The sequence below is a fragment of the Clostridium sp. 7_2_43FAA genome (genome assembly GCF_000158375.2).
Taxonomy (GTDB): domain Bacteria; phylum Bacillota; class Clostridia; order Clostridiales; family Clostridiaceae; genus Clostridium; species Clostridium tertium.
In genome coordinates this window covers 1,036,169-1,090,116 of sequence record NZ_JH815222.1, presented here as the reverse complement: position 1 = coordinate 1,090,116, position 53,948 = coordinate 1,036,169, and the positions used below count along the sequence as shown (strand labels likewise).

54 protein-coding genes (1 of these 54 cut by a window edge) are annotated in these 53,948 nt (G+C 26.5%); 9 read left to right on the top strand and 45 right to left on the bottom strand.

Annotated features, from left to right (window positions below):
* Window positions 1-260: 260 nt before the first annotated feature.
* Window positions 261-1,697, bottom strand: a complete 1,437-nt coding sequence (locus tag CSBG_RS06740; RefSeq protein WP_008678187.1) for a hypothetical protein — start codon at window positions 1,695-1,697, stop codon at window positions 261-263.
* 200 nt (window positions 1,698-1,897) lie between these two features.
* Here CSBG_RS06740 and CSBG_RS06735 point away from each other — a divergent pair, with 200 nt between their 5' ends.
* Window positions 1,898-3,100, top strand: a complete 1,203-nt coding sequence (locus CSBG_RS06735; RefSeq protein ID WP_008678186.1) for a dicarboxylate/amino acid:cation symporter — start codon at window positions 1,898-1,900, stop codon at window positions 3,098-3,100.
* Window positions 3,101-3,140: 40 nt separating this feature from the next.
* On the opposite strand, the gene CSBG_RS06730 is transcribed toward CSBG_RS06735, so the two are convergent.
* The 10 genes from CSBG_RS06730 to CSBG_RS06685 all read right to left on the bottom strand — a co-directional run bounded on the left by CSBG_RS06730 (window position 3,141) and on the right by CSBG_RS06685 (window position 11,729).
* Window positions 3,141-4,025 (bottom strand): ComEC/Rec2 family competence protein, encoded by an 885-nt coding sequence (locus CSBG_RS06730; RefSeq protein WP_051005309.1) that lies wholly within the window; start codon window positions 4,023-4,025, stop codon window positions 3,141-3,143.
* 216 nt (window positions 4,026-4,241) lie between these two features.
* Window positions 4,242-4,712 (bottom strand): threonine/serine exporter family protein, encoded by a 471-nt coding sequence (locus tag CSBG_RS06725; RefSeq protein ID WP_008678184.1) that lies wholly within the window; start codon window positions 4,710-4,712, stop codon window positions 4,242-4,244.
* Between the two features lie 2 nt (window positions 4,713-4,714).
* On the bottom strand, window positions 4,715-5,479 hold the full coding sequence (locus CSBG_RS06720) for a threonine/serine exporter family protein (RefSeq protein WP_008678183.1): 765 nt from the start codon (window positions 5,477-5,479) through the stop codon (window positions 4,715-4,717).
* Window positions 5,480-5,663: 184 nt separating this feature from the next.
* On the bottom strand, window positions 5,664-6,086 hold the full coding sequence (locus tag CSBG_RS06715) for a hypothetical protein (protein ID WP_008678182.1): 423 nt from the start codon (window positions 6,084-6,086) through the stop codon (window positions 5,664-5,666).
* A 171-nt stretch (window positions 6,087-6,257) separates the two neighbouring features.
* Complete coding sequence (locus CSBG_RS06710) at window positions 6,258-8,876, bottom strand: 3'-5' exonuclease (protein WP_008678181.1); 2,619 nt, start codon at window positions 8,874-8,876, stop codon at window positions 6,258-6,260.
* Window positions 8,877-8,987: 111 nt separating this feature from the next.
* Entirely contained in the window at window positions 8,988-9,731 is a 744-nt protein-coding gene (gene fetB, locus CSBG_RS06705; protein ID WP_008678180.1) for an iron export ABC transporter permease subunit FetB, read from the bottom strand.
* Window positions 9,731-10,387 carry an ATP-binding cassette domain-containing protein gene (locus tag CSBG_RS06700; protein WP_008678179.1) on the bottom strand — a complete coding sequence of 219 codons (657 nt, stop codon included), beginning with the start codon at window positions 10,385-10,387 and terminating at the stop codon, window positions 9,731-9,733. The genes fetB and CSBG_RS06700 overlap by 1 nt, the downstream gene beginning before the upstream one ends.
* A gap of 14 nt (window positions 10,388-10,401) precedes the next feature.
* Window positions 10,402-10,584, bottom strand: coding sequence for a nitroreductase family protein (locus CSBG_RS06695; protein WP_008678177.1), 183 nt, complete (start codon window positions 10,582-10,584; stop codon window positions 10,402-10,404).
* A 197-nt stretch (window positions 10,585-10,781) separates the two neighbouring features.
* Complete coding sequence (tnpA, locus tag CSBG_RS06690; RefSeq protein WP_008678175.1) at window positions 10,782-11,252, bottom strand: IS200/IS605 family transposase; 471 nt, start codon at window positions 11,250-11,252, stop codon at window positions 10,782-10,784.
* Window positions 11,253-11,417: 165 nt separating this feature from the next.
* Window positions 11,418-11,729 (bottom strand): PadR family transcriptional regulator, encoded by a 312-nt coding sequence (locus CSBG_RS06685; protein WP_008678173.1) that lies wholly within the window; start codon window positions 11,727-11,729, stop codon window positions 11,418-11,420.
* Window positions 11,730-12,230: 501 nt separating this feature from the next.
* Between CSBG_RS06685 and CSBG_RS06680 the strand changes: the two genes are divergently transcribed.
* Window positions 12,231-13,202, top strand: coding sequence for a metallophosphoesterase (locus CSBG_RS06680; protein ID WP_235840834.1), 972 nt, complete (start codon window positions 12,231-12,233; stop codon window positions 13,200-13,202).
* 139 nt (window positions 13,203-13,341) lie between these two features.
* Here CSBG_RS06680 and CSBG_RS06675 read toward each other — a convergent pair whose 3' ends face one another.
* Both CSBG_RS06675 and CSBG_RS06670 read right to left on the bottom strand, forming a co-directional pair.
* Window positions 13,342-15,120, bottom strand: coding sequence for a M3 family oligoendopeptidase (locus tag CSBG_RS06675; protein WP_008678169.1), 1,779 nt, complete (start codon window positions 15,118-15,120; stop codon window positions 13,342-13,344).
* Window positions 15,121-15,203: 83 nt separating this feature from the next.
* Window positions 15,204-15,887: an AraC family transcriptional regulator gene (locus tag CSBG_RS06670; RefSeq protein ID WP_008678167.1), complete on the bottom strand. Its 684-nt coding sequence runs from the start codon at window positions 15,885-15,887 to the stop codon at window positions 15,204-15,206.
* Between the two features lie 121 nt (window positions 15,888-16,008).
* On the opposite strand from CSBG_RS06670, the gene CSBG_RS06665 reads away from it, so the two are divergent.
* Window positions 16,009-17,742, top strand: a complete 1,734-nt coding sequence (locus tag CSBG_RS06665; protein ID WP_008678164.1) for a glycoside hydrolase family 13 protein — start codon at window positions 16,009-16,011, stop codon at window positions 17,740-17,742.
* 67 nt (window positions 17,743-17,809) lie between these two features.
* Here CSBG_RS06665 and CSBG_RS06660 read toward each other — a convergent pair whose 3' ends face one another.
* The 9 genes from CSBG_RS06660 to CSBG_RS06620 all read right to left on the bottom strand — a co-directional run bounded on the left by CSBG_RS06660 (window position 17,810) and on the right by CSBG_RS06620 (window position 25,724).
* A complete protein-coding gene (locus CSBG_RS06660) occupies window positions 17,810-18,154 on the bottom strand; it encodes an FMN-binding protein (RefSeq protein ID WP_035285121.1) in 345 nt (114 codons plus the stop codon).
* 24 nt (window positions 18,155-18,178) lie between these two features.
* Entirely contained in the window at window positions 18,179-19,600 is a 1,422-nt protein-coding gene (locus CSBG_RS06655) for a flavocytochrome c (RefSeq protein ID WP_035285119.1), read from the bottom strand.
* A 106-nt stretch (window positions 19,601-19,706) separates the two neighbouring features.
* Window positions 19,707-20,405 carry a response regulator gene (locus tag CSBG_RS06650; protein ID WP_008678162.1) on the bottom strand — a complete coding sequence of 233 codons (699 nt, stop codon included), beginning with the start codon at window positions 20,403-20,405 and terminating at the stop codon, window positions 19,707-19,709.
* 2 nt (window positions 20,406-20,407) lie between these two features.
* Entirely contained in the window at window positions 20,408-21,946 is a 1,539-nt protein-coding gene (locus CSBG_RS06645; protein ID WP_008678160.1) for a sensor histidine kinase, read from the bottom strand.
* Window positions 21,947-22,046: 100 nt separating this feature from the next.
* Window positions 22,047-22,625, bottom strand: coding sequence for a hypothetical protein (locus tag CSBG_RS06640; RefSeq protein WP_008678159.1), 579 nt, complete (start codon window positions 22,623-22,625; stop codon window positions 22,047-22,049).
* A 90-nt stretch (window positions 22,626-22,715) separates the two neighbouring features.
* Entirely contained in the window at window positions 22,716-23,147 is a 432-nt protein-coding gene (locus CSBG_RS06635; RefSeq protein ID WP_008678157.1) for a rhodanese-like domain-containing protein, read from the bottom strand.
* Window positions 23,148-23,217: 70 nt separating this feature from the next.
* Window positions 23,218-24,372: an RNA-binding domain-containing protein gene (locus CSBG_RS06630; protein WP_008678154.1), complete on the bottom strand. Its 1,155-nt coding sequence runs from the start codon at window positions 24,370-24,372 to the stop codon at window positions 23,218-23,220.
* Between the two features lie 100 nt (window positions 24,373-24,472).
* Window positions 24,473-25,030 (bottom strand): TlpA disulfide reductase family protein, encoded by a 558-nt coding sequence (locus tag CSBG_RS06625; protein WP_008678152.1) that lies wholly within the window; start codon window positions 25,028-25,030, stop codon window positions 24,473-24,475.
* 13 nt (window positions 25,031-25,043) lie between these two features.
* Complete coding sequence (locus tag CSBG_RS06620) at window positions 25,044-25,724, bottom strand: cytochrome c biogenesis CcdA family protein (RefSeq protein WP_008678149.1); 681 nt, start codon at window positions 25,722-25,724, stop codon at window positions 25,044-25,046.
* 177 nt (window positions 25,725-25,901) lie between these two features.
* Here CSBG_RS06620 and CSBG_RS06615 point away from each other — a divergent pair, with 177 nt between their 5' ends.
* Entirely contained in the window at window positions 25,902-26,750 is an 849-nt protein-coding gene (locus CSBG_RS06615) for a DegV family protein (RefSeq protein WP_008678147.1), read from the top strand.
* A 37-nt stretch (window positions 26,751-26,787) separates the two neighbouring features.
* On the opposite strand, the gene CSBG_RS06610 is transcribed toward CSBG_RS06615, so the two are convergent.
* The 4 genes from CSBG_RS06610 to CSBG_RS06600 all read right to left on the bottom strand — a co-directional run bounded on the left by CSBG_RS06610 (window position 26,788) and on the right by CSBG_RS06600 (window position 28,810).
* On the bottom strand, window positions 26,788-27,522 hold the full coding sequence (locus CSBG_RS06610; protein ID WP_008678145.1) for an alpha/beta fold hydrolase: 735 nt from the start codon (window positions 27,520-27,522) through the stop codon (window positions 26,788-26,790).
* A 45-nt stretch (window positions 27,523-27,567) separates the two neighbouring features.
* On the bottom strand, window positions 27,568-27,717 hold the full coding sequence (locus CSBG_RS18215; protein WP_008678143.1) for a hypothetical protein: 150 nt from the start codon (window positions 27,715-27,717) through the stop codon (window positions 27,568-27,570).
* Between the two features lie 43 nt (window positions 27,718-27,760).
* Window positions 27,761-28,189, bottom strand: a complete 429-nt coding sequence (locus tag CSBG_RS06605) for a DUF3783 domain-containing protein (protein ID WP_008678142.1) — start codon at window positions 28,187-28,189, stop codon at window positions 27,761-27,763.
* Window positions 28,190-28,288: 99 nt separating this feature from the next.
* On the bottom strand, window positions 28,289-28,810 hold the full coding sequence (locus CSBG_RS06600) for a putative ABC transporter permease (protein ID WP_008678140.1): 522 nt from the start codon (window positions 28,808-28,810) through the stop codon (window positions 28,289-28,291).
* Between the two features lie 219 nt (window positions 28,811-29,029).
* On the opposite strand from CSBG_RS06600, the gene CSBG_RS06595 reads away from it, so the two are divergent.
* Window positions 29,030-29,890 carry a cation diffusion facilitator family transporter gene (locus CSBG_RS06595; RefSeq protein ID WP_035285115.1) on the top strand — a complete coding sequence of 287 codons (861 nt, stop codon included), beginning with the start codon at window positions 29,030-29,032 and terminating at the stop codon, window positions 29,888-29,890.
* Window positions 29,891-29,938: 48 nt separating this feature from the next.
* On the opposite strand, the gene CSBG_RS06590 is transcribed toward CSBG_RS06595, so the two are convergent.
* The 5 genes from CSBG_RS06590 to CSBG_RS06570 all read right to left on the bottom strand — a co-directional run bounded on the left by CSBG_RS06590 (window position 29,939) and on the right by CSBG_RS06570 (window position 34,976).
* A complete protein-coding gene (locus CSBG_RS06590; protein ID WP_008678137.1) occupies window positions 29,939-30,592 on the bottom strand; it encodes a hypothetical protein in 654 nt (217 codons plus the stop codon).
* Between the two features lie 8 nt (window positions 30,593-30,600).
* A complete protein-coding gene (locus CSBG_RS06585; RefSeq protein ID WP_035285110.1) occupies window positions 30,601-31,506 on the bottom strand; it encodes a permease in 906 nt (301 codons plus the stop codon).
* 3 nt (window positions 31,507-31,509) lie between these two features.
* Window positions 31,510-32,133 (bottom strand): GTP-binding protein, encoded by a 624-nt coding sequence (locus CSBG_RS06580; RefSeq protein ID WP_035285108.1) that lies wholly within the window; start codon window positions 32,131-32,133, stop codon window positions 31,510-31,512.
* Between the two features lie 10 nt (window positions 32,134-32,143).
* A complete protein-coding gene (locus CSBG_RS06575; protein ID WP_008678135.1) occupies window positions 32,144-33,085 on the bottom strand; it encodes a GTP-binding protein in 942 nt (313 codons plus the stop codon).
* 268 nt (window positions 33,086-33,353) lie between these two features.
* Complete coding sequence (locus CSBG_RS06570; RefSeq protein ID WP_008678133.1) at window positions 33,354-34,976, bottom strand: hypothetical protein; 1,623 nt, start codon at window positions 34,974-34,976, stop codon at window positions 33,354-33,356.
* Between the two features lie 318 nt (window positions 34,977-35,294).
* On the opposite strand from CSBG_RS06570, the gene CSBG_RS06565 reads away from it, so the two are divergent.
* The gene (locus CSBG_RS06565) at window positions 35,295-35,912 is read left to right on the top strand and encodes a DUF975 family protein (protein ID WP_008678131.1); all 618 of its coding nucleotides are present in this window, start codon (window positions 35,295-35,297) and stop codon (window positions 35,910-35,912) included.
* Between the two features lie 459 nt (window positions 35,913-36,371).
* On the opposite strand, the gene CSBG_RS06560 is transcribed toward CSBG_RS06565, so the two are convergent.
* The 5 genes from CSBG_RS06560 to CSBG_RS06540 all read right to left on the bottom strand — a co-directional run bounded on the left by CSBG_RS06560 (window position 36,372) and on the right by CSBG_RS06540 (window position 41,219).
* Window positions 36,372-37,328 (bottom strand): calcium/sodium antiporter, encoded by a 957-nt coding sequence (locus CSBG_RS06560; RefSeq protein ID WP_008678127.1) that lies wholly within the window; start codon window positions 37,326-37,328, stop codon window positions 36,372-36,374.
* A gap of 130 nt (window positions 37,329-37,458) precedes the next feature.
* A complete protein-coding gene (deoC, locus tag CSBG_RS06555; RefSeq protein ID WP_008678125.1) occupies window positions 37,459-38,133 on the bottom strand; it encodes a deoxyribose-phosphate aldolase in 675 nt (224 codons plus the stop codon).
* A 115-nt stretch (window positions 38,134-38,248) separates the two neighbouring features.
* Window positions 38,249-39,295, bottom strand: coding sequence for a DNA polymerase IV (locus CSBG_RS06550; protein ID WP_008678124.1), 1,047 nt, complete (start codon window positions 39,293-39,295; stop codon window positions 38,249-38,251).
* A gap of 11 nt (window positions 39,296-39,306) precedes the next feature.
* Window positions 39,307-40,257: a DUF4003 family protein gene (locus CSBG_RS06545; RefSeq protein ID WP_008678121.1), complete on the bottom strand. Its 951-nt coding sequence runs from the start codon at window positions 40,255-40,257 to the stop codon at window positions 39,307-39,309.
* A 179-nt stretch (window positions 40,258-40,436) separates the two neighbouring features.
* Window positions 40,437-41,219: a hypothetical protein gene (locus tag CSBG_RS06540; protein WP_008678119.1), complete on the bottom strand. Its 783-nt coding sequence runs from the start codon at window positions 41,217-41,219 to the stop codon at window positions 40,437-40,439.
* A 160-nt stretch (window positions 41,220-41,379) separates the two neighbouring features.
* Between CSBG_RS06540 and CSBG_RS06535 the strand changes: the two genes are divergently transcribed.
* Entirely contained in the window at window positions 41,380-42,084 is a 705-nt protein-coding gene (locus CSBG_RS06535) for a hypothetical protein (RefSeq protein ID WP_008678118.1), read from the top strand.
* 197 nt (window positions 42,085-42,281) lie between these two features.
* Here CSBG_RS06535 and CSBG_RS06530 read toward each other — a convergent pair whose 3' ends face one another.
* On the bottom strand, window positions 42,282-42,557 hold the full coding sequence (locus CSBG_RS06530; RefSeq protein ID WP_008678116.1) for a hypothetical protein: 276 nt from the start codon (window positions 42,555-42,557) through the stop codon (window positions 42,282-42,284).
* A gap of 233 nt (window positions 42,558-42,790) precedes the next feature.
* Here CSBG_RS06530 and CSBG_RS06525 point away from each other — a divergent pair, with 233 nt between their 5' ends.
* The gene (locus CSBG_RS06525; RefSeq protein WP_008678114.1) at window positions 42,791-43,312 is read left to right on the top strand and encodes a manganese catalase family protein; all 522 of its coding nucleotides are present in this window, start codon (window positions 42,791-42,793) and stop codon (window positions 43,310-43,312) included.
* Window positions 43,313-43,419: 107 nt separating this feature from the next.
* Window positions 43,420-43,836 carry a hypothetical protein gene (locus CSBG_RS06520; RefSeq protein WP_008678112.1) on the top strand — a complete coding sequence of 139 codons (417 nt, stop codon included), beginning with the start codon at window positions 43,420-43,422 and terminating at the stop codon, window positions 43,834-43,836.
* A 36-nt stretch (window positions 43,837-43,872) separates the two neighbouring features.
* Here the strand turns inward: CSBG_RS06520 and CSBG_RS06515 are convergent, their stop codons facing one another.
* From CSBG_RS06515 to CSBG_RS06480, 8 genes are all read right to left on the bottom strand, one after another.
* A complete protein-coding gene (locus tag CSBG_RS06515) occupies window positions 43,873-44,610 on the bottom strand; it encodes an amino acid ABC transporter ATP-binding protein (protein WP_008678110.1) in 738 nt (245 codons plus the stop codon).
* Between the two features lie 12 nt (window positions 44,611-44,622).
* Window positions 44,623-46,059 (bottom strand): ABC transporter permease subunit, encoded by a 1,437-nt coding sequence (locus CSBG_RS06510; protein WP_008678108.1) that lies wholly within the window; start codon window positions 46,057-46,059, stop codon window positions 44,623-44,625.
* Window positions 46,060-46,098: 39 nt separating this feature from the next.
* Window positions 46,099-47,253, bottom strand: a complete 1,155-nt coding sequence (thiI, locus tag CSBG_RS06505; protein WP_008678105.1) for a tRNA uracil 4-sulfurtransferase ThiI — start codon at window positions 47,251-47,253, stop codon at window positions 46,099-46,101.
* Window positions 47,250-48,395, bottom strand: a complete 1,146-nt coding sequence (locus CSBG_RS06500) for a cysteine desulfurase family protein (protein WP_008678103.1) — start codon at window positions 48,393-48,395, stop codon at window positions 47,250-47,252. Before CSBG_RS06500 ends, thiI begins: the two co-directional genes overlap by 4 nt.
* A gap of 557 nt (window positions 48,396-48,952) precedes the next feature.
* Window positions 48,953-49,390, bottom strand: a complete 438-nt coding sequence (locus CSBG_RS06495; protein WP_008678102.1) for an ACT domain-containing protein — start codon at window positions 49,388-49,390, stop codon at window positions 48,953-48,955.
* A complete protein-coding gene (gene thrB, locus CSBG_RS06490; protein WP_008678100.1) occupies window positions 49,362-50,285 on the bottom strand; it encodes a homoserine kinase in 924 nt (307 codons plus the stop codon). Before thrB ends, CSBG_RS06495 begins: the two co-directional genes overlap by 29 nt.
* Complete coding sequence (thrC, locus tag CSBG_RS06485; RefSeq protein ID WP_008678098.1) at window positions 50,279-51,745, bottom strand: threonine synthase; 1,467 nt, start codon at window positions 51,743-51,745, stop codon at window positions 50,279-50,281. Before thrC ends, thrB begins: the two co-directional genes overlap by 7 nt.
* A 253-nt stretch (window positions 51,746-51,998) precedes the next feature.
* Window positions 51,999-53,948: the 3' portion of a calcium-translocating P-type ATPase, SERCA-type gene (locus CSBG_RS06480; RefSeq protein WP_008678095.1), read on the bottom strand. 600 nt of this gene lie beyond the right edge of the window; only the last 1,950 of its 2,550 coding nucleotides appear in the window; its start codon lies off the right edge, out of view — the gene reads right to left on this strand; it ends in the stop codon at window positions 51,999-52,001.

Sequence of the window (53,948 nt, the reverse complement as noted above, 5' to 3'; positions counted from 1 at the left end):
AGAAGCTTGTACTTTTTATAAATTATATGCATACTATTTGATTTTTTTGAAATACTAAAAAAGGTAATAAGAAACATTATTAGTATTTCTTAAATATAAAAAAATATTACTGGAAATGAAAATTTCCAGTAATATTAAAACAATAAAAATAATAATTACACAGAATTATCTATTCTCTCTTATACCCTTCTATTTATTAATTGAAAGAATAAAAAATTACACGAAATTGCCTATTTTCTTTTCAAGTCTGAACTTGCTTCTTAAATATCCTTTCTTTTATTTTCTTGTATAGATTTAACCTTTTCTAGTTCTCTAACAAATATATATGCATTTGTATTATCTATATAAAATACACACATTATGTAGTCATTTAATTCAGTAACAGTTGTAGTAATTCTTGTATAATTCATTAATTTATCTACTTCAAATCTTTTATTTAAATTTAAATATTTCTTCTTTCCATTAATTCTGACGTCTTTACAATTATCTAAAAATTCAAACATGACATCTTCTTTTGTTTTAATACCTAAAATCATTCCATTTTTAGTATATCTAAAACAATATCCATCTTGCTCAAAAGCACCCATTTCATCAATTCCATTTATAATTTCCTCATAATTATCCCATTCTCTTTCAATATCTTCTTTATCATAGTAATAATATCGTATATATGAATCTATGCAAAAAGCATTATATTTTCTATCTTCTATATTTAAACATTCATTTTTATCTTTATGATAATTTTCTTTTAACTTACTATTTATTTTAAATATATTTTCTTTTATTTCTTCACAATTTTCCTTAACTTTATCTATTGCTTCTTTAAAGTCATCAGCATCTATAGGATTATTTAGCTGTATGTCCATCAATATCTTTTTGGAATTATACCTTATTAAATCTATATTAAACTTAATTTCATTATTTTCGTTTTCTATAAAATTTAAATTTTTCATAATATCGTTTTTGTTTTCTATTGAATTTTTATTTTTTATAACATTTATAACTATTTCTATAAACTCTACTCTTTTACTAAGCTTTTTTAATATCATAGATACATTTTCTATCTTCCTTTCACCAACTAAAGTCACCATTTGCGATAAGTCTGATAGTATCCCACTATTACATTTATCTAGTTTTAATATTAATCCGTTAACACTGTTATCAACTTTAATATTATATTCATTTCTTAATTTAATTTCTATTTCTTCTTGTAATTTTCCCTCCCTATCTGTTATATATCTACTTACAGAATCCTTATCAAGCAATATTTTTTTTGCTTTATTTAAATACTTTAAGCAATTATTATATCCTTCTATTAATCTTTTTTGAGTTTGCTTATCACAATTTTTATATAATTTCTTATAATTTTTTATTAATAAATTAATTGCAGATAAAGCTTCAATAATTGATGTTTCCATTTCACTTTTTACTGTTGATAATTTATATTTATGCTCATAACATAATTCTTCATAATCTTCATCTCTGCTTAAATTATTTCTAAGCAAAGAATTTTCTAGCTCTAATCTTGCTAAATTTATATTATAAATATCCTTTCTTAAATAATGATAACTTTCAAGTAAATCATCTTCCTTACTATAGTCTTTTATTGCCTTGCAAATATCACTTAATATATCTATTGCTTCATCTAATCTTCCTTCATATTTTGAAGGTTTTCTAAATACGTCCAATATGCTCATAGCTTTCTCCCTCCTAAATAATATTGTATTTTCCATTAAATACATTATATTTATTTAGGTTTTCCCATTTGAAAATATTAATACATTTATAGATATCATTAATATTTTTTCTTGACTTTAAGTCATTCAAGTTGTATTATGTAGTTAATTCATATACAGATGTACTTCATACATATACATTTATTAAAGGGGGCTTTATCGTGAAAAATACATCTTTAATTTTAAAAATATTTATAGCACTAGTACTTGGTATAACTTTGGGGATAATATGCAAAAGTCTTAATTTAGATTTTCCAATTAGGCTTTTAGCAACATTTAGTGAATTATTTGGAAGTTTTTTATCTTTTATTATTCCATTAATTATGATTGGATTCATTGTTCCTGGAATTTCATCACTTGGAAATAAATCAGGAAAAGGCTTATTAATTACAACAATAGTAGCGTATATTTCTACTCTTTGCTCTGGTTTTTTAGCATTTTCCGCAGGCTCATATTTATTGCCTAAATTTTTAAAATCAAATTCTTTAGTAATAGAATCAAGTAATCAAATAACCACATTTTTTAGTATTGATATTCCACCTATAATGTCTGTAATGTCTGCTTTAGTTTTTTCTTTTATTATGGGAATAAGCTTATCAAAAATAAAAAATAGTAGCATATTAAATATATTTAATGAATTTAGCTCAATAGTAACTAAGATTATTTCTAATATGCTTATACCTATAGTTCCTATTTATGTTGGTGCAATATTTTCTAAACTTAGTTTTAGTGGTGAAATATTTAGTACATTAAAAAGCTTTGCTTTAGTTTATATAATTTTATTTGCTCTTCAAGGAATTTATATAATAATTCAATATTCATTTGCTAGTAGTATAAAGAAAGAAAATCCATTAAAGCTTCTTAAAAATATGCTACCTGCTTATTTAACAGCAGCTGGAACTCAATCCTCTTCTGCTACAATTCCTGTAACAATAGAATGTGTAAATAATAATGATGTTAGCGAAGAAGTAACTGATTTTGTTATCCCTCTATCTGCTACTATACATTTAGCAGGAGATACTATAACTCTTGTATTAACATCTATGGCTGTAATGTATATGACTGGTAGAATACCTACATTTTCATTAATGCTTCCATTTATATTTATGCTTGGAGTTACTATGGTTGCTGCCCCTGGTGTTCCTGGTGGTGGAGTTATGGCTGCATTAGGAATTTTAGAATCAATGCTTGGCTTTGGAACACTTGAAAAGCCAATTATGATTGCACTTCATGCTGCTCAAGATAGCTTTGGAACTGCAACTAATGTTACTGGTGATGGAGCAATAGCTATATTAGTTGACAAGATTTTAAAGGATAAAGAAACTTCAAATGAAAATTTAAGTGATTTTACTATTTCAGAATAAAAAAAGAGATATGAATTAATTTAATTCATATCTCTTTGTGCTATTTTTCAGTTCTTACACTAATAGTGTTTCCATCAGACGTAATTGTTATTTGCCCTTGCTTATCTGTTCTATAAGCTTTTATTCCTTGAGTATCTATAGTTTGTAATGTTTCTCTATGTGGATGCCCATATTTATTATCTACACCGCAACTAATTACTCCATACTCTGGTGAAACTGCCTCGACAAATTCCTTAGTTGATGATGTACTGGAGCCATGGTGACCAAATTTTAATACATCAGCATCTAAATTTTTAGGATATTTAGCTACAACTTCTTGCTCTGCATGAGCTTCTGCATCACCTGTGAACATATAACTAGTATTTCCAAAGGTTAATTTCATTATAGGTGAATAATCATTAAATTCTTCATATGATTCATAAATTGGAGAATAAACCTCTATCTTTGCTCCATTTCCTAAGTCAAAACTTGTACCTTCTTTTATTACTTTAGCTTTTAAGCCTTCTTTACTCACTGCATTTATCATATTTTCAAAAGTTTTCGTTGTATGTGTAACTTTTGGCATATAAAAACTTTCAACATCATACTTTTCAAAAACTTTCACCATTCCACCAATATGATCTTCATGTGGATGAGTTGCAATAACAATTTCAAAATCATCTATATTTTTTTCTTCTAATTGTTTCATTAATTTATCTGCATCACTTCTTGGACCAGCATCTACTAAAATATCAAAATCATTTACTCTAATATAAGCTGCATCACCTTGTCCAACATCTAAATATGATATTTCTAATTTACCACTTGGAGTTCCTATATTGGAATCTTTTAAATCTTTTCCAAAATATAAAGATATTACAGTAATTATACCAAATACAATAATAGTTATAAATTGTGCTTTTTTATTACCTTTATGTTTTTTCATAGTTTTCTCAAAAGATTTCTTTAGGTCTTTTTCTTTAGTCAAATTTTTATTCCTCCCTACAAACATACATTCTTGCTAATAATTATTATATGTTTTTATTGAGAAAAAGTCAAAAGGCGTTACATTTTGTCCTGCAACGCCCCATAGTCATAGTCAAATTAAAAATATAACTTCTGACTATGATAATATTATCTGTATTTTTCTAGGTTTTATTCATTAACTATTCAAAGAGTTACATTTGCTTTCACTTTTTATTTTTTTACTTGAATTATATTTTATTAAAGTCTTAGTTATTGTTGAAACTAATATTATGCCAAGTGCTAGTACCCCTGCAGAAGCTAATGTATTTATTCCTATTTCTAATGACTTCATAACATCTCCTGTAATTGCTTCAACCATTGTATAATACATTCCTCCACCTGGAACTAAAGGTATTAAAGCAGTTATTACAAATGTCGTTACTGGAGTTTTTAATATCCTTGCAAAAACTTCTGAATATACGCTTAAACCAACAGAAGCAAGAAATAAAGCTGTTGTGTCAGAGCTTCCAATCCTTAACGAAAATTTATATATAAACCATCCTAATGCACCACATAAAGCTGAAAAAAATAAATTTTTACCTTTAATATTAAAAACTATTCCAAATGCAAATGATGCTATAAATGCTGATAGAACTTCAATAATCATATTTATATTCCTCCAAATGATCCAATCCAAAAACTTAAAACTACACCTGTTCCAACAGCAACTGCTATAGCTGTTAAAAATGCTTCTGCTCCCCTTGCAAGCCCAGATACTAAATCACCTGCAACTGTATCTCTTATTGCATTTGTAATTGCAAGACCTGGAACTAAAAGCATTATTGAACCAATTATAACTTTATCCATATCAAAAGCTAGTCCAATCTTTATAGATATAATTGCTAAAAAGGCTAAAATCCCTGCACAAATACTAGTATTAAAAAATGAATTTAATCCTATATTCTCGCCTTTTATTGAAAAATACTTAACTACTATTCCTATTAAAAATGCTGCAATTGCGTCTCTTAAAGATCCTCCAAATAAAAAAACAAATCCAAAGGCACCTACTGCTGAAAAAAATATAGTTATTGTATTTGAATATCTTCTTTCTTCTTCTATTTCTTTTAAATTATCGTTTAACTCTTCTACTGTTAATTTATTTTTCACTATATTTCTAGCTAAATCATTTACCTTATGAATTCTTTGCAAATCTACTGATCTACTTGAAATTCTTACTACAAGTGATTTTATTTCACCTTGATATGAAGCAGATGCTATAATTACAGTTGGAGTAGCATAGCTATTTGCTACTTCTATTCCTAATGAATTGCAAATTCTATTCATAGTTTCCTCTACTCTATAAGCTTCTGCTCCACTTTCTAACATTATTTTGCCTGCATAAGCTGCTACTTGAAGTATATTATTTATTTCCATTTAAATTACCTTCTTCTATATTTAACTTTATATATTATACAATTCTCATAATGGCATGTCCATATAGTTTATTTCCTTTTTAAATTTTTATTTTTAATGTCAATAATCAATAGTCAATTAAACGTAACAAAATAATTATCTATAAAATAAAAAAGGAAAAACCATATAGATTTTCCCTTAAAAATTACATATTATCGATTATATTTGATATATTTTTAACTGAAGCATTTCTAATAGTGAAAATCATATCCTCACCAATTCTAAGCTTACATTCATTTTCGTTTATTTTCACTTTATTTAAATTTAATCCAGTAGCTCCAAATTCCTTATATTTAGTTGGTGCTATATCAATATTGAATTTACTATCTTTAGCTCCTGTAATTTTTATTAAGCTTCCTTCACATTCATTATCTCTTATATTTAGCGTTATTATATTGTTTCCTTTTAAAACTACTTTATCTTCTGGTACTGATACTACTGATACTTTACCCGTCATAGTCATCCATCCACCACTTAATTTTATTTTAGAAAGCAATTCTGTATTATATTCCTTTGTAATATTACTTAATAATTGCCCTAATTCATATACATTTAAATCATACTTCATATTTTTATCCCTCACAGCTATCACTATATTTGCTTCAAATAATAATCTAATCAATTAAACTATTAATATATAAAATAGTTTATATCTTACTTGAAAGCTTTTTTCTTCATTGTAACTTATATAATATTTTTTATTATACTATAACTTAATTAAAATGACTATAAGTATCTTTTAATAATTATTATCTATTTCTATATGCTCTTTATCTATATATCCTAAAAATCTACTCACTTCATTTTTTCTATTATAATCATCATGTAAATGAGTTAATAAATATAAATGCTTCCTAGCTCTAGTTAATGCAACATAAAATGTTCTTTTTTCTTCTTCTAGGTTATTTGATTTTATCGACATATATGATGGAAATGTATTTTCTTGGAGCCCTACTATAAATACACTATCAAATTCTAACCCTTTAGATTGATGTACTGTTATTATTGGAATTCTTTTTTTATTAGTTCTATTTATAATTAGATTTTCAAGTTCTCCATTTGAAAGTCCTGTTAATTTAATTATATCTAATAAAAAATCTCTATTGCTTTTTTTATTATCATCTAAATCTCTTACAAGCACATAAAAATCCCTAAGTCTTTCTATTTTTTCTCTTCCTTCTTTAATAGCTTCAATACCTCTTCCCGAATATAATGTTTTTATATTAAATTTATTTATAATATCAACTATTATATCTTGAGGTCTTTTAAGTTCAGCTTCCTTAAATAACTCATTAAGTTTATCACTAATATATGAAAATGCTTTTAAGTGCTTAGACATATAATTTATTCTCTGCATTGATGTAGGAATTAAATTTTCATTTATTGCTCTCACTAATAAATCACTGGTAGCTAATATATCATCCATAGCATCATGACTTGGTTTATTTTTTGTTTCAAATATCTTACTAAGTGTCTCTAATTTATAATTAGGTAAGCTAGTATAAAATCTCCTATATATATCTAATGTATCATAAAAAGCTTTAAATTTAGTTCCATCTAAGTTATTTCTATATAATTCACTATTTAAAATATTTATATCATATTGCACATTATGGCCTACTATAACTGCACCTTTTGAAAAATCTATAAACTCTTTTAATACTTTTTTCTTATCTTCACCTTTTTCATTTAAAAATTCATCACTAAATCCATGTACTTTAAATGATGATTCTACAGACTTCTTATTTTTCAAAAACTTTTCAAAGCTATCGATAACTTCTCCATATTTATTTATCTTTATTGCTGCTATTTGTATTATTTCATCTTCTGTTACATCTGTTCCTGTACTTTCAACATCAAACACTATTATATTATCTTGCGCAAATTCATTTATTAATAGCGAGTATTTTTCTCCATAATTTCTTGCATTTAAATCTATAAAATCACATAAGGAAATTCCAACTTCTTTATATTCTTTTGATTCAATAACTTGAAATGTCTTCTCTCCAATTCCTGTTGGAAGTCTTTTGACTATTCTCTTTAAGCTTACATTATCATACTTATTTGCAATAAGCTTCATAAAAGCTATAATATCCTTTATTTCTTGCCTTCTAAAAAATTTAAATTGATCTACTAAAATAAACTCAAAATCAGAACCTTCATATCCAATTATGCTTCCAAGTTCTCTACTCAACTTAATATTATAATTATTATCTCTACTTAAAATACAAAGCTTGGATATATCTTCCCCCTTTTCTTTTAATGATTTTACCTCATTAAATATAAATCTAGCTTCATCTCTTAAATTATTGCACATCTTTAACTTTATTTTTTCACCATTATCTTTTGTTTCTGAAGATATCTCATTTTTATATAATGATTTATATTGCAATTCAAAAGCATTCTTTAAAAAGCTTAAAGCCCCATTAGTTATAAACTTAGTTGATCTGTAATTCTTAGAAAATACTATTTCACTTGGATTATACTCTTTCTTATAAAATTCTAGTATTTTTTGTGGCTCTGAACCTCTCCAACCATAAATAGTTTGAAACATATCTCCACATAGTAAAATATTATTTCCTTTAAATATCTTTTCAATTATAAAATACTCTAGCGTACTTGTATCTTGAACTTCATCTATATTTATATACTTATAAGTTTCTGTTAATCTTAAAACTAACTTATCATCCTTTAATATTTCTTTTGCCTTTGAAGTTAAATCTACAAAATCTAACCCATGATTACTATAAAGTAATGAGTTATATAAATTAACTAGGAAATGCCCCTTTTCTAATAAAAAGTTCTTCATTTCATTATTTAATATCCCTTTATCACTACAAATTGAATTTATCTTAGCTTCATTATACTTAAATATATTTGCTATAGTTTTACTATAATCATCTAAAATATTATTACTATAAAAATCAAGTTTTGCTCTTTCTATTTTAGTCAGCTCTATAAACTGTTGTAATTTAAAAACAGAATAATTGTAATAATTACATTCTTTTATTATTTCTCTAGAGTCTTCTTCATCAAAAACAATAAAATCAGTAAATATATCTGTCCTTTTCTTTGCATCACTTTTTATTAAATCATAACAAAAGCTATGAAAGGTTCTTATAGTAATGTCTTTAGCCTCTTCCCCTACAATTTTTTCAATTCTCTCTCTCATTTCTGCACAAGCCTTATTAGTAAAGGTTATACATAATATTTCTGAAGCTTTTGCTTTATTACTTTTTATAATATTAGAAATTCTACTTGATAAAGTATTAGTTTTTCCAGTGCCAGCTGAAGCAAGAAGCAAAATGTTATTTTCTAATTCATTTACAACTAAAGCTTGTTCTTGATTTAAAGTCATACTTACCCCTCCCAGCTTTATTACTTTTATCTCATTTTATCACAATTTATAAATTGGTCCACTACTTAACTAATTAATTTTTCTGGTTATTTATAGTTTAATAATTATTGTTTATATTAACTGTTTCCTCTTATTATAAAAACCCTTATATGCTAAATATGTTGCCATCATAGTTGATATAGAAGCTGATGAAAGAATCATAAAAGTAACCATAATTTGAAATTTTATAGCCATAAGTGGTGATTCACCTGCTAGTATTAAACCTGTCATCATACCAGGAAGAGATACAATCCCTAATGTCTTTGCTGAATCAATAGTAGGTATGATTGAAATTTTAATGCTCTCCTTAATTACATCACTAGATGCATCTTTCATATCAGCACCTAATGATAATTTCACTTCAATTTCAGTTCTTCTAGCTTTAAATGAATTGTTCAAATTTCTATAACTCAATCCAATAGCCACCATGGAATTATTAACTACCATTCCAGCTACCGGTATAACTTCATTTGCTGTAAACTTTATAGCTCCCGATAATATGAGAACCATCATAGTAATAGTTGTACCAACCAAAATTGATAAAAATGATATTATTAAAGCATATTTAACATTCTCTCCTCTTTTCTTTATATTAACAGCTGCATTTATTATCATAATTAACACTAATATCACTATAAAAATAGACTTTTCTAGTCCAAAAATAATTTCTAAAATATAACCTACTATTATTAACTGAATAATCGCTCGTAAAATACTTACTATTATCTCTTTTTCTAAACCTAAATCTTCTTTATATGATATAAAAATAGGTATTAGTATTAAAGCTGAAGCTATTATTAATGATATAGTATTCATTATCTAAGAACCTCCATACATTTTATCTTGCCTTCAGATATAGTTATTCTTTTATTAAATATTTTTTCACTTTGCTCCATACTATGAGTAATCCACAGCACAGTTACTCCTAAATCATTTAACTCCTGTACATATTCCTCAACAATCTTTGCATTTTCTAAATCTAATGATGATGTTGCCTCATCTAGTAAAATAATATCTGGTGTATATAATAGATTTCTTATTATTGAAATTCTCTGTTTTTCCCCACCTGATAATGAAATAATATCCTTATCTAAAAAACTTTCATCAATATTGAATCTTTCTAATAATTTTACAATTCTTTGTTTATTCACTTTTTCTTTTCTTATTTTGAATGGGAATTCTAGATTTTCACAAACACTTTTCCCAAACAATTCTGGTGTCTGTAAGCAATAACTTATTTTTTTTCTTAATTCTATTGGATTATATCTTGTATAGCATTTCCCATTAAAATAAATATTTCCACTTGTTATAGGAATCATATCTGCACATAATTTTAACAATGTGCTTTTACCACTTCCTGACTGACCTACTATAGACATACAATCTCCCTTTTCTATATCAAATGATATACCTTTTAAAATTTCTAAATCACCCATATTGTAAAAAACATCTTTTATACTAAGTATATTCATAATAAATCTCCTTTTTAATTACCATTTATTGAAGTATATCTTACTTTTATCAAATCTAATATAACAAATCTCCATGGCCGCTTATTTTTTGATGATAGAGCTAACATTCCTGCTTCAATTATCTTATTTATTTTTTCAACTTCAACTTCTTTTTCATTAAATCTTCTTATACTCTGTCTCTTGTTTATTATACTCATAATATTTCACCCCTATTATCGCATTTCGATATCGTGATTCGATAATATCATTTTTCACAGTTTATTGCAAATCAGGACCACCCGTAAAACGGGTGGTTTGCTCTACGCCTATAAGGCTCTGTTACTGGCTGTGCTACTCGCACATCGAACGGTTTGCCAACCGCATATTTTCACTGGCTACCCCTAAAGGGGCTTTATTACTTGCCTTTCTTTACCGGCTCACCCGTAAACGGGTCTATGTATTCTTTTAGACTTATTTGTTCATAAACTAAATCTTCTTGAATTTGATTTTTTATATATTCTTCAATTACTTTTTTATTTCTTCCTACTGTATCAACATAATACCCCTTACACCAAAACTGCCTATTTCCATATTTATATTTCAAATTTGCATGTCGGTCAAATATCATTAACGAGCTTTTCCCCTTTAAATATCCCATAAATTGTGAAACACTCAATTTGGGTGGTATACTAACAAGCATATGTATATGATCTTTGCATGCATTTGCTTCTATTATTTCTACTCCTTTTTGCTCACATAACTTTCTCAATATTACTCCTATATCAATCTTTATTTTTCCATAAATTATTTGTCTTCTATACTTTGGTGCAAAAACTATATGATATTTACAATTCCATTTACTATGTGCTAAACTACTATTATCCATATTGGATACCTCCTTGTATTATAGTTGTGGTCGGCAAACCTACTATAATTTTACAAGGAGGTTTTTTTATTTCTACTCACCGCTAGAAGCTTTCCGGAACCACAGGTCGAACCTGTGGTATTCTAAATACAACAAAAAAGTTAAGTAAAATCAAATTTACTTAACTTACTGCAATTCTATATCATTAAATAATTCTTTCAAATTATTTTTTAATTCAAATAAAAGTTTATTTCCTTTTTGTGTAGTTTTATAATACTTTCTTATTTTCCCATTAACATTTCTATCCTCTTTTTCTATTAAATTTTCTTCTACCATTGATTTTAATAAAGGATATAAAGTACCAGGACTAATATTATAACCGTGTTCTTTCAATTCTTCTATCATCCACGACCCATAAAATTCACCTATATTTCCATGATGAAGTATATGCACATATATTAACCCATTGAATATCCTTCTTGTAATTTGCTCTTTCAAAATGTTCACCTCAACATATCATTTCTTTATCTGCATTATAACATTAACCTATAATCTAATACAATAATACTCTGCACTACAAAAATTTATTTGTTCAAGAAATTCTTATATCACTCCCAATTTATAAGGATCATATAATACATTTATTTTCTAATTTCATCTTTGTTAATACTTTTCTTAATATAAAAACTTAATAATCATTCAATTTTAATAATTCAACGTAAGTGAATTATCTCCTTAACTCTTTAACTCTTCACTATTTCATTATTTTGTTTGGTTCAAAAATACTGTTATGTTATAATAATCTAAAATTTATTTTTGGAGTTGATTAAATTGAAGGTTAAATATATACTTATTTTTCTTATATTTTCACTTTTATATTTTTTAATAAATTATTATATAGGTCGAAAAATGCTCAATGGCTTTAACTATATTTTCAAAATTTCTCCATTAATTTTTTGGGTTATTTTTTGGGCTTTAGCTTTATCATATGTAATTTCAATGTTACTTAATAAATTTATATCTCCTAATTTAACTAACTTTCTTTATTTATCTGGTTCCTATTGGATGGGATTATTAATGTACACTTTATTAACTTTTCCTATTATAGGAATCATAAATATAATAGTTAGTAAATCACACTTATCAAATAACTTAACTGATAAATATTACATTTATCAAACTCTATTAATTACTATAATTTTTATTATAATAACTATAGTTGGAAGCTTTAATGCTAAAAGTTCTTATGTAAAATCTTTTGATATAGATATAGATAAACAAGCTTTGAAAGAGCCTATAAATGTAGTTATGGTATCTGACATACATTTAGGAAATATAATTAAAAACAAAAGACTTTCTAATATGGTAAAAGAAATTAATGATTTAAATCCTGATATAGTAATAATTGCTGGGGATATTATAGATAGCGATATAAAGCCATTTTTAGCTAATAATATGGGAATTGAATTTTCAAAGATTAAATCTACATATGGTACTTATGCAGTACTTGGCAATCATGATTTAATGACTAAAGCTGAAAACCAAATAGTAAATATTCTTGAAGAAAACTCTGTCAAAGTTTTAAGAGATGAATCTATTTTAATAAATGATAGCCTTTATATAATAGGTAGAGATGATATTACAATAAATAGATTTTCAGAAAATGATAGAGCTTCATTATTAGATTTAACACATAATCTTGATAACTCTAAAGCTATGATTGTTATAGATCATAATCCTAAATATATAGACGAAAGCTTAAATGCCAATATTGATTTACAACTTTCTGGTCATACTCATAAAGGACAAATTACCCCTGGAAATTTAGTTACAAATAAAATGTTTGAAATTGATTATGGTTATTTAAAGAAAGACAACTTAAATGTTGTAGTTTCTTCTGGTTATGGAACTTGGGGACCTCCTATAAGAATAGGTAGTAGGAGTGAAATAGTTCAAATGAACTTACATTAATATACTGTACTAATAAAAACTAATTCTAATAAAATTACTATATATTTATTAGTTTTATATTCTTATTAAATATATATTTAATATTAAACTGAAATTAAGGGATATTTAAAAAATTTTAAATATCCCTTAAAATTTAAATTTATTTTATTTCGTAACTTAAAGAAATAAATCTTTCTATATCTTCTTCAATAAGCTTTAAAGAATTTCTCCAGAAATTCACATCATGAACATCTATATTCATTATTTTTGTTACATCTGCTACTTTTTCTTTTCCTGTAACAGCTAATAATTCTTCATATTCCTTGCAGAAGCTTTCGCCTCTCTTTAAATATTCAGCATATAAACCCTTTGCAAATAGGTTTCCAAAGGCGTAAGGGAAGTTATAGAAGTTAGCTGTTGCATAATAATAATGAGGCTTCCAAGTCCACATATATTTATGCAAGAAGTTATTATCAAGACCATCTCCATAAGCTTCTTTTTGTGCATTTAACATGGCATTATTAATTTCTTCTACTGAAAGAGAGCTTTCTTTTCTCTTTTCAAAAACTTCACTTTCAAATAAAAATCTTGAATATATATCAACTATTACTTGATTACAATCAGATATTTCTGCTTCTAAAATAGCAAAGGCTTCTTCTTTAGTTGCGCTTTTAACAGCTCCCCTTTTTACTAATATTTCACAGAAATTAGATGCTGTTTCAGCTAATGTCATTGGGTATTCTGAATTTAATGCAGTTTCACTGCTTAAGCAATGGCTATGAAATCCGTGTCCAAGCTCATGAGCCATAGTTACAACATCACTAAAGCTATTACCATAATTTAATAATATTCTACTTTCATTTATAGCTTTTATACTTTCACAGAAAGCACCGCCAACTTTACCTTCTTTAGGCATAACATCTATCCAATTGTTATTAAATGCGTTTATAACAAAGTCAGCTAAATTATTGCTAAAACTTCTAAAATTCTTTTCAACAAAGGCCTTTCCTTCTTCATAAGAAAACTTCATTTCTTTATTTATAACAGGTGCATATAAATCATAAAATGGTAATCCATTTTTATGACCTAGAAGTTCTGCTTTCCTTCTTAAATATTTTCTAAAAGCAGGTAAGCTTTCTTTTATAGCAGTAAGCATTGCATTTAAAATATCTTCATCCATCCTAGATTCTTCTAATGTCATATGAAGAGGTGATTTATATCCCTTAAGCTCAGAAGTAGTTAAAACTTCTCCTTTAATTCCATTTAAAGCTGCTGCAACTCCCTCTTCTATTTTTTCATAGGATTTAATTTCTGCTTCATATGCCTTTTTTCTTAATTCTGAATCTGGGCTATAAGCCATATTTAGTACTACCGTTAATGGTAATGGCTTATCTTCATTATCAATATTAATATCAACTTTATGTGTTGATATTAAATAATCCTTATAATTTGACCATGCATCTGAACCGGTATTTCTCATTTTAGCAATTATAGCTTCTTCTTTTTCACTTAGCATGTATTTATTTTTTTCTTTAATTTCATTTATAAAAAATTTATGTTTACTTAATAAATTTGATGAATTTACTAAAGTATCTATATCTTTTATATTTGCTATCCATTTATAAATTTTTGTTAGCGGCTCTGCTAAAAGACTATATTTAGAATTTATAACATCTAAATACTTTCTTCCTTCTGCATTTTTTGAATCTGTACTTAAAGTTAAATTTGCATAAGCACCTATTCTATTTATAAGTAAATTTATGCTCTCTAACTTATTTATTAATTCCTCTAATTTTACTACATCATTTGATTTTTCATCAGTAGATTTTGCAAAATTTTTAAGATCTTCTATTCCCTCATCAACTTTTTTTAAATCTGTAATAAACTCTTTAGAATTAAATGATGGATATATTTCTTTTAAACTCCATTCTAACGACATTTTTATGCCCCCTTTTTAATATTATTTTTAAATGCTTATTTTAAATTATATTATTAAACTAAATTGAATTCAATTAATTGTAATTATATTGAATAATTTTTATTTCTAAATTCTGATGGTGACATACCTACAATTTTTTTAAAGGTATTAGTGAAATGACTTTGATCATGAAATCCTAATAATATACTTATTTCTAATATGCTCTTTTCAGTACTTAAAAGTAAAGTTTTAGCTCTTTCAACTTTTATTTCTCTTAAATATTTCATTATAGATATTCCTTTATGCTTTTTAAAACATGTTGATGCATATCCTACTGATATATTTAAGTTATTACATATTGTTTCTAATGAAGTATGATTTTCTATATTTAAATGAAGAGCTTGCAAAAGCTTATTAACAGTAAAGCTATCAGTAACTTCTGTATCATTTATTAGTAAATCTATATATTCATTTATCATATTTATCTCAATAACTTGCAATGAACTTACATTACTTGCTTCCTTAATTTGCCTATAAAATCCATTATAAATAGGATGTAGATATTTCTTAGAAATTCCACTCTTTATAATTTCCCTAGTATATACAGCATTCCAAATTATTAAATCATCCCTTTTATGCTCTTTGTCAACATCATCACTAACTTCTGATTTATGCTTTTCTTTAACTATCCTTATAATTTCTTCTTTATTTCTAGATTCTATTAAAAAAGATATCTTGTTACTAAAAATATTAAAATCTGATTCAAAGCTTTCATATCCATCATTCATAATTTCTCTCCCAATTACATTTCATAATAATTATATACATATTATATTATAAATATACAAATATAATCAATATCCTTTGATATAATTTCATTAAAGTACACAATAAGAAGGAGTAATATATATGAATAAGTTTGCTGTTTATCATATAACAGATGTACCATATGCTTATGCTAAAAATACAAATACCTTAACTATAAGAATCCGTACTGCTAAAAATGATTTAAATAGTTGTTATATTTATTATAAAGATAGATTTGGAAATTATCCTTTTATAAAAAAAGAAATGTCTTTAATATCTGAAGGAGAATTTTATTCATACTATGAAGCTGATTTATCAGTTAGTAAAAATAGATATAAATATATTTTTGAGCTTATAGACAAAGATAATAATATTTATATCTTAGATGAAAGAGGTTTTAGAAAATCAATTTATGAATGTGTTGATGCAAATTCATTTCAATTTCCTTATATCTCACCTGATGATGTATATGATGAAGTTAAAACTCTACAAGAATCTATTGTATATCAAATTTTCCCTGATAGGTTCTGTAAAGGACTTAATATAAATAATCCCAATACTACAGCTTCATGGGGAGATGAAAATATAAATTCTAAATCAGTATTAGGCGGAAATTTACAAGGGATAATAGATAAATTAGATTATATTGAATCTTTAGGAATAAATCTACTATACCTTACTCCAATATTTAAATCTAGCTCTAATCATAAATATAATACTTGCAATTACTATGAAATCGACGAAGCATTTGGTGATACTGTAATAGCCAAATCTTTAATAGATAAATGCCATGAAAAGGGTATTAAAGTTATTTTTGATGCTGTATTTAATCATTCAGGAGATGACTTTTTTGCTTTTCAAGATGTTATAAAAAATGGTGAAAATTCAAAATATAAGGATTGGTATATTATAAATAGCTTTCCTATTGATCAAGAAAAAATTAATTACTATACTTTTGCAAATAATATACGAAAAATGCCAAAATTAAATACTTCAAATGAAGAGGTTCAAGATTATTTTATTAATGTTGGTAAGTACTGGATAAATGAAATTGGAATAGATGGTTGGAGATTAGATGTAAGTGATGAAGTTAGTCATAATTTTTGGAAAAACTTTAGAAAAGGAATTAAATCACTAAACAAAGATTTAATAATAATCGGTGAAATATTCCATAATGGATTTAATTTTTTAAGAGGTGATGAATTTGATTGTATTATGAATTACACTTTTAAAAATGCATGTGTAGATTTTTTTGCTAAAGGAATAATAGATTCAGAAGATTTTTTGAATATCTTATCTGAAAATAGAATGTTATATATGAATAATATATCACGTCAAATGTGGAACTTATTAGGTAGTCATGACACTAAGAGATTCATTAATGAATGTCAATTTGATATTTCATCTATGAAACTTGCCTTAGTTTTTCAATTTTCCTATATAGGTGTACCTTATATTTACTATGGTGATGAAATTGGATTAACTGGAGAAGATGATCCACTTAATAGAAAATGTATGATTTGGGACACTTCTAAACAAAATAATGATTTACTAGACTTATATAAATTATTAATAAATCTTAGAAAAAAATATAAATCTTTAATTTATGGTACATTTACTCCTATTTATTATAAAGATAATCTTTTAATTTTTAAAAGAGAGTTACCTAATGAATCAATTTTAATATGTTTAAATAAAAATACTAAAGATATAGATGCTAAATTAAATTTTGATATAAATGGTTTTGATTTAATAAATAAATCTATAATTAATATAAACAAACATAATTCTATAAACTTTAAGTCCATGGAATATAAGATAATTAAACTTCAATAAAAAAATAGGTAGATTTTACTTGTTAAAATCTACCTATTGTCTATTTATAAATTTTAAGGGATAATTTTTATTTTACTGCTGATTCTAAAGCTTTATTAACAGCTTCTATTACACCTTTTGATGAATTAGTTGCTCCTGATATAGCTTCAACACCTTCAGTACTTTGCTTTTCAATTATTTCTGGAACTAAATTATCTTTAACACCATCAACTAAAGTCTTAGTTTCGTTATGTTCAACTAAATTCACTTCAGATATCTTTCCTTTTTCAACTTTAACTTCTACCTTTATTGCTCCAGAAGCGCCTTGACCTTCACCTGTATATGTTCCATCAGTGTATTTTCCACCACCACAGCCAACTAACAAAGTTGCTGATAATGCTATTGTGCTTAATATTGCAGTTATTTTCTTCATTTTTATTCCTCCTACAATTAAATCCTATTTAATAAATGTTGCTGCATTTTTTCCTGCTGTTCTACCAAAAGTAACTATATCAGCTAATGCATTTCCACCTAATCTATTTCCACCATGAACTCCACCAGTTACTTCTCCTGCTGCAAATAAACCAGGAATTACATTTCCATCTTTATTTAAAACTTCAGCATTTGTATTTATCTTTAATCCACCCATTGTATGGTGCACAGCTGGAGTTACAGGTATAGCATATACTTTCCCTTCATTTAATTGTCTTGGAAGGTCTTCCCTATTAAATTCTGAATCTTTTTTAGCTGCAACTGCTTCATTGTACTTATTAATTGTTTCAGCCATTGTATTCTTATCTATTGATAATTTTTCTGCTAGTTCTTCTACTGAATCCGCTTCTGTAACTAATCCCATATTGAAGTATTCCTCAGTTGCTTTTAAGCTCTTTCTTAATCCTTCATCAAAGAAAAGATAAGCTACTCCATCTTTTTGATCTAATATAGCCTTTGAAACTACATCTCTTGTAAATAATTCATTTGTAAATCTTTTACCATCCTTATTAATAAGAATTGCTCCATTACCTCTTACAGCTTCTGTTACCATTACAGCCTTTTCTGGAACAACTGTTGGATGAGTTTGAATTTCCTTCATATCTACTAAATCAGCACCAACATTTTCTCCAAGAACTATACCATCACCAGTAGCTCCGTTATGGTTAGTTGTTGCAAATCCTTTTAAATCTTCTTTATAACTAACTACCATTTCTTGATTAGCTGAGAATCCACCTGCTGCAATAACTACAGCTTTTGTATTTATAGTATATTCTTTTCCTTCTTTATCAGTAACCTTTACTCCTGAAACATTACCATCTTTATCTAAAACTATTTCTTTTGCTTCATTCCATAATCTTAAATCAACTTTTTCTTTTTCAGCTGATGCCTTTAATGTATCAACTAAATGAGCTCCTACAGCTGCTCCCCCTGTTGGTCTATGAGTTCTATAATTTGTAGCTCCTGCCATTCTACCAACATCTGATAAATCAGCACCTAAATCAGTTAACCATGCAACTGACTCTTTAGCTTCATTTGATAACTTTTCAACTAATTCAGGATTGTTTTTTTCATATCCACCTTTCATAGTATCATCATACATAGTTTGTATTGAATCTTCTATGCCTTTTGCTTTTTGTTGTTCAGTTTCAGCTGCATTTAATCCACCTGTAGCTCTATTTGTATTTCCACCTACCATTGGCATCTTTTCTAAAACAACAACATTTTGTACTCCATCTTGTTTAGCTTGTACAGCAGCAGATAATCCTGCACCACCAGCTCCTATTACAACTATATCAGCAGTTTCTTTTTTTCCACCACAACCAACTAAAGCTGTTGGAACTAAAATTAAAGCTGACATTACTAATGCTAAAACCTTCTTTTTCATTTAACATTCTCCCCTTAATCTTTAAGTTATTTTCAGCATTAGTATATTTGTTAATTAATAAACAATCAATATTGTGGTCATATTGTTTATTTTGGTCTTTTTGGTCTTATTTTTTAAGTATATAATAATTTGTTGGTCTACCTATTTTCCCATACTCCTGATTTATTTCAACTTTACCTTCTTCAACCATCTTTTCTAAATATCTTCTTGCCGTTACTCTAGCTAGTCCACTTCCTTTTGCAATTTCTTCTGCAGTCAAATCTTGTCCATTCTTTTGGATCATATAATTGATTATTTTATTGTATGTTTTTAAACTCAAACCTTTGCACAATTCTTTTTCTTGCATTTCTTCATCTAGAAAATTAGCATTAATATTTAATATATATTGGTCTATATAATCTTGATTTATATTATCTATATTATTTAATTCAACAAATCTATTCCTATAATTAGATAAAGCTTCCTTAAATCTCTCAAATTTAAATGGTTTTATTAAATAATCAATCGCACCATACTTAAATGCCTCATCTACTGAAGATTTACATTTATCAGCGGTAATTAAAATAGTATCTATATTTATTTCTTTGCTTCTTATCCATTTTAATAAATCTATACCTTTTCCATCTGGCAAAAAAATATCTAATAAAACTAAATCAGCCTTTTCTTTAGTAATTTTAATTTTTGCTTCTTCTATGCTACTTGCATCTCCTACAACTATAAAACCTTCAAGCTTTTCTAGAAACCTTGTATTTATTTCCTTTACCATTGGGTCATCTTCAACAATAAAAACTTTAATTTTATTCATTGCTATATTTCTACCTCCCATGTTGTAATCTTATCTGAAGTTAATTTTAAACTGCCATTTAATGATTCTATAATGTTCTTTATATTATATAGGCCAAGGCCTCTAAAATTTCCTTTTGTACTAAATCCCCTTTTAAATATTTCTTCTTTTGTATCATCAGCGATTTTATTTCCATTATTTTTAACTATTATTTTTATTTTTTCTTCTTGAAAGATTCCAATATATATATATCCATTTTCTCTTGATTTAAGTTCTTCAATTGAGTTTTCTAAGAGATTTCCTATAATAGTCAATATCTCTTGTACTTTTATATTATTAGGAATAAACTTTAAGTATGATTTTTCATCAACTTCAAATTTTATTTTCATTTCATCCGCCTTATTATATTTAGAAAATAACAATCCTTGTATTGATGGCTCTTTTATTTTACTTAAATTATCTGTTATTATTCCTCTAGTTTCTGTTGTATGGAAAATGTACTCCAAAGCCTTATCAGTTTCATCTAATTGTATTAGTCCTGCTATTGTATGTAATTTATTCATAAATTCATGATTTTGAGCTCTTAAATTCCAAGTTAGCTCCTTTACTCCTGTTAACTCTTCTGCCATATTATGAACCTTTGTAAAATCTTGAAAGCTCGCAATTGCTCCTACAACCTTGCCATACTCACCAATAATGCTGTAGAAATTTCCCATTATTATTATATTATTTTCTAATCGTATTTCCTTATTGAATATTCTACTTCTTCTATACATAACTTCAAATAATAAATTTATTATTTTACTATCTATTTCATCATTTGAATTTATATTAAGTATTTCAAAGGCTTTGTTATTTATTACTGTAATACATCCAGAATTATTTATTGCTATTAATCCTTCTTCTATATTATTGATAATAGATTCTTTTTCTCTTAATTGAATAGCTATTTCTTCTGGCTCTAATCCATAAATATCTTCTTTTATGTTAATAGCTAACTTCTTTGCTAAAAAAATTATAACAACAAAAACTCCTATAAATACAGGTATTAATCCTTTTATATATTCCTTGACCTCCCCTCGTAAATCTCTTTTTAGCATTCCTACAGCTACAGCCCCAACTTGTACACCATCTTTATGTACTGGTACAAAGCCTCTTATAGATCTGCCTAAATGCCCCTCTCCTTCAGATACATAGGTTTCTCCTTCTCTTAAAACTAACTTTTCATCTCCACCTAAAAATCTTCTTCCAATATTATCGGGAATTGGATGCGAATATCTAATTCCTTCATTATTCATAACTGTTATAAATAATAATCCTGTTTTAAGTCTTACTCTTTCAGCAAAGTTTTGGACTTTTAAATGTGTTGGATCTCCATTATCAGCTAATTCTTTTTGAATCATAGGATTGGCTGCCACCACAAAAGCAGTATCAATAAGACTCTTTCCTATTGCTTCAGTTACTTTATTATTTATAACTACTAAAGAAAAAATACTTATAATTAATATTACTGCAATAAAAATACTAATTGTAAGTCTTGTAATTTTCTTTTCTAAAGTCATTTTTATACTCCTATACTATAATCATTATTTTTTTCACACAATAATTATACATTAATATATAAAATGTAACAAATAAAAAGGATGAGATAACTCTCACCCTTTACATTGGTTTTATTATATCTAAAACATAATTTTTAAATTCTTCAAAACTTCCACTTATTATTGAAGCTCCTTTATTTATTTTTCCACTATTAAAATTATATTCTGCTGAACCATAATTAAAGCTTGCACTAGAAACTATTATACTTGCTTCTGTAACTCTATAATTTACTTTTGCTAACATTACGTCCTTGCAGAATTCCACAAAATTATTAGCCTTTTCTATATTTCCATTACATACTACAGTTAAAGCAAACTTAAATAATTCATATCCTCCAATAAGTGGTATCATAGAACCATTTGCCATGTAAAATACTTTACCCATGTTATAGAAATACTTCATATTACCATAACTCATTGTTCTAAATTCATAATTTATTTCTAAATCTTTATTATTTAATGCTTGAAATTTTTCTACTATATCATTCCATGCTCTTGCTTCAGCAGTTTTATTATTATTTATAACACTTTTAAATTGTGAAAAAGCATTTTCTAAATCTTTATCCATATTTACTACTGATCCATTAACAGCAACGCTATACTCATTATTTTCATATATTAATTCCACTCTATTATTCATCTTAAACTCCCCTTACTAATAAATATAAATTTATTATCTAATAATAATTATTATATCATAATAGTTTATAATTTCAAGGACTATATTGTTTTATTTAACAATCTCGTATGGCCAATCTTTTATGCCACCAAAATCATATACGTTAGTGTATCCCTTTTCTAATAATATATTCGATGCTTTTTTACTTCTATTTCCACTTCTGCAATACACAAGAATCTTTTTATTCTTATCATTTAATATATTTTCTGCTTCTTCTTCTAATTTATCTATAGGTATTAAAATGCTATTTTCTATATGTCCACTATTATATTCTTCTTCAGATCGTACATCTAAAATAATAACCTCATTTTTTTCTATTTCCTTTTTTGCTTCTTGTGCATCTATATTTATTACTTTAATATCTTCAGTAACACTTTCAGAAACTTCATTTTTTTCTCCTATATCTTTTTTATTTGTGCACCCAGTAAAAATTATAAAATTAAAAATGAATATTAATGCTATTGTAAATATAACTTTTTTCAATTAAATCACCTCATATAAATTATAAAATAAAATAATAAGTAAGTTTGTGATAAAATCACAAACTTACTTATTATTTATCATATATACTTACACCTGGCAATATAACCTTAAAATAATCATCTTTAATTGAATTTATTAGCTTGACTTTTCCAAACCCATAAAAAGCTTTTTTCATTCTTGAAAACCCTCTTCCGTTATTTAAAAATCTTTTATTATTATCTAAAGTTATTAATTTTTCATATATCCAAATATTTCTTTTACTATGGCTTATTTCCTTACCTAAATTGCTTTTTTCTATCAAGGCCCCCGGGCTATTTATAGATACAGATTTATATCCAATACTTATTTCTATAACTCTATTTACTGATGAGTATTTTCTATACAATACTGCATTTTTAACTCCCTCTATTATTGCAGATGATGGGTAATCATTTGGCATTAAATCATAAATTACTCTTTCTGATTTATCTACCATTTCTAATATACTACCTTGAATTACAATAACTTCATCTTTATTTTTATTTATTCTATTTATAATTTTTATCATATTCTGAGGTATCCATAAGCTATTATAATTTGAGAATATTAACAATCCACCTAAAGTACAATTCATCTTTCCACTTTCTTTTTCCCTATATGCTATTCTAGAACTTTCTAAAAGAAATTCTTTATTTTCTTCATTTAACTCTATTCCTTTATTTTTAAAATACTGTCTAAGCAAATCTTCATCTAAAAATGAAATATCACTTTTCATCACTGTAGATGTTTCCATAAAAAAATCTAAATTTTCTTCAAAGGCTTCAATTAATTCTTGTTTTCTCATTGTATCTGTAGTCGATCCTCTTCTTATGTAAAATGCTCCACTTTCCCTTATTTGGTATGGCTTTTGATCTCCTGAATATATAGTTATTACACATATCCTCTTCCCCTGTATCTTGCATGTATCAACAGATATTGGTATAGGAGGCTCACATCTTGATGATACTATTTGCTGCACTTGCTCTTCTTTTATAATTTCTGATTCATTTACACCGATAATTTCTTTACTTTTATCTTCTACACCTATTATTATATAACCTCTTCCACCTCTAGAGTTAGCAATAGCACAAACATCCTTCGCAAGCTCTTTTTTATTACCTTCTGATTGTAAGGATAGCTTTAATTTAAAATCTAGTTTTACCCCTTCTTCCTTTTTAATTAAAGAAAGCAACCTCTTGCTATCCACCTAAATATCCCCCTAACTAAAAATCATTATATTTTATACTACTATAAAAATATAAGATCAGACACATAAACTTTTGCCTGACCTTACATTTTCTAAATCTTTACTTTATAAGCTTCTTAATATAATCATTTAATATTTTTTCATCAATTAATCCCTTATTGTCTTTAACTATATTCCCATCTCTATCTATAAATATAGTTCTTGGTATTGCTTGAACAGCATAGGCATTTGCAGCACTAAATTTTGTATCAAATACTATTTTCATATTTAAGTTATTTTCTTTTAAATAATTTAATGCCTTTTCTTTAGTTTCTCTTTGACCATCTGTAAGATTTACCATAAGTATTTCAACATCATCACCATACTTTTCCATAGCATTTTCAAAATATGGCATTTCTGCTTTACATGGTCCACACCAACTTGCCCATATATTTACTACAACTGGTTTTTCCCCTTTAAAATCAGATAATTTTATGGCATTTCCATCTTCATTATAAACTTCAAAATCTGGAGCCGATTTATAATCTGTTGAGCTATTTCCATTTGTTGCATCTATAGGCATATATTCTCCTGATAAATATCCATATCCAAACTTTACTATTACAATTAATAAAATTAAAGATATAATTATTGTTATTAATTTTTTCTTATTATTCAAACTTTTTACCTCCCTAATTAAATGTAAGTAATGATAATAATAAGTTTAAGTATCCTGTTATCATTAAAATACCTATTATAATTAATAATATCCCTGAAATTGTATTAATAATCTTGTAATTTTTCTTAATAAAAGTAAAAGCACCCTTTAAGGTATCAATTAATAATGCTGATATTATAAATGGAATTCCAAGACCTAAGCTATAAGTAAGTAACATAAATATCCCTTGCATTGAATCCTGGCTATTTGCTGCTAGCATTAAAGCAGATCCCAAAAATGTTCCAACACATGGTGTCCATCCTATTGCAAAAACAACTCCAAATAATACTGATGAAATTAAATTAAGATTATTTAAATTACTTTTATTTTTTAATTTAAAGCTTCTATCTAAGATTGATATTTTTAACACTCCAATGTAATTTAATCCAAATAAAATTAATAATGCTCCTGCTACAACATTAAAAGTTTTCATATATCTTTGTATAAATACTCCAAAGGTTCCAGCCGCTCCACCTAGAATTGTAAAGACAATTGAAAATCCAATTACAAATCCAATAGAGTTTATCAAAGCCTTATTACTCTTTCCCTCATCATTACCTCCCATAAAATATGAGACATATATAGGAATCATAGGTAATATACATGGGGAAATAAATGTTATTATTCCCTCTAAAAATAGAATAAAATAATTCACAACATCACTCCTCTTCTTTTTTGATAGTATATCATAATATTTGGAATAATTGAATAAGTTACTTTTTTGATACCTGAATTATCAAAAACACCTAATCTAGTTTTAAAAACTAGATATTGACTTTATATAATTTTATGATGTATTATTTATATAACGATATGCGAAAGGAATGTTTATATGAATAAAATTGCTTTGATAACTGATAGTACATGTGGTTTACCTAAAGAATATATTAATGAATACGATGTTAAGGTTGTTCCTTTAAAAATATTATATAAAGATAAAGAGTTTATAGATGGAATAAATATTACACCTGAAGAAGTTTATTCTAAATTACCAAAAGAGCTACCAACCACTTCTATGCCATCTGTAGATGATATAACATCTTTATATAATGAATTAATTAAAGAAGGTTATACTCAGGCTATAGTTTTACCTGTATCATCTGGATTATCTGGTACAATAAATAGCTTTAAACTGGCTAGTGAAGAATTTAAAGATAAAATAAATACATTTATATTTGATACTAAAATTTTGTCAATGGCAGTTGGATTAATCGTAATAGAAGTTGGTAAGATGATTAAGAAAAAAATGAATTTTGAAGATATATGTAATATAATCCCTAAGCTTAGAGAAAATTTATGGATGTATTTTACTGTAGACACTTTAGAATACTTAATAAAAGGTGGTAGAATTGGCAAAGTCACTGGAGGAATAGGTGAAATACTAAACTTAAAGCCTATTATAACTATGGACGATAATGGTTCATATACAAATTATACAAAAGTAAGAGGATCTAAACAAGCATTTAAAAAACTTCTAGACTTATCTACAGATATTTTAAATAAAGGTAAAGGAAAAGTTATAATAATGACTGGCACTATGCATGAAGAAGCTGAAAAGCTTAAAGAAATTTTATCTTCCCATGAAAATACTACTTTTATTTATAAGGGTACTATAACTCCAGCAGTTGGAATTCACTCTGGACCTAGATTATTAGCTGTTGCTGTTATGTCTGAAATATAAAAAAATAGATATTGTAAACTTATAATGTTTACAATATCTATTTTTCTAAAAATTCTAAAGTTATCTTTATCATTTCTTTTTGCTGTTCTTCCCAAGATATCTCTGGCTCATTGTCACCACTTTGGTATCCATACACTCCAAATTGTGCATGATTCCCACCATCTATTTCTTTAAAGACTGCTTCTGTTGGTAAATTTTCTTTGCTTTCTTCTATGTTATCTATAGTTGTTAATCCATCATTTTCGGCATATATACTAAGAACTTCTATATCATTATCTGATAAATCACTACTTCTTGCAGGATAGGAAGCTAAAAATATTACCCCTTTAACTATGTCTTGATTATTTTCTGCAAACATAGCCGCACTTACTCCTCCCATAGAATGTCCACCAACATACCATTTCTCTATATCTGTCTTCATTTTTATAAATTTGCTTGCTTTATTATTATCTAAAATTGACAAATTAAAATTAACATCTGCAATTGCTAATAAATATCCCTCCTTTGATAACTCATTAGCATAATAAGAATAACTTAAAGGTTCAACCAAAGCACCAGGATATAAGACTATTCCTACATTTTTATTATTTTGTTTTGGATAAAATACATAAAAGCCTTCTTCCTTAGAATATTCATCTACGCTTATGGTATTAAATAATTCATTTAATGGTTTATATGTGTTGCTTGTCCAAATTATAAATCCTAAAAATGTTAATATAATAATACTTAAAATAATATTTAATATATATTTAGTTTTTTTATTTAATTTCATTTTGCGCCTATTAAAATTAAGATAAGACCTTAAGTCTTATCTTAATTATTTTTCTAAATTTAATTTTATAACTTCTAAATCTTCCTCATTTATTTCAAGTAACTTTATAATTGTTTCTTCATCTAATCCTAAACTTTTGAGATTTAAAAATCTAGTTGTTATTGTTTGTAACTCAACTTCTCTTTTAACACCCATTTATAATCTCCTCTTTTAACTAATAACTAAATTATAAAATGTATTATTCTTCATCATGTTCAAAATCTTTACCTGTTTTCATTGCTATTCTTTCAGCAACTAAATTTTTCAACAATACATTTACAGTCCATTCTCTTGATGTTTCTGTAACTGTTGCTTTTAAAACATTTTTAACTCTAAACTTCTTTAAGTTTTCAATGAATATACCCATTTTAGCACCAGGAATATTATTAAATATAATTGCTTTATTCTTTATCCCATCTTCTAAATCATTTAATATATTACCTTCTAGTACATCTTTTACAATTGAGTTTCCATTTTTATAACTTAAGATAATTTTATCTCTAATGCCGATCATTCCAGCAAGATTGCTTACTGTTTTAATTTCTTTTGCATTAAAGTTACATAAAATTACACAACTCCTACCATCTTTAACTTCTGTATCTTTTACATCTAATTTTTCAAATGACATAATCTTCTCCTTCTTAACTAATTTTATTTATATAACTATATCATATAAAAATACTAAGAATTAAGCAACCTTGAATTTATGTGATAAATCTATTTAATATTAATTTTGAATTATAGGATTTCTATGAAGTATTTTTACAGTTATTATTAAATCAAATAACATTATAAAAAAAAGAATAAAATTTGTTACTCTAAATAATTTTTCTAAACTTAAATATATATTATTTATGGTAGGTTGAACTAAATTAATCCCTACATAACATAATATCATCCAATACAAGGAAAATCTTAATGTTATTAACCCTTTATAGTTATATTTTAATTTAGAATAATCCCAGTATTGTTTATTAAATATTTCTTTTAATAGATATCCACTTATAAACTCCACACTTGTTGGAACTATTAAAAATAATATAAGAGTTGTTATAATATTAAAATTAAAATATTTATCACACAATACTAAAATAGTAAAGGCAATACCATACATTGGCTTATATGGCCCTTTCATAAAACCTTCTTTTTTAAAATTTCCAGTTATTATATAACTATAGACACCTTCAATTATCCAACCTACTATGGAATATAATATAAAATTAAATAAAGTAAAATTTATTATAGTCACAAGAATACACCGACCTTCACTAATTTTACTTTTAGTTTAACCAAAATATATTTATAAATACCTTCTCAATAATTAAATCTTTCCCCTTACCCCTAAATTTTGAAACTAACATTTATTTACACCAATTTCTTCTATTTTACATTTCTTATTTCATTGTAACTTTTATATTTTGTAGGAATAAAATGAAATTATAGATTATTTGTAAAGGAGAGAACTAAAATAGAATCTAATTATAAAAAAGTTAAAATTATATTATTAGTAATATTAATTGCCAATATAGTTGTTGCAGTATCAAAAATAGTAGTTGGATTAGTTATTAATAGTGCTAGTGTGATGGCTGATGGCTTTCATTCCATTTCAGATGGTGCATCGAATATTGTAGGAATGATTGGAATCGTTATGGCTTCAAAACCTAAAGATATCGATCATCCATATGGTCATAAAAAATTCGAAACAATTGCAAGTATGTTTATAGGCACAATGCTTCTATTTATATCTTTTAATGTTATTAAATCTTCTATTAGTAAATTATTTAATCCTTCAACATTAGAAGTTAGTCTAGAAAGTTTAATTATTATATTAATAACTTTATTTATTAATATATTTGTTGCCTCTTATGAAAATAGGCAAGGTCAAAAGCTTAATAGTCAATTATTAATAGCTGATTCTCTTCATACTAAGAGTGATATTTTTGTCTCCATTGGAGTACTTATAGCTTTATTTTCTGTAAAACTTGGACTTCCACCTGTAATAGATACAATTACATCTTTTGTTGTTGCTTTCTTTATTCTTCATGCATCTTACGAAATATTTAAAGATAATCTTTCTTCTTTAACAGATAAGGTGATGTTAGATCAGGAAGTTGTTGTTGATATTTTAGATGAATTTGATGATATTAAAAATGTTCATAATATTAGATCTAGAGGATATAAGGATTATGTATTCTTAGATATGCACATAAAAGTAGACTCAAAATTAAGCGTTGATGAAGCACATAGCCTTGTTCATAAAGTTGAGAATACTTTATCTGATAGACTAGGAAAAAAAATAGATATCATTATTCATGTTGAACCTGAATGATTATAAATAAAGTGACTAGTTATAAAAGATATAACTAGTCACTTTTTGTTAAAAATATTGGTTATCTGGTGGTTTCACCTTAATATATTCCTCTATGTTAAAGTAATATTCTCCATCATATTCTATTTTACCTAAAGCTTTAATCCATTGCCCTTCATTTAAAGTATCTTGACATATTGAATTCAATCCTATTATTACTGAATCTGCTACACAGCAGTTCATTTCTTCTCTTGCTAAAATAAATTTTTCTTCTCCATTATGCTTGTGTACAAATCCAGTGAATATTATATATTTCCCTAAATACTCTTGTCCACTTTCATTAATTTCTTCAATTATATGATGATTTTCATAAGATATTTCTATTGCTTGATTCCCATAACTATTTTTAAATTTATGGTCATTTTTACCAAATTGCTCTTGAGAAACAAAGTCATTTAATAATATAAAAACTCCAATTGCTAAAGTAAATATTATAGGTATATAACTAATTGAATTATCTTTTCTAGTATTGAAGCTTATAACTTTAAATATTTGAACTATAATCAAAACAGGTAATATTACTAAAGCTATATATAAATTTTTAGCAGTTTTAGGACTTAAAAAATTATATATATAACCTGACATCATTAAATAACCAATAAATGCTGTTAAAAGAATTAATATTAATAGCCATATAAATTCATCTATATTAAATTTCTTCATATTACCTCCTATATGATTATTGTTAAACTTACTGAAAACGCTAGTACAACTAAAACAATTAAGGTAATAAGTTTAATTGTAAATCCTTTTTTAAAATACGATCCAACTATTATAGCATTTTTTAAATCTATCATTGGTCCAAGTATCAAAAATCCTGATATAGCTGGTAGTCCAAAATGATCTAAAAATCCTTTTGCTATAAATGCATCAGCTTCTGAACATAAAGAAAGTAAGAAGGAAAGTAACATCATTACAATTATAGCTAAATACTTTCCATTTGCCATATTATTTAGCATAGTTTCATCAACCATAGTTATAAATATACTAGATAGAAAAGACCCAAATATGTAGTACTTTAATATATTTGAAAACTCCTTATTAGCATGCTCTAAACATAACCTTATTTTTGATTTATTATAAAAATAATCTGTTACTACACAACCACAGTCACATAAATTTTCATAATCAAAAGTATTTTTTATAATTTCTTTTCTTCTATTGGTTAATAAATCTATTAAAATTCCTATAATTATAGCACATAATATTCCACCAAATACTCTTACTAAAACAACTCTTATGTCATTAAATGCATAAAAAGTTGATGCCATAACTACAGGATTAACAATAGGAACACAAAGCATAAATACTATTGAAACTCCTACAGGTACTCCTTTTTTAATTAAGCTTTTTGCAATAGGTACTATAGCACATTCGCATATTGGAATAAAAACTCCAGCAAATGCTGCAAATATTATTGAAATAAACTTATTTTTAGGAAGTATTTTTTTTACTAATTCCTCTGAAATGTACATTTGTATTACTGCTGAAACAATGGATCCAATTAATATAAAAGGTAATGCTTCTAAAATCATGCTTATAAATGTGTTAGCCCATTTTTCTAAACCAATACCCACCCTTTATCTTCCCTCCTTATTAAGAAGAGTTTTAATTCTCCTAGTCAATATACTTTCTTTAAAATAACTACTTGATTTCAAATCTTCTTCTAAATTATTTATGCTTAAAGAACATATAATTGGCGCAGTAAGATTAATACTTTCAAGTATATTTACTAAGCTTTTTCTTTTTTCTTCATTTATAGAATTTAAATTATTTAAAACAATAATTTTACTTGATTGTACAAATGGTATTATAAGCTCTCCCATATTTTTTAAATAAACTTCTAAGTTACTTGATTCTCCTATATAATAATTTCCATAGAAATTTATTTTTTCTTTAATTTTTTTATTCTTAATAAGATTGGCAATTACATCTAAACTATAAGTTCCATTAAATTCTATTATTATCCTATTGTAATTTTTATATTTTATTTCGTCTAACAAAACACTTTCTATATTATTGCAATTATTTAAATAAATTATTTTTACATTCCTAAAACCTTTTTCAATATTAGTAGATCCTCTTTCTAGAAGAACTACTAATATTTCTTGTTTACTGCACACTTCTGTTTTCAAATACGAATTTATAAAAGATGTTTTACCTGAGCCTAAAAATCCGCTTACAACTTCTAGCCTACACTTCATTTTCTTATCCTCATTTAAAAAGCCCTTTTAGCTCTTCTTTGTTTAATTTAATACCAATAAAAGATATTACACTACTGTTATTATCTTTTATTTCTCTAATATCAAATTCATCTTTTACAAAATCAAACTGCCCATAGCTTCCATCTATAAGCTTAATAATTCCCTTAGCTCTTAACACATCCCCATAGCTTTTTGATGAAGATATAAATTTAAACTTTGATATTAATTCTAATTTAGATATCTTAGAATTAGGATATATTGCAAAAGTTTCAAAAACTTCATCAGCTTTCTTGAACTCTTCTAACTTTTTACTTAATCTAGGCTTAAATAAGTTACTGCTCTTTAAATTTAAACTTTCATAGTCATTTTGATTTAATATTTCCTTTCCCTTTATCTTTCTCCAATCTTCACTAATAATAACTGCTCGTTTATTTAATTTTCTTATTTTTGAAACTACCTCTTGTACTTTTTCATAATCTAACTTTTGAACTCTACTTAAAACTATTTTCTTAGTATTTAATATTTGATCTTCATAAAAATTTTTAAAATTATTAATATACATATCAAATTTTTCAGGATCAATAACAGTAATTATATTATCAACTTCTAATTTTTCTTTTAATTTTCCTTCCCTAAATACTTTTATTATATCTGTTAACTTTGCAACCCCTGAAGGTTCAACAATTATTCTATCTGGATTATATTTTTCTATTACTTCTAATACTGCTTCCTTAAAATCACCAGTAACTTGGCAACAAATACAGCCTGAATTTATTTCCTTAACTTCTATACTAGATTGTCTAAGTATAGCTGCATCAATACTTACCTCTCCAAACTCATTTTCTATAATTGCTATGTTTTTTTCATATGCTCCTTCAGTAATAAGTTTTTTCATAAGAAAGGTTTTTCCTGCTCCTAAAAATCCTGAATATATATCTATTTTTATCTTCATTTAACACCTCTATATAAAACTTGCTCTTATAATGTTCTAAACATTTTATGTGTTAAATTTAAATTATATTACTACTTTTATTAACAAAATAATTATTAAATATAAATCATTTTATTCTTTGCTCCAAAATTAAAAGGGGATATCAGCGATATCCCCTTTTAGTTACAATGTAAATTTGTAGTAATATTTCATATATTAAACTAACTAAATATTTTTAACTTAATTTTACATTTAAATTTTTAATTTTGTGACAGCATATTTAATTTTATTAATTTTGTATTCCCTTTAAACTAATATTTTCAAATGAATTTGTTAATATAAATTTTCCATCTCCAACTTTTATAAATTTAACTACTATCTTATCACCAACAGAACTTAATGCTACTTCTCTTGATGTTTCTGTTGAAACTGAAAATATATTATCATTTCCTTTTATTCTTATATCATAAATACTAGTTCCATCCTTAACAACTAATCCAATTCTTTCGATTTCACCTTCTAATGTTTCTTCACTATTACTTCCTTCAAGTGAAATATTAGTATTTGTTAATCCTTCTAAATATTTATTAAGAGTTGACTGTAATGAATCTCCAACTCCCACTATATTGTAGTTTCTGACATTTACCATAGCATATTGTTTAACTAATCCATTAGAATCTTTTAAAGTCATAAAATAAGTTGGTTCATTTTGTATATTTATTAAATACGGCAGGGTTGCTGTATATCCATATTGTTGAACCTTACCTTGTGCAGATTTCATACTTGCAGTTTCTGTTGCTCCTGATGTTTTATATAAGTTTGTTTCACCTGTTCTTGTATTAGTTAAAGTAAACCCTACTAACCCTTCATCATTTCCCACTGATGTTACTCCAGTAAAATAATAACATTCATCATTATTAAATATTAAATTCATTCCATCTGTAGACTTTAACTTATCTTTATCACTAAAGTTAAATACCCCATGAACAAGTTCTCCCCATTTATCTATATAATTTTTTATATATCTATCTGGTTGAATTCTATCTATCCACTTTGGTGCATCTTCTATTCCATAAATATTAGATTCTCCAGTCTCAGCATCTAACACTAATACTCCTGTTGCTTTTGCTTCTGTTATTCCAATAGCATTGTCATATCTAGTAACAACCCAATATGGATTTCCCTCATCATCTAATTCAAATGTAAAATCAGTATGCCCTGCTTTCATATCTTTAATATAAGCTGCTCTGTGCAAATCACTAAAAAGATACGCTGATTCTAAATATTTAATTTTAATATCTTTTCCATTCACTTCTGTTACTAATTGAACGTCACTTTCATTTGTTGCACTTATCTTTATATATCCTGTTGTTCCTTCTCTGTTAGTAAACCATTTAAATAATGATGAATGCTCTAAAGGGGCAACATAGTAAAGTTGTCCACCCACGCTTTGTAATGTTAAATCTCCAATAGTTACTTGGCTTCCTAAGCTAGGTATTTCCCCTAATTTTTTATCTGCCAACTTATATGCTACTTCTTTATCTATTGTTGGTAATTGCTTTAAATCTATATGCTCAATTTCATTACTAAATTCAACACCTTCAATATTACCAATTAATTCTCTATGAGCTTTATAGCTAACTATAGGACTAAATACCACTAATGATAAAATATAAATTACAGCTACTATAACTGCTGCTAGTCCATACTTCTTATTAAATGTAAAAAAAGCATAAACTGCTGTTACTACAACAAATATTCCTACAATATAAAATGAACTTAATGTAAAATCTAATATCAACTTACTATTAAAAGCTAAAAATATTCCTGCTACTATGTAAGCTGTAATTAGCCATCCTAGATATTTTAAAAATGATCCTTTTTTTGGTGTAATGTTTCTAATATTATCCATATTCATCCCCCAGATATTTTTTACTGTTTTATATAGTATATATTACAGTATAATGTAATGTTTGTAAATATATTTTTTTAAAATCTTTACCTCTCATTAAAAACTATAAAACTATACTATGTATTTTTATTTACTTTTTATTTGTAAGGATATTAGCTATTTAATATTAAAATATAATTTCTTATTAAGTTCATAATTTAATAAGAAATTATATCTTCTAAAAATTAAAAATTTTAATTGAAAAATATTAGATATAACTATTAGATATAATTAGGAAATATTATATAATAATATTAAAATAAGTTTTAGAGGTGTATAATGAATAGAGCTGAATTAAAATCTAAAGCAAAAGAACAATTAAAAGGTCGTTGGGGCTTAGCAATAATTACTGTTCTTGTATCAAATTTAATTATTAACTCCTATAACATGTCTAAGGGTGTAGATTTCGTAATAGAAATTTCAGAAAACTTAACTCTTACATTAAACTTAATCTCTTTGATATTTGGTGGTGTTGTATCTACTGGTTTAAGTAAATTTCTTTTAAACTTTACAACTAATAGAGAAGAACCTAAATTTGCAGATTTATTTTCACAATTCAAAATATTTTTTAAGGCACTTGGATTATTTATTATAATGGGAATTGCTATAATATTAGGAACATTATTTTTCATCATTCCTGGAATTATAGTAGCTTTAATGTTTTCACAAGCATTTTATATTTTAGCTGAAAATCCTGATAAAGGAATAATACAATGTTTACAAGAAAGTTCAAATCTTATGTACGGCTATAAATGGGAGTTATTTATACTACAGCTTTCATTTATTGGATGGTGGTTGTTATCAGGATTAACATTAGGTATCGGTAGTTTATGGGTTGATCCTTATCAAAAAGTTACAGAAACAAACTTTTATTTAAAATTAAAATATGATATATAAAAATAGGAGTTTTAATTAACTCCTATTTTTATATTCCTTTAAATAGGGAATAATATCTACTATTGCAAGAATTATGGCAACAGCTTCAGTTACAAATACTAGTAAAAACTTCACTCATATCATATCCTTAATCTTTCTATTAATATAATATGATTTAAAGTGCCTTAATGATAAAATAGTCTGTAATAAACATTTGTTTATTACAGACTATTTTATTTAATTACTATTTACCCCATTGATTATTTGTAGCTGTCTTTTTTGCTCCATGACATCCACATTCATCAGTATGTTTCTTTTCTTCTGCTTTTTTATTTTTACAACCACATCCATTAGTCATCTTAAACACCTCCTATAACTTACATCCTTATTATTTGTTTCTTGTACAAATTTAATGTTATAAAAAATGTTGTATATATGGATTAATAACTAATATAAAGCTTTATTTTTCCAAAGTAAATATTAATTTCTCGATATTATGTAAATCATATATATAATATATAAAAGTACTAAAATTAAACCTTCAAGCTTATCAAGCTTTAATTTATCTTTCTTTCCTTTGAACATAAAAATTCCAAGTATTATAGAAATCACTATTAAAAATAATATATCTATTAATAGTGATGAAGAAATTGGAATTGCATTAATTGAAGATGAAACTCCTAGTATTAATAAAATATTGAATATATTTGAACCTAATACATTTCCTATAGCAATATCATTTTCTCCTTTAATTGATGCTATCATCGTAGTTACTAATTCTGGCAATGAAGTACCTACAGCCACTATAGTTAATCCGACTAGTTTGTCACTTAATCCAAAAGAATATGCTATATCTGATGCTGAACTAACAACTAAATTACCACCAGCTATAATTCCTATAATTCCCAATATTATTTTTATTATACAACTTAAAATTTTTATATCTTCTTCCTCTTCTGAATCTTCTTCTTTTCTACTTTTAGCAGATTTAATTAAATACACTGTATAAATTGTACATAAAATTAATAATATTATTCCTGATATTCTTGTTAAAGCAGCTTCTTTATTTAATAATACTCTTCCAAAAGTCAAAACTAATAAAACAATTGAAACGACAATATTTATTATATAATCTTTAATTACTGAATTTTTCTTAATTACTATAGGCATTATAATTGCTGTTACTCCCAATACCATAAGGGTATTAAATATATTAGATCCTAACACATTTCCAATTGTTATTCCATTATTACCTTCAAAGGAAGCTATTAAGCTAACTGATAGTTCTGGAGCACTCGTTCCTAAAGATACTATTGTTAACCCTACTATTATTGATGGTATTCCAAACTTTTTAGCTATTTTTGCAGCTCCATCTACAAAAATATCAGCACCTTTTATTAGTAGTATAAAACCTATTATTAATATTAAATAACTCATTACTTCTCCTTTTTTATTTAATTTTATTGAAATGAAAAATTTAAATACATAAGTAAAATTTCTATACTTTATTTACATTAAAATAAGGCAATCCATATTTATAGATTACCTTAAATCAACAGCTTTATAATTAGTAAGTTGAATTAGATTTAGTTCCTTCACAAATTGCTATTGAAGCTGAAGCTCCTATTCTTGTAGCTCCATTTTCAATCATAGCCATTGCATCTTCTAAGCTTCTAACACCACCTGAAGCCTTAACTCCAAGATCTGGTCCTACTGTTTCTCTCATAAGTTTTATATCACTTGCTGTAGCTCCTCCAGTGCTGAATCCTGTAGATGTCTTAACAAAATCTGCTCCTGCTTCCTTTGATAATTTACAAGCTGTTACCTTTTCTTCATCAGTTAAAAGGCAAGTTTCTATAATAACTTTTGTTAAAGCCTTTCCTTTTGCAGCATTAACTACAGCTTCTATATCTTTCTTAACATATTCTATGTTTCCTTCTTTAAGCTTTCCTATATTTATAACCATATCAACTTCTGTTGCACCTTTTTTAATAACATCTTCTGTTTCAAAAGCTTTTACTTCTGTTGTTGTTGCTCCTAAAGGAAATCCAATAACTGTGCAAACCTTCACATCACTACCCTTCAACATATTTGCAGCTTTTTCTACCATAGATGGATTAATACAAACTGATGCAAAATTATACTCTAATGCTTCAGTACAAAGTTTTTCAACTTCCATTTCTGTAGCGTCTGCTTTTAATATAGTATGATCTATCATTCTTGCTAAATCTTTTTTATTCATAAGATCTCCTCCTGTATGTTAAACTATTTTTTTCTCTCAGAAATTTATTATAAATGAAAAGCTTTAGTAATTAAAGGGAGTTTTTAAACAAAACCTATTTTTTATAAAATTTAATTTAGAATAAACGTAATTGTTCCACCTTGTTTTCTTTAAATGATGAAACTGTAACTCCTATTAATCTAACTTCTTCATTTATTTCTTCATTATCTAGTATTTCCTCACAAGTCCTATATATATCCTCAAAATTATTAGTATAATAATTTAATGTTTTGCTTCTTGTATGATTTTGGAAGTCACTTGTTTTATATTTTACTGTAATTGTTTTTCCTTCTAAATTACCCCTTATAAGGTATCCACTTATTTCATTAGAAAAATCCTTTAAATAAAGCATTAATTCTTCTTTATCATGAGTATCACTTTTTAAGGTTCTTTCTTTTCCATAGGATTTCCGATCTCTTTCAACTTCCACTTCCCTATTGTCAATCCCACGTATTCTATCATAAATTTCTAAGCCATACTTTCCCAGGTATTCTATATAAAAACTCTTTGGCATTTCATATAAATCCTTAACAGTAAATATCCCTATATTATTTAGTTTTTCAACTGATTTTTTTCCAACTCCATGTATTCTTGATACTGGAAATGGTAATAAAATATGTGGAATCATTTCTTTTGTAATTATTTTTATTCCATTAGGTTTATTCCAATCTGAAGCTAATTTTGCTAAAAATTTATTATAAGATATACCTACTGAAATAGTTAATCCAATTTCTTTAAGAACTCTATTTTTTATATACCTTGCTGCTTCCATCCCACTTTTAAAGTTGCTATGCGTTATGTCTAAATAAGCCTCATCTATTGAAATAGGCTGTATAATTGAAGTAACGTCCTTTAAAATATCAAAAACTTGATTTGAAACCTCTTTGTATCTAAACATCCTAGTTCTTAAATATATTCCATGTGGACATAACTTTTGTGCCATAAAAATTGGCATTGCAGAATGTACTCCATATTTCCTAGCTTCATATGAACATGTTGATACTACTCCTCTTTCACTAACGCCTCCAACTATAACTGGCTTTCCCCTTAAATTTTTATTATCTAGTTGTTCAACTGATGCAAAAAAAGCATCCATATCGACATGCAAAATTACCCTTTCCATAATTTCTCCTTTTAAGCTAAGGCTTCTGCAAACATTCCTTTATTTTTTGATTTAATAAAACAATATACTCCTTGTGCTAATAATTCATCTACATAATTTCTTTTTTCAGATATAGTTGTAAATGAAATTATTGATATTGCAATAATAGTTCTAAATCCCTTATCCATATAATATTCATATTCACTTTCTTCATCACAAAGCATATCTACTACATCTTCAATTAAATCAACACTTTTTCTCATATCATTATTAGACAGTACTCCTAATAAAGGTAAAAATTGCTGTGCTAATTTTATACCTCTTTTTTCTAATTGTAGCATAAATTCTATTGTTTTATACATATGCCCGGAAGATCCATTTAACATAATGGCATTTGTTAATCCTTGAATACTATTTTTTGACTTGATATTTAAATCTGTCATATGAGTATAAATAGTTTCTATAAACTCATCAATTGTATCAATGTCTATATCATTTAAAGCCCATAAAGCACAAACTAAATAATCATCTTCGCCTGTTATATTATAATATTTTTCTTTTAATAATATATATACGTCTTTCATTTTATTAGCTATTTTATGCTTATCTTTATTATGTCCATATTTAGCTATAACAAATGAAGTTAACACTAAATAATCGCATTCATTAAACCCTTGAAATTTTAAAACATCCATTATTTCATATATATCATCAATTATTTTATTTTCATTTCCTTCTTCTATTGCAATCAATAAAGATAAAATATAAAGCATGTCCCCTCTAAAAGGTGAAACCCTTGATGACGTTGCTTTTATATATTTTCTAATTTCTTTTACTTTTTCAAATGGAATTTCTTTTTCATAATGGGTAAAAACTAAAGATGCAAAATGGTTTATTAAATCTCCATCATTTCTAAGATCTTCTTTTGCATTTCTATAGTTCTCAATGGTCAGATTAATTCTGTCTTTGAGAAGTTTCTCCATATCCAATACTCCCTCACTTTACTTTAAGCATATTAATTTCCCCAATAATATTATACTATAAAAACTGTGTCAGTTTCATAACAAAATTATAACAATTTATAAAACTTACAATAAAGAAGCCAAGGTAAGACTTCATCTTATCTTGGCTCTTAACATTTGTCATTTGTTTATTTTATAAATTAACAACAACAGAATAGTAATGCAAGAGCTGTTAATCCAAACCAGCAGTCACATCCGCAACCACCACAACCGAATCCGCCACAGCCGAATCCACCACAACCAAAGCCACCGCAGCCTCCGCAACAATTATTACAGCATTGCTCTTGAAGCACACTACCCTTTCTATCAAATATGATAGTTAATTTTATAGTATTTTCACAATCCTTTAAAAACATTTGTGGAAATTTACAGAAGAATTTTGATAACCATGGCTTAAAAGATCTTACTATAATTACAAATTCTTGAGGTTCAGAAGATTCTCTAAAGCAACAATTTTTATTTGCATTTTCTAATCCTAAAGTAAAATCGTTATTAATTAATCTATTGTCACAGCTTATACTACCTATATCATTAATATTAAGGTCATCGATATTAAAATCGTTAATGTTAAAATTGTTGATACTTGAATCCCTACCGTTTAAGCCTTCTAAATTAAAATTATTACTAAAATCATTTAGATTATTATTAAAATTATTAATAGAATTATTATTACAGCACGGATTTCTTCTTATTACTCTAATTGGAGTAGAAATTGCTAATAAATCATTACATGGAAGAGCTGGAGCTGGTAAAATTCTATCACAATTAATAATGATAATATTTATCTTTATTCCATCCCCACAGATGCATCTTGGTAAATTTCGCCTAAGCTCTCTTCCTATACATTCATCTGCGCAAATTGTTAGATTATACTCATTGCCTATACAGCCATTGTTTTGTACTCTTGTTAAACATATTTTCATTTGTATTTTCTCCTTTTATCACAAAGTTAGATAATACATAATATGTTTAACTTCTAGTATTGTTTACCCAATATAGATTTATTATTTTACTCATTTAGTTATATATTGGCTATACCTATTAATATAATTCTATGTAACAATAAATTTGAAAGGAATAAATATGGCTAGCAAGAAATTTTCACTATTAAAATCATCAACTGATGAGGTTATTGAAGAAACTACTGTTCCAAAAAAAAGAGATGATTACCCAATAATAGATACAGAAGTAATAGAGTTTATATCCAAAGAATTTCCTGATACATCTAAGGAAATAGGTAACTCTCTTACAAACTTAAAAAATACATTAGAGAAATCCATAGATTATATTGAAGATGTCTCTAGTGCAATAATAAAAAGTGAAAGAAACTTCACATTAAGTAGAAAATATAGAGAAACCTCAATAAGACTTCATGAAATCAGCATTGATATAGAAAAATATATACAATGGATGAATAACTTAAATAATAGTCAAAAGTTTGACTCTACACCTGAAAATGAAAATGGAAGCGAGGATTCTCTCCCCTTAGATGATGAAATTAATAATTATTTTTTAGAAATATGTAGCGATTTCACTGATAAAAATCCTTTATACTTTAAATTAGATAACTCAAAAGTAAAAGTAGACGATTGGAATGATATGGTTATAAAAACTGCAGACATACTTATAAAAAATTATAAGGACTCAAAGAATCTACTATATTCAAACATAACAGTTCCAAATCTTAATACTAAAAAATCACCTCAAAATGATTTTAGGGATACAATAATTGAAATGCTATTAGAATATAAAATAGATTTATCTAGATATTTTATATCAATAAACTAAATAATTCGTATAATAATTGTGTTATTGTCAATACTAATAATGGATGCATTAATTAGTGTCCTCTTAGTATTATGAAAAAAGATGAATGAATTTTTTAAATTCATTCATCTTTCTTTTTATAAGTAAATTCTATTTTATAATTATCAATTATTGTTCATAAAGTAATGTGTAATATTAGTTTAGTATTGCATAAAACTTTATAAACTTCTAACATAAAATCCTTTATTATAAATTTCTTTATCATATTTTATTTCAATATCATTACATAATTTTTCATCTTTCTTAGCTATAGTAAATTTCACTTCATTTATAATTACTTCAAAATCTTCATCTGAAATAAAATCTGCAAATAAATCATAAGCTGGTTTTCCACACCCAACACCCACTACCTTTACTCTTATATGATTATAGCTACTTTTTTCTATTTCATCTAATAATGCCTTTTTTGTACTTTCACTAAATATTATATTCATATTTCTCCTCCTATATATTTTTGTAAAGATAATTATTATTTTATTATATACATGTTTTAATCAATATTCTAGATATTTAAAACTAGAAATAATATTGAATAGATAATATATATATTTTATTGTATTATCAAAATTTCATCCTAATATTTACGCTTAAAGGATTTAGTTCTTTTAATATCACCATACAAATTATTTTCGTATACTATAATAAATAATAATTTAAAGGAGATATTATGAAAAGTGACTTTATAGACTTACATGAAAATTACTCATTAGGATTGCCTTACCCTAAAATAGAAATTGCAGAAAAAAATCCTACTTATGCTAATTTAATAAAAAAAAGTTATGCTGGAACTATTTCTGAATTAACAGCTGTATCACAATATACTTATCAAGGACTAGTTGTCAAGAATGCAATAGGAAATATCTTAAAGAAAATAGCAGAGGTTGAAATGCATCACTTAGAAATTCTAGGAGAACTCATTGTGGCTCTAGGTGAAAATCCAGACTTTTCTATAAATAAAAAAGATAAAAAATTAAACTGGACTTCTAAATTTATATGTACTTGCAATTCAATAAAAGAAATGCTTTTGGAGGATATAAAAAATGAAGAAGAAGCTATAAGGCAATATAGGAAAACAGCTAATTTAATCGACGATGAAAACATAATTGCAATCCTTAATAGAATAATATTAGATGAAGAACTTCATATAAAAATTTTAACTAACTTATATGAAAGGGAAATGAGTAAATAATTAATTTAATTTTTTATTTAATTAATAATAGAATTATGTTATAATGACCTTGTTATTATAATTATTTGATTATGACAATATTTCTTAAATATAAAGGAGTTTTAATTATGGGTTTCAAAGATAAAATGAGTAAATATTTTACAGATGCATATATGGAAAAATACGGGGATAGAATGACTAGCACTGCTGGTACCGTTTTATCTGTAAAAATTGAAGAAAAAAACATACTAGGTATAATAAGAAAATTAACAGCTCATATTTTAATTAAACCAGATATGGGTAAAGGTGTAGTTAAAACTCAATATAAGGCTAGAAAATGGTTTAAAAAGCCAACTTTTATTGATGTTAAACAAGGTCATAAAGTAATCGTTATGGGAATTGAAGGTGAAAAAGGTAAGGCTGATTCAGAAGTTATTACTATTTCAAATATAGCTAATCTAACTACTAAAAAAGACTTACATCCATTTGATCACAATCAAATTAAAAAAGCAAGACAACAAGCAACAAGAATGAGAGCAAGATAATAAAAACAGCCTAAAAATTTAGGCTGTTTTTATTATCTATTTTTCTTCTATTAATCTTAAAAATTCTCTAGTTCTATCTTTTTTAGGCTTTGTAAATATGTCTTCTGGAGTTCCTTCTTCTACGATAACTCCATTTTCCATAAATACTATTCTATCTCCAACATCTTTTGCAAATCTCATTTCATGAGTTACTATTATCATAGTCATATGCTCTTTTGCTAGATCTTTAATTACTGCTAAAACCTCTGAAACTAATTCTGGATCTAAAGCTGAAGTTGGTTCATCAAATAATATTACTTCTGGATTAATTGCTATTGCTCTTGCTATACTAACTCTTTGCTTTTGTCCTCCAGATAGAGTTTTAGGATAAACATCTTTTTTTTCTAATAGTCCAACTTTTTTTAGTGCTTTACTTGCTATATCATTTGCTTCTTTTTTATCTATTTTCTTAACTACAATTAATGCTTCTGTTACATTTTCAATAACAGTTTTATTATTAAATAAATTATAGTTTTGAAAAACCATTGCTGATTTAGATCTTAAATTATGAATATCCTTTTTGGAAACTTTATCAACTTCTACCTTTAAATCTCCAATTTGAATTTGTCCTGAAGTAGGTACTTCTAAATAATTTAAACATCTTAAAAAAGTTGATTTTCCTGACCCAGATGGTCCAATCATTACTACTACTTCACCTTTTTTCAGTTCTAAATTTATTCCTTTTAGTATTTCATCATTTCCAAATTTCTTTTTTAAATTATTTATTTTAATCATCTTTGACACCTCTTAGTAAACAGATAGCTTATTTTCTATTGATTTTTGTATAACATTATAAACACTAATTGTTGACCAATAAACTATTGCAACAGCTATATAACTTTCAAAAAATCTATAGCTTGCTGCTGCACTCATTTGTGCTCTAGCTAATGCTTCTGTTACTCCTAATGTAAATGCTAAAGAAGACCCTTTGATATTATCTACAAATACATTTCCAAGGGAAGGTACTGCAACTCTAAACATTTGCGGCATAACTATACGCTTCATTCCTTGCATCTTAGTCATCCCTACTGATAAAGCAGCTTCCATTTGTCCTTTATCTATAGCATCAAATGCACCTCTTAATGATTCTGCAATATAAGCTGAAGCATTTAATGCTAATCCTATAACTGCAGCTGTATAAGCTGTAATCCCCTTCAATTGTGGTATTATTTGGGGTAATCCAAAGTAAAGTAAAAATAACTGAACTAAAAGTGGTGTTCCCCTTAAAAATGATATATAAACTTCTACTAATTGCTTTAATATCTTTATATTATTAATTCTAATTAGAGCTATTATCACTCCAATTACTAAAGCAATTATCATAGATATTATTGATAAACTTAATGTAGTTTTTAAACCACTTATTATACTTATAAATAATGATTTTATATAGTTAGTATTTGATCCTGTTACATCTGTTTTAAGCCATTTATTAGATATTTCAGCAAATGTTCCATCTTCTTTCATATCATTTAAAGCTTTATTTACTTCTGCTACTAGTGTTTCATTTTCTGAACCCTTTATAAATGGGAATGCATTTTCAACAGGTTCTATTGGCTCCCCTGCTAACTCTAATTCTAAGTTCTTTTCATTTATTGTAACTATTGCAGAAATCTTATCTATAACTACTCCATCAATTCTACCAAGTAATAAATCTGTAAAGGCAGCATCTGTATTTTGATATGTTACAACAGAAACTTCATTATTTACATCCTTATCTCTTATTATTTGCTCGTAGTTACTACCAAGATCAACCCCTACTTTTTTTCCTTTTAAATCTTCAAAACTATTAATTGATTTTGTATTTCCTTCTTGTACAATTATTTGCGCTCCACTATAAACATATGGATCACTAAATAAATATTTTTCTTTTCTCTCTTCTGTAATAGTAATTTGATTTGAAATAGTATTAGCTTTATTAGTATCTAATAGTCCAAACAGTCCACTAAAAGATGCAGTTGTAAACTCTATATTATATCCTAATCTATTACCTATTTCCCTCCATACATCAACATCAAATCCTTCTATCTCATCACCATTTAAAAATGTAAAAGGATAATAAGTTCCGGACATTGCAACAACTAATCTTTTCTCACTATTTAAGGCTTCTTTATTATTAGTGCATCCTACAATAACTAATATTGATAGTAATACACTTATAAATAAAGATACTTTTCTCTTCACCCTTATCTTCACTTCCTTATCTTCTGTTCAAAAGCTATATTAGTTAAATACTACAAGCTCTGTTTCTTCAATAGCTTTATTTACTAATTCGTCAATATTTAAAACTTCTTCTGATTTTCTTATTAAATCTACTCTTGGTTTTGTTTTTGGATGTTTTGGAACAAATATAGTACAACAATCTTCATATGGTAATATTGATGTTTCATATGTTCCAATTTCTCTTGCTATATCCATTATATCTGTTTTGTCCATAGCTATTAATGGTCTAAATACTGGTCTATCAGCACAATCATTACTTACCATTAATCCTTCCATAGTTTGGCTTGCTACTTGCCCAATACTTTCCCCTGATGATACTGATTGAATACCGTATTTTTCAGATAAGCTACAAGCAACTCTCATCATAAATCTCCTCATTATTATTGTTAATTCATCTTCCCTACAGCAATTTATTATTGCCATTTGTATTTCTGTAAATGGTACTATATGAAGATTTACTCTTTCTGTATATGTAGCTAATATTTTAGCTAAATCTTTTACCTTATCTTTAGCTCTTTCTGATGTATATGGATGGCTATGATAATATACACAATGTAATTCTACACCCCTTCTAGCCATTAAGTATCCAGCAACTGGAGAATCTATACCACCTGATAACATAAGCATAGTGCTACCATTAATTCCATATGGTAATCCACCTACACCTTTTATTTTATCTTTAGTTGTATATATATATGCATTTTCTCTAATTTCTACATTTACTAAGCATTCTGGATTTTTAACTTTAACTTCTAATCCATTCATATGATAAACTACATAAGCTCCAACTTCTTTTGATGTTTCTAATGAGTTTTTTGGAAATAATTTATTTGCTCTATTAGTTTCAATCTTAAAGTTTTTAGGATTAGCTTCTTTAACTTTTCTTAATGCTTCTTCTTTAATAGCTTCCATGTCTCTTGGAACTTCTGTTACTATACAAACCTCAGCAACTCCAAAAACTTTTCTTACTCTTTCAGTAGCTTCTTCTATATCATCTGCCTTAATAAAATATCTACCTTGATCAGATATTAATGTATGCTCAATTCCTTTTAGTTTTTTCTTTATATTGTCTCTTAATCTTTTTTCAAACTTATTTCTATTTAAGCCCTTTAAAAAAATCTCTGATGCATATTTTACTAATATTAATTTATTCATTTTCTTACTCTCCTTAAAAATGTTAATGAACTTTTTAAAACATCTATAACTTTATCTATTTCCTCTTTAGTATTAAACTTTGAAAATGAAAATCTTATGGCACTTTCTATTTCTTTATTACTTAACCCTAAAGCTTTTATTACATAGCTTCCTGCTACTGCACTAGTTTTTGATGTGCAAGCAGATCCAGTAGCTACAAAAATATCTTTATCTTCTAATAAATGAAGTAACACCTCAGCTCTTACTCCAATAAAAGAAACATTTAATATATATGGTGTAAAATCTTCACTTAAAGGACTATTTATTCGTATATTATCTATTTCTTCTAGCCTTTTTACCATATATTCCTTTAACCCACTTACATATTTAAAATTTTCTTCTTTGTGGTTAAAAGTTATCTCTGCTGCCTTATGTAAACCAACTATAGCAGGTACATTTTGAGTACCACCTCTAAAGCCACCCTCTTGACTTCCACCATTTATTAATGAATTTAAAACTATTCCCTTTTTAATGTAACAAAATCCTATTCCTTTTGGTCCATGAATTTTATGCGCAGATACTGATAACATATCTATATTCATTTTTTTTACATCTATGTCTAACTTTCCATAAGATTGAACTGCATCAACGTGAAGCCTTGCTCTAGAACTTCTTTCTTTTATAATCTCTCCTATGCTCTTTATATCTTGTATTGCTCCCATTTCATTATTGACATGCATTATAGAAACTAATACTGTATCTTTACATATTGCCTCTTTTAAATCATCTAGAGATATCTTTCCATCTTTATCTACATCTAAATATGTAACTTTAACTCCGGTTTTTTCAAGCTCTTTATATGTCATTAAAACTGAGTGATGTTCAAAAATAGTTGTGATAATATGATGCCCAGGCTTTACTAAGCCTTTTATTATTAAATTATTTGATTCACTTCCACCTGATGTAAAATAAATCTCGTCCTTTGATGCATTTATGCTCTTTCCTAAAAATTCTCTTGCTTCAACAAGCTTCTTTTCAGATTTTATACCTATCCTATGGAGAGATGATGGGTTTCCGAAATATTCCTCCATTGCATTGACTACTTCATCTATAACTTCTTTATATGGCTTTGTTGTTGAACTGTTGTCAAAATAAATCTCCAAACTTTATCCCTCCTTCTAATAATATTATTATCTTTTATTATTTCTTAAATTCACAATATAAAACTTAAGCATCCCCTTATTTTTTACGCAAAGAAATATAAACTTTATTATAAATAAATTATAAACTAAAGTTTCCTATCTTTTCTTCATGTTTAAAATTACTATATCAAATTTCCCAAAATAAATAAAGGTTTAATTTTTTATCATTAATTTATAAAAAACAAGTAAAAAGACTATCTCTTAAAATATTAATATATCTTAGAGATAATCCTTTCTTTCACTTATTATTACTTTTCATCTTTTTATATTCTATAATAAGTATTACTGTTGTTGTTAAAAGTACCATTGAAATTGATAAAAGTATTTCTAACAAGATTTATTCTCCTAATAAACTGCTATATAATATATTGTATATATAGTGTTTATAAATATTACATATTTACCCAATAAATTTGAATAATTAAAAAAAGGCTTTGTAATTGTATAAGATAACATATTACAATAGCCCTTTGCAAGATATCAAAACTTCTCTAAAGAAGCTTTAAGCTTAATTTAAATTATTCCATAGCCACAAACTCTACCTTTTCAACATCATTTAACTTTGATAAATCTTCAAGTAAAGTTTTTAAATCACCACCAAGTGATGATATATCAATTGTTAAACTTAAGTTTGCACTTTTATTCATAGGTATTCCTTGATTGATTGTTATTATACTTCCTCCCTCTTCAGAAATATAATTTAAAATACCTGAAAGTACTCCTTTATTATCTCTTATCATCATATTAATTGTTACCTTTTGCCCCTGCCCAGTTTCTGCAAGTTCAAAAACAGCTTCTTTATATTTGTAATATACACTTCTACTAATATTAACGGTTTTAGCTGCTTCAGTAACATCTTTAACTTTTCCTTCTTTTAGTAGTCTTTTTGCATCAACTACCTTTTCATAAACCTCTGGCAAAACCCTTTTATCTACAACTAGAAAATTTCCTTTCATTAGTACCACCTTCAATTATAGTTGCCCCATTACTATCTACACAAAGCTTCCTTACATCCCAACTAATATTCTCATTTTTCAAGAAATCCTTTATATACGAAAATATCTTGGTATCATCACTTTTTATTATAGACATAATTGTTGGCCCTGAACCACTTAAAAAGCACCCCAATGCTCCTAGTGATATACATTTATTATAAACTAAATTATAATCTTTTATCAATGGACTTCTATATTTTTCATGAATTGCATCTTTACAACAATATTTTAACAACTCATATTTCCCACTTGTAAAACTAGAAATCATTAATGATACTCTACTAATATTATATACAGCATCATCAAATTTAACTTCTACAGGTAAAACCTTTCTAGCTACAGAAGTTGATAATTCAAATTTTGGAATTAATGCTATAAAACTAATCCCTTCTTTTATATCTATTTTATTGTAAATAACTTCTTTTCCTTCCATAACAGAAACAACCATACCACCAAAAAAGGCTGGAGCTATATTATCTGGATGTCCCTCAATATCAACTCCTATTTTAAAAAGTTCTTCTATACTTAATATATTTCCCATAACATAATTAGCACCTAATAAGCCTGCAACAATGCAGCTAGAACTTGACCCTAATCCCCTTGAAATAGGTATATCATCTTTAATTAATTTTATATTTAATCCCTTAGGTTTAAAATTATATTTCTCAAAACATGTGTTCATAGCCTTATATACTATATTATCTTTATTGCAAAACTCATTCTTGAATCCATAAAAATGGATTCCTTTTTCACATTCAGAAAACTCATATTCATTATATAAGTTAAAAGCTATTCCTAAAGAATCAAATCCAGGTCCTATATTAGCAGATGTTGCCGGTACTCTAACTCTTACCATATATTTTCTCCCACAAATTCCTCAAGAACTTGCCTCATATCATTAACACTACAAATATTATTGTGAAGAACTTTTTTCTTATCTAGATTTTTTAAATTAGTAGGAATATTTATTCCACAAAATTTATTTAACCTTTTTATTACTTCAAAATCATCATCTTCATTAGTGTCTATTTCTAAAGCATTTGTTATGCTTCTTGGAAATTTGTATGGACTCGCCGTTGAAGAAATCAAATATGGTGTTGTATCTCCTGTAGACTTAATGTACTTCTTTAAAACTACATAAGCCACTGCTGTATGAGTATCAATTAAATAGCCCTCTTTTTCATATAAATCCTTTATTGCTTTATATACTTCTTTTGTATTAGCATAATTTCCATAAAAGTTTTTTAAAAATTCCTTACTTTTTTTACTAATACTATATACACCCTTATGCTTTAATTCATCCATTAATTTTTTTGTTTCCTTGGAATCTCGTCCACTAGCTTCGAATAAAAGCCTTTCTAAATTTGATGAAACTAATATATCCATAGAGGGGGATTCTGTTAATATAAGCTCTCTCCTTTTATCATATATTCCTTCATTGAAGAAATCAGATAAGACTTTATTCTCATTTGATGCACATATAAACTTTGCAATAGGAAGCCCCATTTCCTTTGCATAATATGCAGCTAATATATTTCCGAAATTCCCCGTTGGAACTGAAACATTTATCTTATCCCCTAATTTTATTTTTTGCTTATTTACTAATTGAAAGTATCCATAATAATAATATATTATTTGTGGAATTAACCTTCCGATATTAATTGAGTTTGCAGAAGAAATCCTAACACCTTTTCTTAGCATTCTTTTTTTAAACTCATTATCCCCAAATATCTCTTTTACGCCGCTTTGAGCTTCATCAAAGTTACCTTTAATACCAACAACTTTTACATTGGCACCTTTTTGAGTTAGCATCTGCATTTTTTGTACTGGACTTACCCCATCATTTGGATAATATACAAGTACTTTAAATCCATCTACATCACAAAATCCTTCTAATGCTGCTTTTCCAGTATCCCCCGAAGTAGCTGCTAAAATAATAATTTCATCACTTATATTTTCTTTTTCTTTTGCTAACTTCATTATTTGAGGGAGAAATAATAACGCTGCATCTTTAAATGCAGCTGTTGGCCCATGATATAGTTCTAAAAATCCATTTTCCTCTATGACTTTAAATCGATTTTTATATGCTTTATCTACTGCAAATTTGATTTCTTCAAAAGTAAAATCTGTAAAAAACTCTTTAATAATTTCAAAAGAAATTTCTTCATATTTGAGACTTTTTTTGTTTTTTATCTTTTCATATAAGTTAGGAAATTCTTCTGGAACATATAACCCACCATCACTAGAAATTCCATTTATAATTGCTTTTGAAGAAGATATATCAAATTCTCCTCCTCTGGTACTAATAAACCTCATAAAATCACCCCAAGCTTTGGTTTATCACCTTTACCAATATATTATCATGTTCTTAAATTAAATACAAGTGTTTCTGTGTGATAAACATATTTTTCACAAAAAAATATAGGAGTTTTTAACCACCCCTATATTTTAATTCATATTTTTCTATATACATACTTTAATTAGTACTCTAGCTAATTAATAATAGCATAATAATAAATACCTATTTACTTATTCAATTAAAATAATAAATTAAAATCATATCTATTTACTATTTTTTTGATCTTATAAATAAATATACACTATTTATTAGGAAAATTATTCCTGAGTAGAATAACACTATTGCCCATTGTCCAAGCTTTAAAGGAACAGTGTTAAATATACCTGATAAAAATGGCACATATAGTATTGCACATACCATAAGCATTGAAACAGCTACAGCTCCAACTAAATATGGATTACTAAATACCTTAATTTCAAAAATAGAATGTCTTTCTGATCTACATTCAAAAACATGTAATAATTGTGACATAACAAGTGTTATTAATGCAAGTGTTCTACATGTAGCTAAATCCATTCCATATAATCTTCCTGTCATAAATGAAAGTAAAGTACATATTCCAATTAAGCATCCTCTTACTACAATCTTTGACCATAATCCTCTTGCAAAAATTCCTTCGCTTTTTTCTCTAGGTTGTTGCATCATTATATCTTTATCTGCTGGATCCACACCAAGAGCAATTGCAGGTAAACCATCTGTTGCTAAGTTAACGAATAATATTTGTATTGGAGTAAGTGGATTAGGTAAGTAAAATAATGATGCTAAGAACATAGTCAATACTTCACCTAAGTTACAAGATAATAAATATCTTATAAATTTTCTTATATTATCATATATTATTCTTCCTTCTTCCACAGCAGATACTATAGTTGCAAAATTATCATCCATTAACACCATTGAAGCTGCTTCTTTGGTTACATCTGTACCAGATATCCCCATAGCAATTCCTATATCTGCTTCCTTTATTGCTGGCGCATCATTAACACCATCACCAGTCATTGCAACAATATTATTTTGCTTTTTAAAGGCTTTTACTATTCTAAGCTTATGATGTGGAGATACTCTTGCAAATACTCTTACATTTTTAACTTTCTTCATAAGCTCTTCATCACTAGTCTTTTCAATTTCTTCACCAGTCATAGCTTGATCGTCTGTATTACAAATATTTATTGACTTTGCTATTGCAAGTGCTGTATTTTTATGGTCTCCTGTTATCATTACAGGTTGTATTCCTGCAAGTTTACATTTAAGAACAGCATCTCTAACTTCTAGCCTTGGTGGATCAATACTTCCTGCAACGCCCAAGAATATCAAGTCTTTTTCTAAGCTTTCATTTTTTACTAATCCAGTTTCTTTATATGCAGCAGCTATACATCTTAAAGCTCTATTTGACATTGCTTCTATATAAGATGCAACTTGCTTTTTCTTTTGAGCTGTTAAAGGCTTTATAGTTCCATTTTCCAATATGTGGGTACACCTTTCAATAACTCTTTCTGGAGCTCCCTTCATATAACAAACTTCCTTTGTTCCTTCTCTAACTATAACACTCATCATCTTTCTTGAAGAATCAAATGGAATATCATAAACTCTTTTTGCATTAGATACAAAAGCTTTAAGTAAATTTACATCTTTAAAGAAAGCTTTTATTAATGCCGTTTCAGTTGGATCTCCATGTAGGGCCTTTTCTATGTTTTTAACATTAAAATCATAATTACAATCATTACAATAAACTAAAGCTTTCATCATAGTTGAATGGTTAGTTAATTGTTCCTTATCTAAATCGCAGATTTTCCCATTCATATATATTTCTTTTACTGTCATTTTATTTTGAGTTAATGTTCCTGTTTTATCTGAACATATTACAGACGTACATCCTAAAGTTTCTACTGCAGGTAATTTCCTTACTAGAGCATTTTTCTTTAACATTCTAGATACCCCTAGTGCTAATGCAACAGTTACAATAGCTGCTAACCCTTCTGGTATTGCAGCAACAGCTAATGAAACTCCAAGTAAGAACATTTCAGCTATTTCATTACCTCTAAGTATTCCAAGCACTGTTACAACTGCACAAATTGTTAAACATAATACTACTAATATTTTGCCTAGTGAATCTAATCTCTCTCTTAATGGAGATTTTTCTTCTTCAATATTATCTAGAAG

Bases quoted from the DNA above. Each gene is read 5' to 3' on its own strand.
- CSBG_RS06740 (WP_008678187.1), bottom strand. From the start codon at position 1,697: ATGAGCATATTGGACGTATTTAGAAAACCTTCAAAATATGAAGGAAGA.
- CSBG_RS06730 (WP_051005309.1), bottom strand. From the start codon at position 4,025: ATGAAAAAACATAAAGGTAATAAAAAAGCACAATTTATAACTATTATT.
- CSBG_RS06725 (WP_008678184.1), bottom strand. From the start codon at position 4,712: ATGATTATTGAAGTTCTATCAGCATTTATAGCATCATTTGCATTTGGA.
- CSBG_RS06720 (WP_008678183.1), bottom strand. From the start codon at position 5,479: ATGGAAATAAATAATATACTTCAAGTAGCAGCTTATGCAGGCAAAATA.
- CSBG_RS06715 (WP_008678182.1), bottom strand. From the start codon at position 6,086: ATGAAGTATGATTTAAATGTATATGAATTAGGGCAATTATTAAGTAAT.
- CSBG_RS06710 (WP_008678181.1), bottom strand. From the start codon at position 8,876: ATGACTTTAAATCAAGAACAAGCTTTAGTTGTAAATGAATTAGAAAAT.
- fetB (WP_008678180.1), bottom strand. From the start codon at position 9,731: ATGAATACTATATCATTAATAATAGCTTCAGCTTTAATACTAATACCT.
- CSBG_RS06700 (WP_008678179.1), bottom strand. From the start codon at position 10,387: ATGAATATACTTAGTATAAAAGATGTTTTTTACAATATGGGTGATTTA.
- CSBG_RS06695 (WP_008678177.1), bottom strand. From the start codon at position 10,584: ATGAGTATAATAAACAAGAGACAGAGTATAAGAAGATTTAATGAAAAA.
- tnpA (WP_008678175.1), bottom strand. From the start codon at position 11,252: ATGGATAATAGTAGTTTAGCACATAGTAAATGGAATTGTAAATATCAT.
- CSBG_RS06680 (WP_235840834.1), top strand. From the start codon at position 12,231: ATGTTACTTAATAAATTTATATCTCCTAATTTAACTAACTTTCTTTAT.
- CSBG_RS06675 (WP_008678169.1), bottom strand. From the start codon at position 15,120: ATGTCGTTAGAATGGAGTTTAAAAGAAATATATCCATCATTTAATTCT.
- CSBG_RS06670 (WP_008678167.1), bottom strand. From the start codon at position 15,887: ATGAATGATGGATATGAAAGCTTTGAATCAGATTTTAATATTTTTAGT.
- CSBG_RS06665 (WP_008678164.1), top strand. From the start codon at position 16,009: ATGAATAAGTTTGCTGTTTATCATATAACAGATGTACCATATGCTTAT.
- CSBG_RS06660 (WP_035285121.1), bottom strand. From the start codon at position 18,154: ATGAAGAAAATAACTGCAATATTAAGCACAATAGCATTATCAGCAACT.
- CSBG_RS06655 (WP_035285119.1), bottom strand. From the start codon at position 19,600: ATGAAAAAGAAGGTTTTAGCATTAGTAATGTCAGCTTTAATTTTAGTT.
- CSBG_RS06650 (WP_008678162.1), bottom strand. From the start codon at position 20,405: ATGAATAAAATTAAAGTTTTTATTGTTGAAGATGACCCAATGGTAAAG.
- CSBG_RS06645 (WP_008678160.1), bottom strand. From the start codon at position 21,946: ATGACTTTAGAAAAGAAAATTACAAGACTTACAATTAGTATTTTTATT.
- CSBG_RS06640 (WP_008678159.1), bottom strand. From the start codon at position 22,625: ATGAATAATAGAGTGGAATTAATATATGAAAATAATGAGTATAGCGTT.
- CSBG_RS06615 (WP_008678147.1), top strand. From the start codon at position 25,902: ATGAATAAAATTGCTTTGATAACTGATAGTACATGTGGTTTACCTAAA.
- CSBG_RS06610 (WP_008678145.1), bottom strand. From the start codon at position 27,522: ATGAAATTAAATAAAAAAACTAAATATATATTAAATATTATTTTAAGT.
- CSBG_RS18215 (WP_008678143.1), bottom strand. From the start codon at position 27,717: ATGGGTGTTAAAAGAGAAGTTGAGTTACAAACAATAACAACTAGATTT.
- CSBG_RS06605 (WP_008678142.1), bottom strand. From the start codon at position 28,189: ATGTCATTTGAAAAATTAGATGTAAAAGATACAGAAGTTAAAGATGGT.
- CSBG_RS06590 (WP_008678137.1), bottom strand. From the start codon at position 30,592: ATGAAGAAATTTAATATAGATGAATTTATATGGCTATTAATATTAATT.
- CSBG_RS06580 (WP_035285108.1), bottom strand. From the start codon at position 32,133: ATGAAGTGTAGGCTAGAAGTTGTAAGCGGATTTTTAGGCTCAGGTAAA.
- CSBG_RS06575 (WP_008678135.1), bottom strand. From the start codon at position 33,085: ATGAAGATAAAAATAGATATATATTCAGGATTTTTAGGAGCAGGAAAA.
- CSBG_RS06570 (WP_008678133.1), bottom strand. From the start codon at position 34,976: ATGGATAATATTAGAAACATTACACCAAAAAAAGGATCATTTTTAAAA.
- CSBG_RS06565 (WP_008678131.1), top strand. From the start codon at position 35,295: ATGAATAGAGCTGAATTAAAATCTAAAGCAAAAGAACAATTAAAAGGT.
- CSBG_RS06560 (WP_008678127.1), bottom strand. From the start codon at position 37,328: ATGAGTTATTTAATATTAATAATAGGTTTTATACTACTAATAAAAGGT.
- deoC (WP_008678125.1), bottom strand. From the start codon at position 38,133: ATGAATAAAAAAGATTTAGCAAGAATGATAGATCATACTATATTAAAA.
- CSBG_RS06550 (WP_008678124.1), bottom strand. From the start codon at position 39,295: ATGGAAAGGGTAATTTTGCATGTCGATATGGATGCTTTTTTTGCATCA.
- CSBG_RS06545 (WP_008678121.1), bottom strand. From the start codon at position 40,257: ATGGAGAAACTTCTCAAAGACAGAATTAATCTGACCATTGAGAACTAT.
- CSBG_RS06540 (WP_008678119.1), bottom strand. From the start codon at position 41,219: ATGAAAATATGTTTAACAAGAGTACAAAACAATGGCTGTATAGGCAAT.
- CSBG_RS06535 (WP_008678118.1), top strand. From the start codon at position 41,380: ATGGCTAGCAAGAAATTTTCACTATTAAAATCATCAACTGATGAGGTT.
- CSBG_RS06530 (WP_008678116.1), bottom strand. From the start codon at position 42,557: ATGAATATAATATTTAGTGAAAGTACAAAAAAGGCATTATTAGATGAA.
- CSBG_RS06525 (WP_008678114.1), top strand. From the start codon at position 42,791: ATGAAAAGTGACTTTATAGACTTACATGAAAATTACTCATTAGGATTG.
- CSBG_RS06520 (WP_008678112.1), top strand. From the start codon at position 43,420: ATGGGTTTCAAAGATAAAATGAGTAAATATTTTACAGATGCATATATG.
- CSBG_RS06515 (WP_008678110.1), bottom strand. From the start codon at position 44,610: ATGATTAAAATAAATAATTTAAAAAAGAAATTTGGAAATGATGAAATA.
- thiI (WP_008678105.1), bottom strand. From the start codon at position 47,253: ATGAATAAATTAATATTAGTAAAATATGCATCAGAGATTTTTTTAAAG.
- CSBG_RS06495 (WP_008678102.1), bottom strand. From the start codon at position 49,390: ATGAAAGGAAATTTTCTAGTTGTAGATAAAAGGGTTTTGCCAGAGGTT.
- thrB (WP_008678100.1), bottom strand. From the start codon at position 50,285: ATGGTAAGAGTTAGAGTACCGGCAACATCTGCTAATATAGGACCTGGA.
- thrC (WP_008678098.1), bottom strand. From the start codon at position 51,745: ATGAGGTTTATTAGTACCAGAGGAGGAGAATTTGATATATCTTCTTCA.